Source organism: Cupriavidus sp. LA-1, assembly GCF_055385985.1.
In genome coordinates this window covers 555,122-611,743 of record NZ_AP031387.1, presented here as the reverse complement: position 1 = coordinate 611,743, position 56,622 = coordinate 555,122, and the positions used below count along the sequence as shown (strand labels likewise).

The window sequence follows — 56,622 nt, the reverse complement described above, 5'->3', positions numbered from 1 at the left end:
ACCAGCGCGAAGGTATCCAGCCGCGCCAGCGCCGCGCGCAGGGGCGCGCCGTCACTGGCCGGGCCGATGGCCAGCAGGGGAAAGCTGAGTACGTCCAGGCCGGCGGCCTGCAGCGCTTCGGTCAGTTGCCGGGACTGCCCGGCGGGTCGTGTGACAACGACGGTCGGGCGGGGCATGGGGCAGCCTCAGGCGGGAGCTTGGGAGCCGGCGGGATCGCCAGAATCGGCCAGCGCCGCGAGGATGGCTTCGGCGCCCTGCGCCACCAGGTCGCGCGCGCAGGCCTGGCCGAGCGCTTCGGCGGCGGCCAGGTCAGCGGCCGGTCCGGACGCGGTGGCACGGATGGCACGCGTGCCGTCGGGCAGCGCGACAAAGGCATCCAGCTTCAGCTGGTCGCCTTCCCAGCGCGCATGGGCGGCCAGCGGCACCTGGCACGAACCGCCCAGCACGCGCGAAACGGCGCGTTCGGCGGTCACGGCCAGCGCAGTCGGCTGGTGATTCAGCGGCGCCAGCCATTCGGCCAGCTCGGGACGGTTCGCCAGGGTCTCGATGCCGAGCGCGCCCTGCCCCGCGGCGGGCAGCGACACCTCGATCGGGATCAGCGCGCGGATGCGCGCGCCCAGGCCCAGGCGCTTGAGGCCGGCGGCAGCCAGGATGATGGCGCCGTATTCGCCGCGATCGAGCTTGCCCAGCCGCGTATCCAGGTTGCCGCGCAGCGGCTTGATCACCAGGTGCGGGTAGCGGCTGCGCAGCGCCGCTTCCCGGCGCAGGCTGGACGTACCGACCACGGTGCCGGCAGGCATCTCGTCCAGCGACGCATAGGCGGAGGACACTAGCGCGTCGCGCGGATCCTCGCGCTCCATCACCGCGGCCAGGGCAAAGCCCGCGGGCAACTCCATCGGCACATCCTTGAGCGAATGCACCGCGAGGTCGGCCCGGCCTTCGTCCATCGCGAACTCCAGTTCTTTGACAAACAAACCCTTGCCGCCGACTTTGGACAGCGTACGGTCTAGAATCTGGTCTCCGCGCGTGGTCATGCCAAGAATGGACACGTTGCACGCGGGATAGTATTGTTGCAACGCAGCACGCACATGTTCTGCCTGCCACAGGGCCAGACGGCTCTCTCGGGAGGCAATGATGAGCTTTTGCGGAAGATTGCGAGACACGACAGCGGTAGAGGAAGACGGGGTGGCAGACGACATTCGTCTATGGTAGCACGCGACCCAATAGCCGCTCCGCACCATTAGATAAGCTTAGAGAGCAAGAGGAGATTGCATGACGCAGCATGCTGCGCGCCCCGGCGGCCCGTCCGGTCGGAAGACCGCTCCGGCCGCGAAAGATCCGTCCGCCGCAAAAGGTGACGTAACCGGCGCAACCACCGCCAAACCCACCCGTTCCGCCCCCCGCGCAGCCAAGCGCTCCACCAAGCCCAAGCTTTCGATCGTGTCGAGCAACGGAACCTCCATCGCCACGCCCGCCCGCCGCACCACCGACAAGGACGTGCCGCTGCGCGAGGACATCCGCTTCCTGGGGCGCCTGCTGGGCGACTGCCTGCGCGAGCAGGAAGGCGACGCCGCCTTCGAGGTGGTCGAGACCATCCGCCAGACCGCGGTGCGCTTTCGCCGCGAGAACGACCGCGCCGCCGGCGCGGAACTGGACCGCCTGCTCAAGCGCCTGTCGCGCGACCAGACCAACCAGGTGGTGCGCGCCTTCAGCTATTTCTCGCACCTGGCCAATATCGCCGAGGACCAGCACCACAACCGCCGCCGCCGCGTGCACGCGCTGGCCAGCTCGCCGCCGCAGGCCGGCAGCCTGCAGCACGCGCTGGAGTCGATCGATGCCGCCGGCGTGACCGGCAAGCAGTTGCGCAAGTTCCTGGACGAGGCGCTGATCGTCCCGGTGCTGACCGCGCACCCGACCGAAGTCCAGCGCAAGAGCATCCTGGACGCCGAGCGTGAGATCGCCCGCCTGCTGGCCGAGCGCGACCTGCCGATGACCGCGCGCGAGCGCGAGCACAACACCGCGCAGCTGCGCGCCAAGGTCACCACGCTGTGGCAGACCCGCATGCTGCGCGACGCGCGCCTGACGGTGGCCGACGAGATCGAGAACGCGCTGTCGTACTACCGCACCACCTTCCTGCGCGGCATCCCGCAGCTGATGAGCGAGCTGGAAGAAGACATCGCCGCGGTGTTTCCGGCCACACGCAAGCGCAAGGGCACCCCGGGCGCGCAGCCTGCGCCGCTGGCGCCGTTCCTGCAGATGGGTTCCTGGATCGGCGGCGACCGCGACGGCAACCCGAACGTCACCGCCGATACGCTTGAGCATGCCGCCAGCCAGCAGGGGCAGATGATCCTGGACTGGTACCTGGATGAAGTCCATGCGCTGGGCGCGGAGCTGTCGATGTCGACGCTGATGGTCGATGCCAGCCCAGAGCTGCTGGCGCTGGCCGAGCGCTCGCCCGACCACTCCGAGCATCGCGCCGACGAGCCCTACCGCCGCGCGCTGATCGGCACCTACGCGCGCCTGGCCGCCACCTGCAAGGCGCTGACCGGCCAGGCCGCGACGCGCCGCCCGGTGGCCCCGGCCGAGCCCTATGACAGCGCCGAGGCCTTTGCCGCCGACGTGCAGGTGGTGGTCGACTCGTTGCGCGCCAACCACGGCGAGGCGCTGGCCAATGGCCGCATCGACGCCCTGGCGCGCGCCATCGCCGTGTTCGGCTTCCACCTGGCGTCGGTCGATATGCGCCAGGTCTCAGACGTGCACGAGGCGGTCATCGCCGAACTGTTCGCCGCCGCCGGCATCGCCCCCGACTACGCCGCCCTGCCCGAGGCGCGCAAGCTGGAACTGCTGCTGGCCGAACTGCGCCAGCCGCGCCTGCTGACGCTGCCCTGGCACGAATACTCGGAACAGACCCGCAAGGAACTGGCGATCTTCGCCGCCGCGCGCGAGCTGCGTGCGCGCTATGGCAAGCGCATCGCGCGCAACTACATCATCTCGCATACCGAGACGCTGTCGGACCTGATCGAGGTGATGCTGCTGCAGAAGGAATCCGGCATGCTGCAGGGCACGCTGGGCAGCAAGACCGACCCGGCGCGCATGGAACTGATGGTGATCCCGCTGTTCGAGACCATCGAGGACTTGCGCAACGCCGCCGGCATCATGCAGTCGCTGCTGGACCTGCCGGGCTTTGATTCGGTGATCGCGCACCATGGCGTCGAGCAGGAAGTGATGCTCGGCTACTCGGATTCGAACAAGGACGGTGGCTTCCTGACCTCCACCTGGGAGCTGTACAAGGCCGAGCTGGCGCTGGTGCAGCTGTTCGAGCAGCGCAAGGTCAAGCTGCGCCTGTTCCACGGCCGCGGCGGCACCGTCGGCCGCGGCGGCGGCCCGACCTACCAGGCCATCCTGTCGCAGCCGCCGGGCACGGTGAACGGCCAGATCCGCCTGACCGAGCAGGGCGAGATCATCAACAGCAAGTTCGCCAACGCCGAAATCGGCCGGCGCAACCTGGAGACGGTGGTCGCGGCCACGCTGGAGGCCTCGCTGCTGCCGCAGCAGAACGCGCCGAAGGACCTGGATACCTTCGAGGCCGTCATGCAGCAGTTGTCGGACCGCGCCTTCACGTCCTACCGCGACCTGGTCTACGAGACCCCGGGCTTCAAGGACTACTTCTTCGCCACCACGCCGATCACCGAGATCGCCGACCTGAATCTGGGTTCGCGTCCGGCCTCGCGCAAGCTGATGGACAAGAAGCACCGCCGCATCGAAGACCTGCGCGCGATTCCGTGGGGCTTCTCGTGGGGCCAGTGCCGCCTGCTGCTGCCGGGCTGGTATGGCTTTGGCAGCGCGGTCAGGTCGCTGCTGGACAGCGCGCCGGACGACAAGGCCCGCAAGCAGGCCGTGACCACGCTGCGCCGCATGGTCAAGACCTGGCCGTTCTTCTCGACGCTGCTGTCCAATATGGACATGGTGCTGGCCAAGACCGACCTCGCGGTGGCCTCGCGCTACGCCCAGCTGTGCGACGACGCCGCGCTGCGCCGCAACGTGTTCAACCGCATCAGCAAGGAATGGCATCTGACCTGCGAGATGCTGGCTCTGATCACCGGCCACCAGGAACGGCTGGCGGACAACCCACTGCTGGCGCGCTCGATCAAGAACCGCTTTGCCTACCTCGATCCGCTGAACCACTTGCAGGTCGAACTGCTCAAGCGCTACCGCTCGGGCAAGGATGGCGATGACATCCGCGTACGGCGCGGGATCCACCTGACCATCAACGGGGTCGCGGCGGGTCTGCGCAATACGGGCTGATTGACGCCAGGGTGATGCCGGTGTGCTCCCCCCTCTCCAATTGATGACCAATTGATGGGAGAGGGGCCGGGGGAGAGGGCCGGCGCTTGCCGCCGTGACGCCGCCCGGTTCGCCACTGCCGGCTCCTGCGGATTCTGAATCCCGGCAGTCCTGCCACCGCCAGCCCTCTTCCCCGCCCCTCTCCCGCACGCGGGACAGGGGCGTAACCACGCGCTAGTCTGCGCGCACCCTCACCCCACAAACGCCCCTGGCACCGGATCCTCACCCAGCGTGTGCAGCAGCACCGCCCAGTGCATCGCCTCGTCTCCGAGGATGCTGCCGGCGGCGCGGGTCAGTTCGCGGTTGTGGAAGTTCGGCAGCACGCCCAGGTAGGCGGCGGTGGCGCCCTTTTCCAGCCCGGCGGCAAAGCGCAACACGTCGGCCTGGTTCTTGAGCTGTTCGGTCGGGAAGGCATACTCCGATGGCTTCTTCGCCATCACGGGCGAGCCACCCAGTTTCTGCACCGTGCCCGCCAGCACCTGCGCGTGTGCCTTGTGGTGGTCCTGGAACTTGACCGCGGTGGCGAGCACCGGCTTTTGCAGCAGGCCGCTTTCCGCGCCCACCTGGTAGGCGGCGATCGCCTGGTATTCCAGTCCCAGCGCGGTGTTCAGGATATTGATGTCGTCCTTGGTGCTGCCCGACTGGGTCTGCGCCCAGGCCGGCATGGATTCCCCGAGGCTGAGGACGGCCAGCGAGCCGAGCGCGAACAGGCCCGGCACCTTGAGCAGCCCACGGCGGCGTGCATCGGGTGCGGTAATGATGCGGTCAAGGGTGTCGGTCGGGTCCGTCGTGGCGGCAATCCTGCGTATGCGTTCCATGGTGTTCTCCTTGGTGGGATCAAAGGCGGAGCCAAAGGCGCCACGGCCCGTAGCCAGGGGCCGCCGTCGTGCGCCTGCCACCTAATACGCACGCCGGCGCCAAACGGATGCAAGGTCATGCCTATAATCCGGCAACACCCCTTCGAGAGACGCCCCGGTGCCCCCTTCCACGGTGTCCCCTTCCGCCGAAAGCTATGCCGCGCCACCCGGCGCCGAGCGCCTTGCCAACTTGCTCCAGGCCGTGGCCATCGGCGACCGGCAGGCACTGCGCGGACTCTATGACCTCACCGCGACGAAACTGTTTGGCCTTGCGCTGCGTATCACTGGCAGGCGCGATTGGGCGGAGGATGTCGTGCAGGAAAGCTTTGTCAGCATCTGGCACCACGCGGGCGACTATCGGCCGCACCTGGCCGCGCCGATGACGTGGATGACCGCGATCGTGCGTAACCGCGCGCTCGACTGCCTGCGCCGGGCAACCGCTGCGCGCGTCGGGCAGACTGTCGAGCTTGACGACGATCTGGGCGAATGGCTTGCCGACGACGCGGCCGGGCCCGCGGAGCTGGCCGATGCCAGCCAGCAGGCACGCGCGCTCAACCGCTGCCTGCAGCGGCTGGAGCAGCCACAGCGCCAGGCCATCATGCTGGCCTACCTGCAGGACCTGAGCCACGCTGAACTGGCCGCGCGGCTGCGCGCACCGCTGGGGACGGTCAAGTCCTGGATCCGGCGCGGGCTGGAGCGGCTGCGCAGCTGCATGGAGGGGGCAGCATGAGGCTCGCCACTCATCCCGAGCTGCTCGATCGCATCGCCGCCCAATATGCGCTGGGTGTGCTGCGCGGCGGCGCGCGCCGCCGCCTGGAACAGCTGGCGCGCGAGGAACCGGCGGTGCACGCGGCGATCCTCCGATGGCAAACCAGGCTGGCCGGCGTGGCCGAGTTGCAGGCGGCCGCCGAGCCCGTCGACAAGGTCTGGTGCGGGATCGAGCAGCGGCTTGGCTGGAAGGCCGCCGAGGAGCGGGGCCCGGAACGGGTCCGGCCGCTTCGCCCCAGCAACCCTGCCGGCGGCTGGTGGCAGCGCCTGTGGTCTACGCCCGTCTTCTGGCGCGGTGCGGCGGCGGCCATGGCGCTGGTGACGGTCCTGGCGGTCGGCATCGGCATGCGGCTGGCGCGGCATGGCGAAACGGCACCGGCCGAAGTCGTTGCCGTGCTGAACGACGACCGCGCCCAGCCGGCCATGCTGGTGTCATGGGATGCCGGTGGACGCAGCCTCATTGTGCGGCGCCTGGATCACCTGGCACTGAGCGAGCAGCAGGTGCTCCAGCTTTGGGCGCTGCCAGCGGGCGGCAAGCCGCGGTCGCTGGGCGTGCTCGGCCGGGGGCCGGAAGCCCGGCTGGCGCTGGCGCAACGACCCGCGGGGGTGCCGGCGCTGGCGGTCAGCGTCGAGCCGCCAGGCGGCTCGCCCAGTGCCGACGGGCCCAGCGGCCCGGTGGTCTTCAAGGGACCTGTGATCCACAGCCAGCTCTGACGAACGGCGCTGCAGTAGCGACGAGCGCGGCCGGCGCCGCCAGCGGGCCGGCGGGCGATATAATCGCCCTTTCACAATTTCTCGCGCCCGCCGCCGTCCGCACGCCGGCGCCTGCCGCGCGAGCCACTGCAGCTGACGTCCATGTCCACCTCCCAACTTGCCAAGAAAGGCGAAGCCTGGTCCGCCCGCTTCTCCGAACCGATGTCCGACCTGGTGAAGCGCTACACCGCCTCGGTGTTCTTCGACAAGCGCCTGGCCCTGTTCGACATCCAGGGCTCGCTGGCCCACGCGGCCATGCTGGCAAAGCAGGGCATCATCGCCGAGGCCGACCGCGCCGAGATCGCGCGCGGCATGGCGCAGATCAAGGCCGAGATCGAAGCCGGCGGCTTCGAGTGGAAGCTGGACCTGGAAGACGTGCACCTGAACATCGAGGCGCGCCTGACCGCGCTGGTGGGCGATGCCGGCAAGCGCCTGCACACCGGCCGCTCGCGCAACGACCAGGTCGCCACCGACATCCGCCTGTGGCTGCGCAGCGAGATCGACAACATCATCGTGCTGCTCGGCGCCCTGCGCGGCGCGCTGTTGGACCTGGCCGAGCAGAACGCCGACACCATCCTGCCGGGCTTCACCCACCTGCAGGTGGCGCAGCCGGTGACCTTCGGCCACCACCTGCTGGCCTACAACGAGATGTTCACGCGCGATGCCGAGCGCATGGCCGACTGCCGCAAGCGCGTCAACCGCCTGCCGCTGGGCGCCGCCGCGCTGGCCGGCACCAGCTACCCGATCGACCGTGAGTTCGTCGCGCAGCAACTGGGCTTCGACGGTGTCTGCCGCAACTCGCTGGATGCTGTTTCGGACCGCGACTTCGCCATTGAATTCTGCGCCGCCGCCGCGCTGGTGATGACGCACGTGTCGCGCTTCTCGGAAGAGCTGGTGCTGTGGATGAGCCCGCGCGTGGGCTTTATCGACATCGCCGACCGCTTCTGCACCGGCAGCTCGATCATGCCGCAGAAAAAGAACCCTGACGTGCCCGAGCTGGCGCGCGGCAAGACCGGCCGCGTCAACGGCCACCTGATCGGCCTGCTGACGCTGATGAAGGGCCAGCCGCTGGCGTACAACAAGGACAACCAGGAAGACAAGGAGCCGCTGTTCGACACGGTCGATACCGTGGTCGACACGCTGCGCATCTTCGCCGACATGGTGCCGGGCATCAGCGTCAAGCCGGAAGCCATGCGCGCCGCAGCGCTGCAGGGCTATGCCACCGCCACCGACCTGGCCGACTACCTGGTCAAGAAGGGCCTGCCCTTCCGCGACGCCCACGAGGCCGTGGCCCACGCGGTGCGCGCCTGCGACAGCCGCCAGTGCGACCTGGCCGACCTGAGCGTGGCCGAGCTGCGCGAGGTCTCCGGCCTGGGCGACGAGGCCGCGCTGATCGGCGACGACGTGCACACGGTGCTGACGCTGGAAGGCTCGGTCGCCGCGCGCGACCATATCGGCGGCACCGCGCCGGCGCAGGTGCGCGCCGCCATCGCGGCCGCACGCGCGGCGCTGTAACCGCGGACCGGGAGAGCGGACCGCACTGTAAGTTTCGCGTAAGTTTTACGCAAGAAGAAGCCACCGCGGCGCGAGCCCGGTGGCTTTTTCTATTGGCGTTCCCCATTCCGGCGCAATCTCGTCGCTCCCGTAGGTAGTAGCCCCTAGCGCCTGTAAATTTTGTTACAGATAAACTAATCGCCGCAAAAACCGGGGAGACAACCCATGTATTACTTGCTTGGTCTGTCACGACAGATCGACAGGTTGAATCAGCACACTGGCAGGCTTGCAAACATCATGATCCTGCTGTCGTGCCTGATCAGTGCAGGCAACGCCCTCCTGCGCTATGGCTTCAACTTGAGCGACAACTGGCCACTCGAACTGCAGTGGTACATGTTTGCAATTGCCGTGATGTTCGGCGCCTCCTACACCTTCCAGCGCAATGAGCACGTGCGCGTAGACCTGATCTACGGCAACGTGTCGGAACGCGCGCAGCACTGGATCGACATCTTCGGCATCATTGCCTTCCTGCTGCCCTCGGCCATCCTGTTCACCTGGCTGTCGTGGGATTCCCTGTTCCTGCCCTCGTGGCGCATCCTCGAGCAATCCGGTAATTCCGGCGGCCTGCCGCGATACCCGATCAAGCTGGTGGTGCCCATCGGCTTTGCCTTGCTGGCTTTGCAAGGCGTGTCCGAACTGATCAAGCGCATCGCCGCCCTGCAAGGCCTGGTGCGTATCGAATCGAAATACGAGAGGCCGGTGCAATGATCCCGTTGGAATATATGCCGCCGCTGATGTTCGGCGGCCTGGTGGTATTCATGCTGATCGGGTTCCCGGTCGCATTTTCGCTATCCGCGGTCGGGCTGGCCTTCGGTTTCCTGGCCATTGAATGGGGCTATTTCCCCATCAGCTTCCTGCAGGCCGTGCCGAGCCGCGTATTCGGCAGTGTGCTGGCCAACGAACTGCTGCTGGCCATTCCGTTCTTTACCTTCATGGGCGCCATCCTGGAGAAATGCGGGCTGGCGGAAGACATGCTGGACTCCATGGGCCAGCTGTTCGGCCCGGTGCGCGGCGGCCTTGGCTATTCGGTCATTATCGTCGGCTTTATTCTCGGCGCCATTACCGGCACCGTGGCGGCGCAGGTCATTGCGATGGCGATGATCTCACTGCCGGTAATGATGCGGTACCGCTACAACATGAAGTACGCCACCGGCGTACTAGCCGCGTCGGGCACCATCACGCAGCTGGTGCCGCCGTCGCTGGTGCTGGTGGTGCTGGCCGACCAGCTCAAGACGCCGCTGGGCAGCGCCGACGTGGGCAGCATGTACCTGGGTGCATGGGGCCCGTCGGTGGTACAGATTGCGCTGTTCGCGCTCTATACCTTCCTGCTGGCGCGCTTCAAGCCCGACTGGCTACCGCCTGTGCCCCCCGAAGCCCGCACGCTGCGGGGCTGGGCGCTGTGGCGCAAATGCCTGCGCGGCATCATCCCCTGCGCGGTGCTGATCTTCCTGGTGCTGGGCACGATCATGCTGGGCATCGCCACGCCGACGGAATCCGGCGCCATGGGCGCGGTCGGCGCGCTGGTGCTGGCCGTGATCCGCGACAAGGCATTCAGCCGGATCGACCGCCAGATCTACCGCGTCGGCATCGCCGCCACGCTGGTGGCCACGGGCGTGGGCATCTTCGCCTTCGGCTCGCATGCATTCCGCATCCCGCTGGCAGTGGTGTACCTGGTCATCCTCTGGCTGCTGCTGCGCGCCGGCCAGATGACCGAGCTGCGCCTGCTGATCGTCGACGCCTACCAGTCAACCGCCCGCATCACGGCCATGGTGGTGTTCATCCTGATCGGTTCCACCTGCTTCTCGGTGGTGTTCCAGGGCGTGGACGGGGGCGCCTGGGTGGAACACCTGTTCACCTCGCTGCCAGGCGGCTGGATCGGCTTCCTGATCGTGGTGAACCTGTTCATCTTCTTCCTGGCATTCTTTCTCGATTTCTTCGAGATCGCCTTCATCGTGGTGCCCATGCTGGCCCCGGTGGCCGTGAAGGTGCTGACACCGGTTGTCATGGATTCCATGGGCGGCAACCCCGAAGCTGCCGCCACGGCGGCGCTGGTGTGGTTCGGCGTGATGCTGTGCGTGAACATGCAGACCTCGTTCATGCACCCGCCGTTCGGCTTCGCGCTGTTCTACCTGCGCGGCATCGCCCCGAAGGAAGTGAAGAGCTCCGACATCTACTGGGGCGCCCTGCCCTGGGTGGGCCTGCAACTGGTGATGGTGCTGCTGGTAATGTTCTGGCCGGGCATGGTGACCGCCCTGCTCGACAAGGGTTCGCTGCACCATAGCAACGCGGCGGAGGTCAGCATCCCGCTTGGCGGGGAGCCAGAGAAACCGGCATCCGCGCCGGGTTCCCTGGAACTGCCAGGCGCGGCGCCGACACCCGAGCCCGCGGCACCACAGTTCGAATTCGAGAAGAAGAACTGATCCGGATAGTCGACCCAAGGCCCCGCAGCAATGCGGGGCTTTTTCATTGGCGCGGGTGGGTTGTGGCGATGCGGCAGCCTGGCGTTGCGCAAAAGGAACGCGTGCGCGATTACGAATCGGCTCATCGACCGGCGCTCCGGCGCGGCCCAGACTAGCTGCTGCGTTCAGCGACTTGCAATGTAGAGGACTTCCGCGGCACGGGCGCGATGCTTCTGAATCCGTTCAGCTAGGACCAGCCCAAAACGAAAGGGCCCCGCATTGCGGGGCCCTGCTCACATCAGCCGGACGCAGACTGGCGCTCAGCCGCCCTGCTTCACGCAGTCGACAAAATACGCCTTCTTCCCGTCAACCTCTTCCTCCACCAGCCCGTGGATGTCGGTCTCGAAGCCCGGGAACAGCTTGTTGAACTCGCGCGCAAACTTCAAGTATTGCACGATGGTGCGGTTGAAGCGCTCGCCCGGAATCAGCAGCGGAATGCCCGGCGGATACGGCGTCAGCAGGATCGCGGTGACACGGCCTTCGAGTTCGTCCACGGGCACGCGTTCGATTTCCCGGTGCGCCATCATGGCCCAGGCGTCCGACGGCTTCATCGCCGGTTCCATGTCGGACAGGTACATCTCTGTGGTCACGCGCGCCACGTCGTTGGCCTTGTACACGCTGTGGATCGCATCGCACAGGTCACGCAGGCCCATGCGCTCGTATTGCGGGTGCTTGGCGACAAACTCTGGCAGCACGCGCCACAGCGGCTGGTTCTGGTCGTAGTCGTCCTTGAACTGCTGCAACTCGGTCACCAGCGAGTTCCAGCGGCCCTTGGTGATGCCGATGGTGAACATGATGAAGAACGAGTACAGCCCGGTCTTCTCGATGATGATGCCGTGCTCGGCCAGGTACTTGGTGACGATGGCGGCCGGGATGCCCCGCTCGCTGAACTCGCCGTCCACGTCCAGGCCCGGGGTGATGATGGTGGCCTTGATCGGGTCGAGCAGGTTGAAGCCGTCGGCCAGGTCGCCGAAGCCGTGCCAGCGCTCGTTGGCCTTGAGCATCCACTCTTCGCGGTCGCCGATGCCGTCTTCGATCAGTGCATCCGGGCCCCACACCTTGAACCACCAGTCGCCATTGTTGCCGGCCTCGTAGTCGCCCTCGACCTTGCGCATGGCGCGGCGGAAGTCCAGTGCCTCCTGGATGCTTTCTTCCACCAGCGCGGTGCCGCCCGGCGCTTCCATCATCGCCGCAGCCACGTCGCACGAGGCAATGATCGAGTACTGCGGGCTGGTCGAGGTATGCATCAGGTAGGCCTCGTTGAAGCGATAGCGGTCCAGCTTGCGCGTCTCGGAATCCTGCACGAGGATCTGCGAAGCCTGCGACAGGCCCGCCAGCAGCTTGTGCGTGGACTGCGTGGCGAACACCAGCGCGTCCTTGCTGCGCGGGCGGTCCTTGCCGATCGCGTGCATATTGCGATAGAAGTCGTGGAACGCCGCATGCGGCAGCCAGGCTTCATCGAAGTGCAGCGTGTCGATCTCGGACGCCAGCATTTCCTTGATCTGCTCGGCGTTGTACAGCACGCCGTCGTAGGTCCCCTGGGTGATGGTCAGGATGCGCGGCTTCTGGTTCTTGGCCTTGCTGGCGAACGGGTGGTTGGCGATCTTCCTTTTGATCGTTTCCGGGTCGAACTCGCTCTTCGGGATCGGGCCAATGATGCCGTAGTGGTTGCGCGTGGGCATCAGGAAGACCGGGATCGCGCCCGTCATCATGATCGCGTGCAGGATCGACTTGTGGCAGTTGCGGTCCACCACCACGATGTCGCCCGGCGCCACGTTGGCGTGCCACACCATCTTGTTCGAGGTGGAGGTGCCGTTGGTGACGAAATACATGTGGTCGGAGTTGAAGATGCGCGCGGCATTGCGCTCCGACGCGGCCACCGGGCCGGTATGGTCCAGCAGCTGGCCCAGCTCATCCACGGCGTTGCAGACGTCGGCGCGCAGCATGTTCTCGCCGAAGAACTGGTGGAATACCTGGCCCACCGGACTCTTCAGGAACGCCACGCCGCCCGAGTGGCCCGGGCAGTGCCACGAGTACGAGCTGTCCTGCGCGTAGTCAATCAGCGCCTTGAAGAACGGCGGCGCCAGCGTGTCGAGGTAGACCTTGGCTTCGCGGATGATGTGGCGTGCCACGAATTCCGGCGTGTCCTCGAACATGTGGATGAAGCCGTGCAGCTCGCGCAGGATATCGTTGGGGATATGGCGCGAGGTGCGGGTCTCGCCGTACAGGAAGATCGGCAGGTCCGAGTTGCGGCGGCGCACTTCGTTGACAAACGCGCGCAGCTTCTCGATGGCGGCGGCTTCGGGCTGATCGTCGTCACGCACGAACTCGTCGTCGTCGATCGACACGATAAAGCTCGAGGCTCGGCTCGACTGCTGAGCAAACGAAGTCAGGTCGCCGTAGCTGGTCAGGCCCATCACCTCCATGCCTTCCTTCTCGATCGCTTCGGCCAGCGCGCGGATGCCCGAGCCGGAGATGTTCTCGGAGCGGAAGTCTTCGTCAATGATTATGACGGGGAAGCGGAATTTCATCGGGCATCCTTGATGGAAAGCAGGACATAAAGGACTTGAGCCACATGGCCGGCAGGGGTTCCCCTGCTACGGCGACATGTGGCTCTCACGTCAGGTCTTGGCGCCCAGCGCGATCATCGCGGGGCGGCCGTTCCGGCAAACGCCGGCATTGTAATGCGCTCAGGTCTTCGGCAGTGTGACACCGTGCTGACCCTGGTACTTGCCGCCCCGGTCAGCGTACGAGGTCTCGCAGACCTCGTCGCTCTCGAAGAACAGCACCTGGGCGCAGCCCTCGCCGGCGTAGATCTTGGCGGGCAGCGGCGTGGTGTTGGAGAACTCCAGCGTCACATAGCCTTCCCACTCGGGCTCGAACGGCGTCACGTTGACGATGATGCCGCAGCGGGCATAGGTGCTCTTGCCCAGGCAGATGGTCAGCACGCTGCGCGGGATGCGGAAGTACTCCATCGTGCGCGCCAGCGCGAACGAGTTGGGCGGGATAATGCAGACATCGCCCTTGAAATCCACAAACGACTTCTCGTCGAAATTCTTCGGATCGACGATGGTGCTGTTGATATTGGTGAAGATCTTGAATTCGTCGGCACAGCGGATGTCGTAGCCGTAGCTCGAGGTGCCGTACGACACGATCTTGCGGCCGTCAGCCTCCCGGACCTGGCCCGGCGCGAACGGCTCGATCATGCCGTGCTGCTCCGCCATGCGGCGGATCCATTTGTCGGATTTAATGCTCATAAGGTTGGGAGATAGACACACTGGCTCGGAGTGCGCCGCATTGTACAACCAATCGGCGCCCGCCCTTCAAGCAAAGGGCAGCAGTGAAAGTGGCTATTACGCCACTACACCCTCGGGCAGGCGGTGACGGAAGCGCTCGCGCCCCGTGTAGAGCAGGAAATGCTTGCCGGTGCAGCGCGCGAACAGCGCCAGGTTGACGCGTCGCGCCATCTGGTAGCCCATCTGCGTGACGCCCGAACGCGACAGCAGGAACGGGATTCCCATCTGTGCGCCCTTGATCACCATCTCGGAAGTCAGGCGCCCGGTGGTGTAGAAGATCTTGTCACCGCCCGTCATGCCTTCCAGCCACATGCGCCCGGCAATGGCGTCCACGGCGTTATGGCGGCCCACGTCCTCGACAAACATCAGCAGCTCGGTGCCCTGGAACAGCGCGCAGCCATGCACCGAGCCGGCCTGCTTGTAGACCGACTGCTGCAGCCGGATGGTGTCGATGATGCCGTACAGGGTGTCCTGGTCCAGCGTGGCGCCAACCGGCAGGCGGATGCTGTCGACCTCATCCAGCAGCGAGCCGAACACGGTGCCCTGCCCGCAGCCGGTTGTCACCACGCGGCGCGCGGTGCGTTCCTCGATGCGGTCCACGCCGTTACGCGTGGTCACGGCGGCTGACTCGGTTTCCCAGTCGACCTGCACCGCGGCGATGTCCTCGATCGATTCCACCAGCCGCTGGTTGCGCAGGTAGCCCAGCACCAGGTGCTCGGGCGCGCCGCCCAGCGTCATCAGCGTGACCAGCTCGCGCTTGTCCAGGTAGACCGTCAGCGGCCGCTCGCCCGGCAGGTAGACCGCGCGCACGCGGCCCTGCTCGTCGACGACTTCAACTTCTTCGATCAGGGGAACGGCTGCCTGGGTAAGCTCGGGACGCAGAGTCATGACGAGGCGGCTCGGGGCCGCTGGTGAAGGCCCCGAGCGGCATGCATCGGGGCTGGAGTTACGGCGCCTTTGCAGGCGATTGTACCGCGCCGGCCGCGGGCGGCTTGCCGTCGCTGGCGGTGCTTGCCACGGCTGGTGTCGGAGCGGCCGCGGTCGGCGCCACGAAGGGTCCCGGATCGGCACATGGGGCGGTCTGCGCGGGCTCGCGCACTTCCTTGCCCTGCGCCTTGCGGTCGGCGTAGTAATGCGCAGCGGTCTTGTCCTGGGCACGGCACAGCTGGTAGGCAGCGACCTTGTCCGACCAGGCGGCGCGCGCCTTGGTCTCGGCGGCCTTGGCCTGCTGGGCCTCGGTCGGCGGCGGCAGCTTGGCCTGTGCGCCCGGGGGGAACGCCGCGAAGGCGGCGCCGGCACCTATGGCAATCAGCGTCAGGAGGCGTGTCATCGTCGAAGATTCCCGATTTATCGTTGGTACCCGCTTCAGGCCTCGCCAGGGCTATGCCGCGCCGTGCGCCCCGCGGCGGCATCCGGGCTGGCCGAGCGCTGGGCCGGGATCTTGCCGGCCTTGATGTCGTCGTACCAGAGCTCGTGGTGTTCCCGGGCCCAGGCCTCGTCCACCCAGCCGTCGCGCATGGCGCGGTAGGCGCCTTCCATGCCGATGGTGCCCATGTAGATATGGCCGCAAGCCATGGCGATCATCAGCACCGCCGAGATCCCGTGGATCACGTTGGCGATCTGCATGGTCGCCCGGTAGTAGTCCATTCCCGGCACGATCATGTCGAGCACCCAGCCCGATGCCGACAGCACCAGCCCGAACACGAACAGGCCGCCCCAGAACCAGATCTTCTCGCCGGCATTGAAGCGCCCGCTCGGCACATGCTTGCCAGAGGCCAGCCCGCCGAGGCTGGTCACCCAGCGCACATCGTCGCGGCTGGGCAGGTTATCGCGCACGAACACCCCGAAGCCCGCGATCACCGATACCGTGAAGACCGGCCCCACCACGTTGTGCAGATTCTTCAGCACGTAGGTCAGCCAGCCGAACAGCGTGTGGCCCATCAGCGGCAGCATGAAATGCTTGCCCAGCAGCATCACGATGCCCGATAGCGCCAGCACCACGAACGAGATCGCCATCGACCAGTGCACGATGCGCTCGAGCGGCGTAAAGCGCTCGATCATGCGGCCGGTGCGGGGCGAGCGCAGCGGGATGGTGCCGCGCCACAGGAAGAAGCCCAGGATCGCCAGCGGGACCACCAGCAGCAGCCAGCCACCCCAGACGGTGATGACACCGTTGCGGAACAGGCGCCATTGCTGGCCGGTACGTTGGATCAGCACGCCGGCTTCCTTGTCGGGCAGGCTGCTGTAGTGGCGCTGGTCGGAATTGACCTCGCGCCAGACCGGCGCATTGTTGCCGGGCTGCGTGACCGTGCGGCTCTTCTGCGACTGCGCCTCGGCGGCGATGTCGCGGCGCGGCACGTTGAAAATATTCTCGGATGCAATTCCGGCCAGCGGCTGCGCCGGGTGTGTGGCCGGGTTGTTGGCGTCGGCATTGCCCTGTGCGGCGGCCGGTGCCGGCGGTGCCGAGGCCGGCGCCTGTGCGGCGGCGGTGCCGGCAAAGGCCAGCAGCACCAGCACGCCGGCGCTCAGCCAGCGCCGCCAGCCTGCTCGGCATGCATTCTGCGACGGCGTCATGTGCGCTCCTTCGTATCGTCGAGGGCCAGTGCCCGTCTGCCGGGGCGGCCCAACCGCATCGCCTTCATTGGGTGCGGTTGTACTCGTTCTGCAACTGGTTGCGCTGGCGGATCTGGTTGGTCCAGCTGGTCTTGTCGCCCGCGGTCCAGCCCTTGACCACGAACGGATCGTCCGGCGCGCCCTGGTAGGCCGGGGCGTCGGCCTTGCGCAGCGACGGGCCGATGGTCTGCGGCTTCTCGCCGCAGGCGGCCAGCAGCAGGCCGCACAGCGACATCAGTGCAACCACGCGGAAGCGGTTCATGACGCTTGCCCTCCTGAGGCCGCGGGGGCCGCCGGTGCCGCGGGCGCAGGCTGCGCCGGCTGGGCCGCGCCGCCCTTGGCGGTGCCATAGGCCGTGCCCCAGCCGAACACATCGCCGCCGGTGCCGCGCCTGATCACACGATTGCGCAGGATGTCGGCAATCACATCGCCGTCGCCGCCCAGCAGCGCCTTGGTCGAGCACATCTCGGCGCACAGCGGCAGCTTGCCCTCGGCCAGGCGGTTGCGCCCGTATTTCTCGAACTCGGCTTCCGAGCCGTTCTTTTCCGGGCCGCCCGCGCAGAAGGTGCACTTGTCCATCTTGCCGCGCACGCCAAAGGTGCCGGTCGACGGGAACTGCGGCGCGCCGAACGGGCACGCATAGGAGCAGTAGCCGCAGCCGATGCAGACATCCTTGTCGTGCAGCACCACGCCGTCCTCGGTGCGGTAGAAGCAGTCGACCGGGCAGACTGCCATGCAGGGTGCATCCGAACAGTGCATGCAGGCCACCGAGATCGATTTCTCGGCGCCGACAACGCCGTCGTTGACGGTGACCACGCGGCGCCGGTTCACGCCCCAGGGCACCTCGTGCTCGTTCTTGCAGGCAGTGACGCAGCTGTTGCACTCGATGCAGCGCTCGGCGTCACAGATGAATTTCATGCGTGCCATGGTGTTCCTCTGCTCTTATGCAAACCGCTCGATCTGGCAAACGGTGGTCTTGGTTTCCTGCATCATCGTCACCGCGTCGTAGCCATAGGTGGTGGCCGTGTTGACCGCCTCGCCCCGCACGATCGGCATCGCGCCCTCGGGGTAGTAGTCCTTCAGGTCCTTGCCCTGCCACCAGCCCGAGAAGTGGAACGGGATGAAGGCGGTATCGGGCCCCACCCGCTCGGTCACCAGCGCGCGCACCTTGATGCGGGCCCCGGTGGGCGTCTTCACCCAGCAGAAGTCGCCATTGCGGATGCCGCGGTCGGACGCCGCGCGCGGGTTGATCTCGACGAAGTTTTCCTGCTGCAACTCCGCCAGCCACGGGTTGGAGCGGGTTTCCTCGCCGCCGCCCTCGTACTCGACCAGCCGCCCGGAGGTCAGGATGATCGGGAACTTCTCATAGACCTTGTTCTCGATATTGCGCTGCTGCACCGACTTGTACAGGGTCGGCAGCCGCCAGAACGCCATCTTGTCGTCGTGGGTCGGGTACTTGGCGACCATGTCGGGGCGCGTCGAGTACAGCGGCTCGCGGTGCTGCGGGATCGGGTCCGGGAAGTTCCACACCACCGCGCGCGCCTTGGCATTGCCGAACGGATGGCAGCCATGGTTCTTCAGCACCACGCGCTGGATGCCGCCCGACAGGTCAGTCTTCCAGTTCTTGCCTTCGGCCTTTGCCTTCTCGGCATCGGTCAGGTCGTCCCACCAGCCCAGCTTCTTGAGCAGCACATGGTCGAACTCCGGATAACCGGTGGTGATTTCCGCGCCCAAGGAATGCGAGCCATCCTCGGCCAGCAGGTTGACGCCCTCGCGCTCCACGCCGAAGTTGGCGCGGAAGTTGCCACCGCCGTCCATCACGTGCTTGCTGGTGTCATACAGGTTGGGCGAGCCCGGGTGCTTCAGTTCCGGCGTGCCGTAGCACGGCCACGGCAGGCCGAAGTAGTCACCGGTCAGGTCATAGCCGGTCACCGGGTCTTTGCCTGCCTTGCAGCGCAGCGTCTTGACGTCGAACATCTGCATATTGCGCATATGCGCCTTCAGCCGTTCGGGCGACTGGCCGGTGTAGCCAATGGTCCAGTTGCTGGCGTTGATCTCGCGCAGGATCGATTCCGGCTCCGGCTCCATCCAGGTGCGGCCGGCGCGCTTGACCTCGATCAGCTTCATGTTCTTCGACAGCTCCTTGCCGAAGCCGAGCTTGTCCGCGAACGCCTGCATGATGGTCTGGTCGGGCATCGATTCGAAGAGCGGCTCGATCACCTTCTCGCGCCATTGAAGCGAGCGGTTGGACGCCGTGCAGGTACCCGAGGTCTCGAACTGCGTACAGGCCGGCAGCAGGTAGACGGCACGGTTCGGGTTGACCTTGTCGCCCTCGGCCGGCGGCATATTGGCCATGGCCGCGGTTGCCGAAGGATATGGGTCGATCACGACCAGCAGGTCAAGCTTGTCGAGGGCCTTCTTCATTTCCAGGCCGCGCGTCTGCGAGTTCGGGGCATGGCCCCAGAAGAACACGCCGCGCACATTGTTGTCCTGGTCGATCAGCTCATTCTTCTCGGTGACGATATCGATCCAGCGCGACACCGTGGTGCCGGACTTCTCCATCATCGTCTGCGAGGCGAACTGCTTTTTGATCCATTCGTAGTCCACGCCCCACACCGCGGCGTAGTGCTTCCACGCGCCGGTGGCCAGGCCGTAGTAGCCGGGCAGCGAATCCGGGTTGGGGCCCACGTCGGTGGCGCCCTGCACGTTGTCGTGGCCGCGGAAGATATTGGCCCCGCCGCCCGACACGCCGATATTGCCCAGCGCCAGCTGCACGATGCACGAGGCGCGCACGATCGCGTTGCCGATGGTGTGCTGGGTCTGGCCCATGCACCACACCAGCGTGCTGGGGCGGTTCTTGGCCATGATCTCGGCCACCATGTAGACCTGCGCTTCGGGTACGCCGCAGACTTCCTCGACCTTGTCCGGGGTCCACTTGGCCAGCACCTCTTCTTTGACCTTGTCCATGCCGTAGACCCGGTCATTCAGGTACTTCTGGTCTTCCCAGCCGTTCTTGAAGATGTGGTAAAGCATGCCAAACAGGAAGGCGATATCGGTGCCCGAGCGGATGCGCACATAGTGCTGGGCCTTGGCCGCGGTGCGCGTGTAGCGCGGATCGACCACGATCACCTTGCAGCCGTTCTCCTTGGCATGCAGCAGGTGCAGCATCGACACCGGGTGCGCCTCGGCCGCATTCGAGCCGATATACAGGGCCGCCTTCGCGTTCTGCATATCGTTGTACGAGTTGGTCATCGCACCGTAGCCCCAGGTATTGGCCACGCCCGCGACGGTGGTGGAGTGGCAGATGCGCGCCTGGTGGTCGGTGTTGTTGGTGCCGAAGAACGACACCCACTTGCGCAGCAGGTAGGACTGTTCGTTGCTGTGCTTGGAAGAGCCGATGAAGAACATCGAGTCCGGGCCGGTCTGCTGGCGGATCTCCTTCATCTTGGCGGTGATCTCGTCCAGCGCCCGGTCCCAGCTGATGCGCTGATACTTGCCGTTGACCAGCTTCATCGGGTACTTGAGGCGGTATTCGCCATGCCCGTGCTCGCGCAGCGCCGCGCCCTTGGCGCAGTGCGCGCCCATGTTGATGGGCGAATCGAACACCGGCTCCTGGCGGATCCACACGCCGTTCTGCACCACCGCGTCGACCGCGCAGCCGACCGAGCAGTGGCCGCACACGGTGCGCCTGACCACGATGCCGGTCTTGCCCTCGGCGGCGGCCGTCTTGTCATCGGCCGCGTCGGCCTTGCGCAGCAGCGTCAGTTGCGAGGCCGCCAGCCCGGCGCCAACACCGATGCCCGAGCGCTTGAGGAAGCTGCGGCGGTCCATGGTCGGCATTGCGCCGGCCAGGCTGGCCGCGAGCCGCTGCGTGAGTCGGCCGGAGGCTGCGCCAGCATGCTCAGGCCGGTTGGCGAGGCCGTCAGCGAGGCGGGCGGATGCGCCCTGCGCCGCGCGTTTGCGGGTCAAGATCATGTCTCACCTCAGATGCGGACGCTTCGCGTATGCATGCGGTGACGTCCGGTTGCAGGCGGCGCGGCAGACCACACCGCCCTGGCAGTTACACCAGCGTGGTCCGGTAATACTTGCGGATGTGGTAAGAGACCCGGTAACCCTTGTTGTCCGACGGAGCGTCGGTGGGTTCCGGCAGGGCTGCGGACTGGCCCGGCATGGCAGGACCGCGCGCGGTCAGCGCTGCCGCACCCGAAGCGGCAGCCACGACTCCAGCGCCCGCGAGAAACGTGCGGCGCGCGACCCTGGTTGGCTTCTCTCTCATGTGAGGACTCCTCGGCTGTCAAAGCCCGATGGTTGTCGCCGTTATGCGTTGTTATGCATATTCTAGAAGCAACTGGCAGGAAAGACCATGATATGCAAGGGTTTTCCTTACCTGCCCTGCCGATTTCGGGTATAAGGCCGCCCTTGGCCCCGCGGCATTAATGCCGTCTCGAGCCGCGCCGAGATCCCGTGGCTGCGCTCAATGCATCTCGAGCGCCACGGCCTCCACACCGGCAAACGCGCCCAGCAAGCCCGCCACGCTGCGATAGAAACGCGCCTGCGGGTGCGCCGTTACTGCATCGCACAACCGCTCAATCCACGGCTGCAGATGCTGCGCGTAGAAGCGCTGCTGCTCGCCCAGGTTGGACACCGACAAGTCTTCGCCCGCCACCAGGAAGCGCATCACCTCGCACAGCGTGGCGATATGGTCCTCGGTCTCGCTGACGCCTTCATGGCGCTCCAGGCCGTAGCGGGCCAGGTCCTCGCGCAGCGCCACCAGCGGGCGCTCGTTGAGGAAGCCAGTCAAATAGAAGGAGCCGTACAGGAACACGTCCTGGCGGCCCACGCCCACGAACAACTGACGGTATTCCTCCTCGGCCTCGGCTGCGGTGGTTTCCGATGCCGCATCGCACAACGCATTCCACGCCTTGCCCAACACCGTGTTCGCGTCCTCGCCCACGGCGCGGTTGGCAGCGATGTGATGCAGCAGCGCGGCGTCGGGCGCGCGGTAGAACAACGTCGCGAGCAGGCCGTACAGGTCGGCGCGGGCGGTGTCCTCGGCATCGTCGGCAGGCGGCGCGGCGGTGAGCTGGATCGGCTGGAAATCTGTCATGTTGTGATGAATTGTCCTGGGGTCTGCCGCTGTCAGCGCAGCGTGGCGCCGGTTATCGTGCCCGGATCGCGCTCCATCATGTCCACCACGCGGCAGTCAGGGCACATCTTCAGGCGCTCGGCCGCCGCGCCGGCAAAGGCCGGGTGGCCGGCCAGGCGCACCAGCATCGACTCCACCATCTGCGCCGTGCCGAAGGGCTTGCCGCAGCGGATGCAATGGAACGGCTGGGTCTCGTTTAGGGTCACCGGACGGCGTGCCGCGTCGCCGGCCAGCAGGCGTGGCACCAGAGTGATGGCGTCTTCCGGGCAGGTCTTCTCGCACAGCCCGCACTGCACGCAATTGCGCTCGATAAAGCTGAGCACCGGGCGCTCGGGGTTGTCGCGCAGCGCCTGCGACGGGCACGCGCCCACGCAGGCCATGCACAGGGTGCACTTGCCGGTATCCACGGCGACCGCGCCGATCGGGGCGCCGGCCGGCAGCGGCACGCTCTGCGCCGGCACCGGCGCGTGCCGCGCCAGGTGGTCCAGCGCAAAGTCCAGCATCTCGCGCTTGGCCGCCACGGGGCCGAACGGCGCCGGCGGCAGCGCGTTGCGGCTCGGGCGCAGCGCCGCCAGGCCGGCATCGAGCGCCGTGGTGTCGGCGGCCTCGACCAGCGACAGCACCTCGCCGTCATAGCCCAGGCCGGCCAGCATGGCCCGCCCGACCGCCATCTGCTCCAGCAGCGCGGTGCGGTATTGCGGCGCCTCGTCGCCGGTCAGCAGCACGGCCACGCGGCTTGCGCCCCAGCACAGCGCGGCCAGCCACTGCTCCAGCCCGGCCGAGGCCGGATGGAACAGCGGCAACGGCATGACATTGGCGGGCACGCCGTTGGCCTTGCCACCGCGGGCGGCGCGGCCCAGCGCCAGCAGCGCGGGCGTTCCATATTCCTCGCCATGCAGCAGCACCACCGGATCACGCGCGCCCGCCTGGCGGTATGCCGACAGCAGCGTGCGCAGGCGCGCGCCCGTCACCTCCGGCCCCGGGTAGCCATAGCTGATGGCGCCGCTCGGGCAGACCGTGGTGCAGGCGCCGCAGCCCATGCACAGGTTGGGCGCGACCTCGATGCGCCCCTTGCCGTCATGCCAGCGCGACGCGATGGCCTCGGTCGAGCAGATGTCGATGCAGGCGGTGCAGCCCGTGGTCTGGTTGCGGCCATGCGCGCACAGGCTTTCCTTGTAACGGAAGAACTTCGGCTTCTCGAACTCGCCCACCAGCCCCGCCAACATCAGCGCCTGCGCCTGCTGGCGCCCGGCATCGGCGCCGGCGTGCAGGTAGCCCTGCGGCGGCTGGTGCATGGTGAAGGCGGGCGCGTCGCACAGGTCGAAAACCAGGTCGAAGCGGCCCTGCACGGTACCCTGCGGGCGGTCGAAGTCGATCGCCGCGGCGGCGCCGCAGGCGCGCACGCAATCGCGGTGCGAGCGGCAGCGCGACAGGTCCACCTGGTAGCTGAAGTCGATCGCGTCCTCGGGGCAGGCGTCGATGCAGGCATTGCAGCGGGTGCACAGGTCCAGGTCGATCGGGTTGCTGCGGCCGGCGCCGGTCTCCCAGCTGGCCTCGAACGCGCCGAGCCAGCCCGTCAGCGAGGCCAGCCGGCCGCTGTGGACCGGATAGGCGCGCGCCGCCGGCTGCGCCGCGGCCCCTTCGCGCTGGTCGCTGCCAGTCAGCAGCACCGTGACTTCGAGCTGCATCGCGGCCAGGCGCTCGGCCCACGGCAGCGCGCGCTGCGCCGGGCCCAGCACCAGCACCGCGCCATCGGAGCGGTAGTCCACCACCGGCACCGGATCGGGTTCGGGCAGTGCAGCCACGGCCAGCAGCGCGGCGATCTTGGCGTTGGCCGTCTTCGGGTCGCGCCGGGCGCCCTGCGACCAGCCGCCGGTCTCGCGGATATTGACGAAACGCACCGGCGCGACCACCACCGGGCGGCCATCGTTGCCGTGGGCGGCTTGCGCGGCCACTTCGGTAAAGAGCTGGCGTTCCTGGGTACAGGCGACGATCACGTCGTCGGTACCGTCGAGCGCGGCGGTGAAGTCGCCGATTTCGCGCCGGCACAGCAGGCGATGGACTTTCAGGGGGCCCTGGCTGGCGTCCTTGGTTGCTTCGGACAACGCCGCCCCGTCAAGCAGCATGGTGTCGTTGCAGTTGCAGATCAGCGTCGGCATGGCGAATGCGGCTGACCGGTCCGGACGTCCCCTCTTGGCGGGGGTCTGCGGGCCGGCGGATTGTGGGGATGCCTATTGTAGGCTGCGGTGCCCCCCGGGGGCTACGCGCGTTTGTGCGGGTCTGGCTGGCCCTGTTCTACGCTTTGACTCGCTGCCGGCGGCTGCGTTTCGACGTCTGCCGGCACCTCGGCCTGAGCCAGCGACTCAGCGGCTTCCGTGGCCGTTTCCTCAGCCGCATCATGCGCTGCCACCGGTACCCGTTCAGGCCCGGACAGGCGTGCCGCGGCCTCGGCCGCCGCACGTTCCTCGTCGGTCGGCTCGAACAGGCCCAGGGTCTCGGCCTGGCGCAACTGGCGCAGGATCGCCGGCGGGATCGGGTCAGGCTTGCTGTAGTCGTCGATATAGATGTCGAGCCCGTCCATCACATTGAAGTGCGGATCGGCGAACAGCGTCTTCAGCGCGGCGCGCTTGACCGATTCATCCACGCCGCGGGCCACGAAGCGGGCGATGTCATCGCCGGGCTGCAGCGCGGCCACGTCCTCCAGCGTCGGGGCCGGTACTTCCGGCACCGCGGGCGATGCTTCAGTCGTCGCGGGCAAAGGCTCGACAGCCGGCGGCGTCAGCGGTTCGGCCGGCACGGCAACGCCTTCGCGCACCGCGGCCTTGCGGCGCGACCAGCGCGACAGGAAGGACGAATCGCTCATCGGCGGGACAGCTTCACGGTAGTGGCAGGGTGCCAGGGTCAGTAGCGGGCGCGGTCTTCCGGCGCCTTGAAGGATTCGGGCCGGCGCCGCTGCTTGGGCTCGGGCCGGTAGTGTTCGCTGACGTAGGCCTGCAGCCACTCGCGCTGCGCGGGCGCCAGCGGCACGTTCTCGACGGTCTCGCCAGCATCGAGCCAGCGGCCGGCCTCGTTGTACGACAGCGTCACGGTCATCGGGACCGGATGGGCGTCCTCGCCGCTGCCGTCGTCTTCCGGCATGCGCCACAGCACGAACCAGCACGGCGTGGTCGAGGTCAGGTTCAGGTAATAGCCTTCGCCCTGGTCGCGGAACAGTTCCACCTCGAAGCCAGGGTACAGCCAGCGCGCGCCATGGGCGTCGTGCTCCAGGCACACCGGGTGGGTGCCGAACTCGCTCAGGTCCGGCAGCACCTCATCCAGTTCCCATTTCCACGGCTGCCAGCGGTTGGCCAGCGCGACCTTGCGCATCACCACCGCCATGGTGACGGCGGGGCGGGCACCGGGTGCCGGCAGGTCGGGGGTAGGCTGGCTGTCCATGGCAGGGACCGCGGCGCACCGCGTTCAGGTGTTCTGCACCACGATGCTCGGGAACTTGCTGGTCATGTCGCGCGCCTTGTCGGCGACCTTGATCGCCACCTTGCGCGCGATGGCGCGGTACGTCTCGGCCACCGGGCTGTCGGGCTCGGCCACCACGGTCGGGCGGCCGGAGTCGGCCTGCTCGCGGATCTGCAGGTTCAGCGGCAGGCTGCCCAGCAGGTCCACGCCGTAGTCGGCGCACATCTTCTCGCCACCGCCCTGGCCGAAGATATGTTCGACATGGCCGCAGTTCGGACAGCAGTAGACCGCCATGTTCTCGACGATGCCCAGGATGGGAATGCCCACCTTCTCGAACATCTTCAGGCCCTTCTTGGCATCCAGCAGCGCGATATCCTGCGGCGTGGTGACGATCACCGCGCCGGTGACCGGCACCTTCTGCGACAGCGTCAGCTGGACGTCGCCGGTGCCCGGCGGCATGTCGACGATCAGGTAGTCCAGGTCGTGCCAGTTGGTCTGGCGCAGCAGTTGCTCCAGCGCCGAGGTGACCATCGGGCCGCGCCACACCATCGGGTTGTCCTGCTCGATCAGGAAGCCGATCGAGTTGGCCTGCAGGCCGTGGCCTTCCAGCGGCTCCATGGTCTGGCCGTCGGCGGATTCCGGGCGGCCGTCGATGCCCAGCATCATCGGCAGGCTCGGGCCGTAGATATCGGCGTCGAGCATGCCCACGCGCGCGCCTTCGGCGGCCAGCGCCAGCGCCAGGTTCACGGCCGTCGTGGACTTGCCCACCCCGCCCTTGCCCGAGGCCACCGCGATCACGTTCTTCACGCCCGGCAGCAGCTTGACGCCGCGTTGCACCGCGTGCGCGACGATCTTCATGGTCACCGCCACGCTGACATTGCTCACGCCCGGCACTTGCCGCACCGCAGCAACCACCAGCTTGCGGATCGGCTCGAACTGGCTCTTCGCGGGGTAGCCAAGTTCGACTTCCAGCGAGACATCGCCGCCGTCGACGCGAATGTTCCTGGCCGAGCGGGTGGACACCAGGTCCTTGCCCGTATTGGGGTCGATGACGGTGCGCAGGGCTTCGGTGACCTGCTCAGTGCTGACGCTCAAGACAAACTCCGCTTCGAGGATTGGGGGACTGGCGCAGGTTAACTCGCGCCTGATGTTTCAAAGTATGCAGCACCGGCCATGAAGGCCGGTAATCCGCGTGCAATACCCTCCCTGGGGTGGGGGATTACAGACATTTACAAATATCACAAGCTTGCACTTGTGCGCGCGCCGCCATATCCATATTGTAGTGCGGTTGGGCGGCCCGGCAGGCCGGCACCGCAGGCGGTGCCCGGACCGGCCGGGTCCGACATGTACAAAGGGTTACCTGCCGCTAGCCTTGGCGTTACCATCGCGATGCGGTACCAAGGACATTTACGGGAACATCAGAAGGAGAACACATGAATATCAAGCTCGTTACCGTCTCGCTCGCCGCCGCCACGCTGCTGGCAGCTGGCTGCGCCACCGAACAGCAGACCCATACGGCGGTTGGTACCGGCGTCGGCGCAGCGGTCGGCGCGGGGCTTGGCAACCTGATCGGCGGCAACACCACCGGCACGCTGGTGGGCGCGGCCGTGGGCGGTGCCCTCGGCGGTGCAACCGGCTACAACTGGAACGCCATCCGCGGCAAGCTGAGCAAGGACACCGCGGGCACCGGCACCCAGATCACCGAGCAGCCGGACGGCTCGCTGAAGCTCAACATCCCCAGCCAGGTCACCTTCGATACCGACAGTGCCACCATCAAGCCGTCGTTCCGCTCGGTGCTTGACCAGGTCGCGCAGACCCTCGGCCAGCACCAGGACGTGAGCGCCAACGTGGTGGGCCATACCGACAGCACCGGCAACCCCAACTACAACATGCAGCTGTCGCAGCGCCGCGCCCAGAGCGTCGCCGGCTACCTGGGTGATCGCGGCGTCGCACGGAACCGCCTGACGGCCGAAGGGCGCGGGCAGACCCAGCCGGTCGCGGACAACGCGAGCGAGGCCGGACGGGCACAAAATCGCCGCGTCGAAATTTTTTTGAAACCAATTCAAGGGTGACCCGGTCATAGAAACAGGTGCCGCTTGCCACCGTTGCTGGCTCGCGATGGGTGGCTGACCTCCCGGGCGGTACCTGATTTCTCCTCCTTTTCCGTTGTGGAAAGCTGCGCCGGCTCTGACCGGCGCTTTTTTTTTGGGCCGGACGGATCCGGGGCCCACGCCATTCCGCCATGCGGAACCGGCGCGCAGGCGCCGGCCAGTTGCTAAAATAGCCCCTTCCCGGCACGCGCCCGCCCCGCCTGGCTGGCGCCGTCCCCCTGATATTTCCCCGCTCCTGACCGGCTCCTGTCTATGACCGCACGTCGCATCCTCGTCACATCCGCCCTGCCTTATGCCAACGGCCAGATCCATATCGGCCACCTGGTGGAATACATCCAGACCGATATCTGGGTGCGTTTCCAGCGCATGATGGGCAACGAGGTCTACTACGTCGGCGCCGACGACACCCACGGCACGCCGGTGATGCTGCGCGCCGAGAAGGAAGGCATCACGCCCAAGGAACTGATCGACCGCGTCTGGACCGAGCACAAGCGCGATTTCGACAGCTTCCTGGTGTCGTTCGACAATTACTACAGCACCGACGCGGAAGAGAACCGCGTGCTGTGCGAGAAGATCTACCTGGCCCTGAAGGCCGAGGACCTGATCGCCGAGCGCGAGGTCGAGCAGTTCTTCGACCCGGTCAAGAACATGTTCCTGCCGGACCGCTTCATCAAGGGCGAGTGCCCGAAGTGCGGCGCCAAGGACCAGTACGGCGACTCCTGCGAGGTCTGCGGCACCACCTACGTGCCGACCGACCTGAAGAACCCGTATTCGGTGGTGTCGGGCGCGACCCCGGTGCGCAAGTCGTCGGCCCACTACTTTTTCAAGTTGTCCGATCCCCGCTGCGAGACCTTCCTGCGTGAATGGGTGGCCGACCTGGCCCAGCCCGAGGCCGCCAACAAGATGCAGGAATGGCTGGGCGCCGAGGGCGAGACCTCGACCCTGTCCGACTGGGACATCTCGCGCGATGCGCCCTACTTCGGCTTCGAGATCCCGGGCGCGCCCGGCAAGTACTTCTACGTGTGGCTGGACGCCCCGATCGGCTACTACGCCAGCTTCCAGAACCTGGCCGCGAAGAAGGGCATCGACTTCGACGCCTGGGTCGGCCCGCACTCGACCGCCGAGCAGTATCACTTCATCGGCAAGGACATCCTGTATTTCCACACGCTGTTCTGGCCGGCGATGCTGCGCTTCTCGGGCTACCGCACCCCGACCAACGTCTTCGCCCACGGCTTCCTGACCGTGGACGGCGCCAAGATGAGCAAGTCGCGCGGCACCTTCATCACCGCGCAGAGCTATATCGACACCGGCATGAACCCGGAATGGCTGCGCTACTACTTCGCCGCCAAGCTCAACGCGAGCATGGAAGACCTCGACCTGAACCTCGATGACTTCATTGCGCGCGTGAACAGCGACCTGATCGGCAAGTACGTCAATATCGCCAGCCGCGCCGCGGGCTTCCTGGTCAAGCGCTTCGAGGGCAAGGTCGATGAATCCGCGCTCGCCCATCCGCTGCTCGAGCAACTGCGCCAGGCCGCGCCGCAGGTCGCCCACTTCTATGAAAGCCGCGAGTACAGCAAGGCGCTGCGCCTGGTGATGGAGCTGACCGACACGGTCAACGCCTTCGTCGACACCGTGAAGCCGTGGGAGCTGGCCAAGGACGAAAGCAAGCGCGCGGCGCTGCACGCGGCGTGCTCGGTCTCGCTGGAAGCCTTCCGCCTGCTGACGGTGTACCTGAAGCCGGTGGTGCCGAACGTGGCCGCCGGCGTGGAGCGCTTCCTGAATGTCGAGCCGCTGGACTGGCGCGCCATCGACAAGCAGTTGTCGGCCGCCAGCCCGGTGCAGGCCTACCAGCACCTGATGACGCGCGTCGACGCCAAGCAGGTCGACGCGCTGCTGGCCGCCAACCGCGAATCGCTGCAGGCGACGGCGACGGCGGCGCCGGCAGCCGCGGCTGCCGGCTCGGCCATCGAGCCGATCGCCGACACCATCACCATCGACGACTTCGCCAAGGTGGACCTGCGCGTCGCGAAGATTGTCGAATGCCAGAAGGTGGAGGGCTCGAACAAGCTGCTGCAGCTGACGCTGGACCTGGGCGAAGGCCGCACCCGCAATGTGTTCTCCGGCATCCAGTCGGCCTACACGCCGGAGCAGCTGGTCGGCAAGCTGACCGTGGTGGTGGCCAACCTGGCCCCGCGCAAGATGAAGTTCGGCCTGTCCGAAGGCATGGTGCTGGCGGCCTCGGCCGCGGATGAAAAGGCCGCGCCGGGCCTGTATATCCTGGAACCGCACGACGGCGCGGTGCCGGGCATGCGCATCGGCTGAACTGAACCGCGCAAGGACAAAACGGCGGCGCCTTCGGGCGACCGCCGTTTTTTTTTCTTGACTGGAGAGACTGCCTCGCCTCAGCCGCCCTGCATCTTCGACGGATCGTCGCTGCGCGAGGTCGTGGTGACGGTGCCGTCGCTGTTGAAATGCACATTGAAAAAGGCCTTGTCGGTCGAGGTCTCCATCCAGCGGTAGCCCCACACCTCTTCCTTCTTCAGCGCGAACGCCTCCACCTTGGTGGGCTTGCCCAGCAGGCGGCGGATGTCGTCCTGGCTCATGCCAGCACGCACGCGCGCGAAGTTCTCGGCCGTCAGTACCTGCTCGATCTTCGCGACCTTGCCGTCGGCGCCGATGGTGACCATCCATGTGGTGGTGCCCTCGGGGCCGCGCGGGTACTCCAGCCGGCGCCCGCCGTCGGCCTCTTCCCAGACGATCTCGGGCTTGCCGGCCTGGCGGCGCAGGTCTTCCTCGGTGGACTGGCCCGGCACAATGCCCTTGAACAGCTCGCTGTCGGGCTTGATCGCGTTCCAGGTGTTGCGGGCGGTGTCGCCCGCCTTCTTCATGGCTTCATCGACCTTCTGCTGGTCGCAGCCGAACAGCGCAAGCATCGAGGCAATCAGTCCCATGGCGGCAAGGCGTCGCGGCGACGCAAGAGTGGACGGGCGTAAATCAGCGGCGCACAGGCTCGGCGATGACCGACGAGGCCGCCTGCGCCGCACTTTCCGGATTGAGTGGCTGACTGTCATCCTGGCTCCTTCTGGTGCCGCTGCGACCCGAGGCCCCGCTGAACAGGTTCGCCCAGCTGTCGAAGCGGCGGTTGAACAAGACCGACAAACCGTTGATGGAGCCGCCCTTGGCAATCAGCGACCAGCGCCGCGAGAGCTGCCAGGTCAGCTTCACCACGTTCGAGGCCGAGGTCAGGCTCTGCTCATAGCCGACCGACATGCGCTCGGTAATGGCCTTGCCCATGCTGACCACCTGCTGGTCATTGAGGCCCGCGGTGCTGGGCCCGATCGAGAATTCGTCGATGCCGAAATTCGAGACGATACCCTTGCCGGCCTTGCCGCCGATCAGGCCCAGCGCCGCGCCACCCAGCGCGCCGCCGCCCAGCTGGCGTTGCTGGCCGGCACCGGCGCTCTCCGCGCCATAGCCGAACATCAGCCACGACAGCTTGTCTTCATCCGGCACATTGGGCTCCGACACCAGCCGCACGCGCGGCAGCCGCACCGTGCCGGTCACCTCCACGCCCGCTTCCACCTCCTGGTTGCGGCGCATGGCGCGGATGTTCATATTCGGATTGTCGATCGGGCCGTTGAAGTTGATGATGCCACGTTCGATATTGAGCTTGCGCCCGAACGCCTCATAGGTGCCATCGGTCACGCTCACCGTGCCGGTGGCCTTCATCGGTGCCAGGGGTTCGCTCTTGACCTCCATCTGGCCGGCCAGCAACAGGTCCGCGCCCGCGCCGCGGAAGCGGAAGTTATTGCCCAGGTCAACGGCCAGGTCGATCACCGGGCTGTACTTGCTGGCCGGCTTGGCCTCCGGCGCCGGCGTGGCGGCCGTCTTCACGGCGCGCTGGTCCTTGCGGCGGATCACCACGACGTCGTCGCCCAGCACCGGCGCGCCGGCCTTGGGCAGATCGAACAGGCCGCGGTCGACGCGGAACTTGCCGCGGATCACGACCTGCTTGTTCTCGTTGCCGATACTGGCATCGCCCGAGATCACCAGCGTGCGTTCCGGGCTGGCAAAGAGCTGCAGCATGTCGGCAACGATCTTGCCGGTCAGGTTGGCATCGGTCTCGCCCAGCTTGACGTTGCCGGTGGCGGTGATCTTGCCGTCGCCGCCGTGGAATTCCACTTGCCTGAGCTCGACCGTGTTCTGGTCCAGCACCACCCGCACGGTGCCGTCGGTCAGGCGCAGGCCCAGGTCGTACATCGTGACGGCCAGGTTGTCGCCGTCGACGGTGCCGGTCAGCAGTGGCGCGCCGACCGTGCCGGCCAGGCGCACTGCCGCAGCAAGTTTGCCGTCGAAAGCGTACTGCGGGCCGGTCAGCGCTTCCAGCGATTTCAGGCTCGGCACGTCGGCAGTCACGGTGCCGCCCAGGGTCGAGGCCGGGCCCACGGTCTGCAGCCCCTGCTCCTGCACCAGGCCGGCGGAGGCATCGACCACCAGCTTGCCGATGCGGCCCGACACCATGCCGCCGCGCAGCGCGATGCGGTTGCCGCCGGCCTCGGCGCGCAGGCTGGTCTCGCCCAGGCCGAGCGTCGTGAAGCCGCGGCCCGCGTTGACCGACAGGTCGCCGCTGCGCCGGCGCAGTTCGGCAAACCCGGTCGCGGTCTCGGCCAGCGCCAGGTTCCAGCGGCCGTCGATGACCAGGTCGGAGCGCACCGGCGGCTTCTGGCCGGTGATGGTTTCCATCAGCTCCAGCACGTGCCCGACCTGCAGGCCGTCCAGGCTGCCCGCGCTGCGGATGCGGCCGTGGTCCCAGTCCAGGCTGTCGATCGCCAGCGTGGCACGGTCCAGCAGCAGGCGCGCGGCGCCCAGGCGCACGCGCTGGTCGGCCACCAGCAGCTGCGTCGGCGCAGCCAGGCGCAGGTTGACGGTGCTGTGCTCCTCCAGCGTGCTGATGGTGCCGTTCCAGCCGTCCTTGCCCTTCCACGCGCCCTGCCCCGCCAGCGCCAGCCGCAAGGGCCGCTTGTTCAGGCTGCCGGCAGCCTTGACGTCGAAACTGTGGCTGGCCTGGGTGCCGTTGAGCGTGGCATCGAGCGTGCTCAGGCTGGCCTGCGGGCCGCGGTAGTCGCGCGCGGCCAGCTGCACCGACAGCGGGCCGTCCAGCCCGCCGCGCACTTCGGCGCGGCCGCTGGCGCTGGCCACCTTGTGCGGGCCCACCTCCAGCGCCTGCGCGCTGTAGTCAGCCACCACCTCGGGCTTCTTCAGCGTGCCGGTGATGGTGGCGTCGAGCTTGAGCCTGCCGGCCACGCCGAACTTGAGGCGCTCCAGCTGCGGCGCGTCGACCGCCAGCTTCAAGGCATCGCCGCGCGCACCAAAGCTGCCGCGCAAGTTGGCCTGGTTGCCGGCCATGGTCAGCGACGCCTCGCTCGGCAAGAGCCGCTCGCCCGCCAGGCGCACCTTGCCGCCGCCGGTCATCGGCAGGCCCGCGTATTCGCTCTCATGCACGGCGAAGTCCAGGGCCACGCCAAGCTGCGGCGCGATCTCGCCGGTCGCGGTGAAATCCGCGTTGATCCTGCCCGCGGCCACCCTGGCCAGGCGCGAGGGATCGAACGCAGCCAGCTTGCCCTTGAAGCTGAACGGCTGCTTGTCCTTCAGGCCCAGCTTGCCTTCCGCGGTCAGCAGGCCCGGCCCGACCGCCGCGCGCAGCGCGGACAAGGTGACAGCCTCGGCGTCCATGCTGGCATCGGCAAAGAGCTTCAGCGGCCCGTCCGACAGGTCCAGCGCCGCGCTTTGCCGGCCCGGCTCCATGCGCACCACCACCGGACCCGACAGGCTGGCGCTGGTCAGCGAGCCATGCAGTTCGGCCGGGTCCAGCCTGCGCACGTCCAGGTCGAAGCCGCCACGGCCGCCGCGCAGCGATCCGCTGCCGCTGATCCCGGCGTTGCCGCTCAGCGCCACGCGCAGGTCCGACACCGCCTGTGCCATCTCGCTTAGTTCGACATGGGCGCGCACCGACTGCACCGGCAGCCGCTCCTTGTCCAGCGGACCGGCTTCCAGGTTGCGGATCTCGATGTCGCCGGCAACGGCCAGCGGTGCGGGGGCGGGCGTCGCCACGGGAGCCGAGGCTGCGGAAGCAGCCGACGCGGCTGGTGCGGAAGCCGCCGCAGGGGCCGACGCCGCTTCCGCGCCGGCCGGCTTCTTGCCGGCCGCCACGCCGTCCACTGGCCGCAGTTCCGCATGCACGGTCAGGTTGGCCTGTGGCGCCGACGGGCTGAACAGGCGCGGGTTGATGCGATCGCCATCGACCAGCAGGTGTGTGAACGGCACCTTGCCGAACGGCGTCACGTCGACGCCGGCGCGCAGGTGGATGCGGTCGCCGCTGGCCTGCAGTTCGGCGCGCAGGGCCTTGAGATTGCCGTTGGCGCTGGCGTTGACGGCAAAGGACTCATCCTGCCAGCTGCTCTCGAGCAGGGCTTCGGCGCTGAGCGCGAACGGCGCAAGCGCGCCCAGCTGCGCGTTGGCGGCCAGCTTGCCGTAGGGCGTTTCCAGCGTGTCCACGCTGACGCCGTGGCGCTGGCCGTCGCTGTGCAGCGCACCGGCCAGGTTGCTGAACGCCATCGGCGCGGCCGTGGGCGCCGTGCCCTGCAGCAGCGACAGCCGCTCAAGCGTGAGCGAATCGACATCGATGGCCAGCGGCAGTACGAGCGATTTGGGCAACTGCATCGGCCCCGTGCTCGGCTCCGAGGGGCCGAGCTTCACTTCGGCCTTGCCGATGCGCAGCCATTGCACATGCAGGCGCCGCGGCTGCCAGCCGAGGGCCCAGCTGCCGTCGACGCGGTCCACCGCGACGCGGGTCTGCCCGCTGGCGAACACCACGTCGCGCAGGCGCAGGCCATGCGCCACGGTGCCGCCTTCCAGCCGCCCGCTGAGCATGCCGGCAGACAGCCGCGTGGCCAGCGTCCACAGGTGGCGAGTGCCGGCCTCGGTGCGCAGCGCCGCCACGCCCGCGGCCACCAGTGCCACCGCTAGCAACAGCAGAGTCCCGATCAGCCAGGCCAGCACCCGCCACAGCCGCCTGCGCTTGCGCGGCGCGGGGGCTGACGGGGGCGGGGCCCGGTCGCCGCCGCCGGGCACGGAAGGCAGGTCGTGGGCGCTCATCAGAACGCCACCCCCAGCGAGATATGCGGCCGGAACTGCCGCTTCTGGATGCCATAGCCCACGTCCAGCTGCAGCGGGCCCACCGGCGTGCGCCAGCGCACGCCGACGCCCACGCCGTTGTAGAGGGTCACCCCGCGCAGGTTGTCGGAGGCGGTGCCGGCATCCCAGAATGCGGCCACCCCCCAGTCCGGCTTGAACCAGTACTGGTACTCGAGGCTGCCGGTGCCGAGGTACTTGGCCGGCAAGATGCTGGCGCCGCTGGGCGTGCCGATCGACTGGTAACCGTAGCCGCGGATCGAATCGGTGCCGCCGGCGCGGAAACGCAGCGTGGCCGGGATCTGGCTCGAGCTTTCGCCGCTCAGGTCGGCGCCGAGCTCAAGCCGGGCCACCACCAGGTCGCGCTTGCCGACCGGGATGTACTGGCGGATACGGCCGTACAGCCGCAGGAAGGTGGCATCGCTGAGCAGGCCCTTGGCGGCCACCCCGACCTGGGTGCTGATCACATTGCCGCGGCGCGGGAACACCGGGTTGTCGACGTCACGGCGCGTCCAGGCAAAGGCCGGCACCAGCGCCTTGCTGATCTGGCTGGCCTGGTCCGTCGGCAGCAGCTTGTCGTAGTAGAAGTCCAGCGACGTGGTCACGTCGTACTTCTCGCGCGAGCGTGAGCGCTTCAGGCCCGCACGCAGGCTGGTGGTGTCGGTGTTCTCGATGTCGATGGTGCGTTCGTAGCTGCTGTACACGCTGTTGCGGTAGTTGCCCCGGTCCGGCGGCATCGCGGTCTCGGCGAACAGGTAGGATCGCTTCTGTTCCAGCCGCGCCTGCGAGTCGAAGGTCCAGGCGCGGTTGAACAGGTTGTAGTACGAATAGCGCCCTTCCACCTGCGCGCCGGTGTCGGTGGTATAGCCCACGCCGCTGTTGAGCCGGTGCGCCGGATACTCTCGCACCCGCACCGACACCGGCGCGGTGACCACGCCGTCAACCGCCTTGTCGGCATCGGGGGGCGGCTCCAGGTCGACCTGCACGTTGGAGAAGTACGGCTGGTTCTGGATCGCGCGCTGCAGCTCCAGCAGCCGCTCCACGCGGTAGGGCTCGCCCTCGTTGAGCGGGTTGACGTGGTGGATGATCTGTTCCGGGTAGCGGCGCGTGCCCGCCACCTTGAGCGGACCCAGCCGGTAGGCCGGACCGCTGGCATAGTGCGCCGACAGGTCCGCGCGCTGGTCGTCCGGCTCCACGCGCGCCTGCGACGCGGCCAGGCGCGCGCCGTAGTAGTTGTGGCTCTGCAGCGTGACCAGCGCGTCTTCCTTGGCCTTGTCCCAGTCGTTCTGCCGGAACGGCTCACCGACCGGCAACCCCCACCTGGCCTGCACCTCCGCCACCTGCTCGGGCGATTGCGTGGTGGCCGGGCCGGTCACCTGGATGTCGACATTGCGGATCAGCGTGCGCGCGCCGGGGTCGACCATGACGTGGACCACGCGCTGGTCGCCCTCGCCTTCCACGCGGGTGGTGGTGGTCGGGTCGAAATAGCCTTCGGTGGAGGTGAACCCGCGCACCTGCTCGCCGACGGTCTCGACCATATAGTCGAACTGGTCCTGCGAGAGGTCGGCCCGGTCCTTGTAGCGGGCCAGGTCGAGGTGCTCTTCCAGTATCTCGCGAATCGGCTTGGGTGCCTCGACCTCGACTTTGTAGGCGGCGTGGGCCGGACCAGCCGCCAGCGCCAACGCGGCCAGCGCAGCCAGCGCGCGCGCGGCCACGCGCCACGGCGCGCGGCCAGCGGAGTTCGCGGTGTTAGCGGTGTCTTGCGGCATCGCCGATTGTCCACACATACAAAGTCGGTATTTGACCACACCCGGCCTTGCGCCCGGAACTTTCCGGCCCCTTTCCGTACCGCTGCACCCGGCCCGGATGCATTCCGGGGGGCCGATACTGTAAAATCGTGGCCCACTGCACCTATCTGGCGCCCGTGCGGGCGCATCACGGTTGACCATGGCCCTCTACGAATCCGATATCACCCAGTTCCTGAAGCAGCTCAAGCAAGAGCGCCCGACGCTGGAGGCCGAGCAGCGCGACGGCCGCGCCCTGCTGTGGGACAAGTCGCCGATCAACCTCGAAGAGCGCGCCCGCGCCGAGGCTTCGCGCGTGGCGCAGAAGCCTTACGTCTACTCGCTGGACAACTGATTCCCGCCGCCCCCGCGACCGCACCCAGAGCATGAGCGCTGGCGACCAGGACAAGCTGCCGCTGCCCGTGGAGCTGCCGGCCGTGGCCGCGGCCGCCGCATCCGCTCCGGCAGGCCCCGCCGACATGGTCGACGGGATGGCGTTCGCGCGCCTGTACGGCGAGCCACTGTTCAAGCTGCCGCAGGACCTCTACATCCCGCCGGATGCGCTCGAGATCTTCCTGGAAGCCTTCGAGGGCCCGCTGGACCTGCTGCTGTACCTGATCCGCAAGCAGAACTTCAACGTCCTCGACATCCCGATGTCGCAGGTCACCCGGCAGTACCTGTCGTACATCGAGCAGATCCGCAAGACCAACCTGGAACTGGCGGCGGAATACCTGCTGATGGCGGCGATGCTGATCGAGATCAAGTCGCGCATGCTGCTGCCGGTCAAGAAGGCCGACAGCGACGACGAAGCCGAGGACCCGCGCGCCGAGCTGGTGCGCCGTCTGCTGGAATACGAGCAGATGAAGCTGGCCGCGCTGCGCCTGGACACGGTGCCGCAGCTGGGCCGCGACTTCCTGCGCTCGCAGGTCTACATCGAGCAGAGCCTGGCGCCGCGCTTCCCGGACGTGGAAACCGTGGACCTGAAGGCCGCCTGGGCCGACGTGCTCAAGCGCGCCAAGCTCAACCAGCACCACAAGATCTCGCGCGAGGAACTGTCGGTGCGCGAGCACATGAGCCAGATCCTGCGCCGGCTGCAGCATGCGCGCTTCATGGAGTTCTCCGAGCTGTTCGAGGACGCGGTGCGCTCTGGCAAGGGCGTGCCGGTGGTGGTGGTGAACTTTATCGCCATGCTGGAGCTGTCACGCGAATCCCTGGTGGAGATCACACAAGCCGAGCCGTTCGCGCCAATTTATGTGCGATTGGCGTACAGCCCGACCTGACCAACCCGCGCTGCGGGGTCCGGCCCCGCCCCACTTGTTCTACAATCCGCCGACAGCCGGCCAGACAAGCTCACGCCCGACAGAAGGCCGAGACCGGCATGTCTGGCGCCGCCCAACTGGGACAGGCGTCCGGGTCACACTACACACGACCAGCACACCAAGGCAGGTCAACTACCCCGGCCTAACGGCCGGAGCTTGAAAGGCAACTGACAAGCTCGGGTTGGCCAGGCAAAGCGGTAATCAACCCGCTACGTTGCGAACAGGTGCAAGACCGACGTTGGGATGCTTCCTTAGTCCCAACCTCTCGAAGCCCCGGTTGCAGACAAGCGACTGGGTAAGCACGAAACGGATCGGGGCAGATCGCCGGTTCGTAACATTGCCGAAGGGAGACCTCCCGCAGGGGAGGCGTAACCAGGCCCGTAAGGGCAACCATATTGGGGAGATTGCCATGGCAGTCTTTGTGTTGGACAAGCACGGCAAGCCGCTGATGCCGTGCAGTGAGAAGCGGGCCCGCTTGCTGCTTGAGCGGGGCCGCGCTCGTGTCCATCGCCTGATGCCGTTCGCAATCCGGCTGACAGATCGACGTCTGGCGCAAAGCGCTCTGCAGCCGCTACGCCTCAAGCTGGATCCTGGCAGCAAGGAGACCGGCGTGGCCATCGTCCGCGAAGCCACCTCGGATGCGGCAGGCGAACCTGATGCTTTTGTGCTTTCGCTGGCTGAGATCATCCACCGCGGCCAGCAGATCAGCGCAGCCCTGACGTCGCGCCGGTCAATGCGGCGCGCCCGGCGCGGGCGCAAGACCCGTTATCGCGCAGCCCGGTTCAACAACCGGCGCAAGCCGGCAGGCTGGCTGGCACCCAGCCTGCGCCACCGCGTTGACACCACCGCCGCGTGGGTGCGTCGCTTCATCAAGCTCGCGCCCATCACCGCCCTGAGCATGGAACTGGTGCGCTTCGACATGCAGGCGATGGAGAATCCTGAGATATCCGGCGTCGAGTACCAGCAGGGCACCCTCCAAGGCTACGAGGTGAAGGAGTACCTGCTGGCGAAGTTCGGGCGCAGCTGCTCCTACTGCGATGCGACGGATCGTCCTTTGGAAGCCGAGCACATCGTCGCCAAGGCGAACGGGGGATCCGATCGCGTTTCCAATCTGACGCTCGCTTGCCGGCCTTGCAACCAGAAAAAGGGCAAGCTTGCGCTGGAGGCATTCCTGCGCCGGGACCCGGCACGCGCCCAACACATCCTGGCCCGTGCCAAGGCGCCGCTGCGCGATGCCGCCGCCGTGAATGCCACCCGCCTCGCACTGTTGGACGCCCTCAGATCCTTCAGGCTGTCCGTCGAGACCGGGTCAGGCGGACAGACGAAGTACAACCGCTGTCGGCTCGAGATGCCAAAGTCGCACGCCCTGGACGCTGCCTGCGTCGGCAACGTGCACGCTGTCTCGGACTGGCAACGCCCCGTGCTGCGCATCAAGTGCGCGGGCCGCGGGAGCTATCAACGGACCCGACTTACCGCTCACGGCTTCCCGCGGGGCTATCTCATGCGCAACAAGCGCGCATTCGGCTTTCAGACCGGCGACATGGTCAAGGCCGTGGTGCCCGCCGGGAAGAAGGCTGGCACCCATGTTGGCCGGGTCGCCGTTAACATCCAAACCGCTGCAGGTGTCGTGCAGGGCATTTCCTACAAGCACTGCAGAGTGATCCAGCGCGGCGATGGATTTGCTTATTCAACCGTAGCGCCCACAACAAAGGAGAGCGAGTTCAGGGGCGACGCTTCGCGTCGCGCGCTATCCCTCCCCGGCCTGAAGGCCGAGGTTTCTCGCGCAAACGGATGAAAGTCATTTCCTCCATCCAAGAGCTGCGGGACCAGCTGCGCGGCCAGAACCGCGCTGCCTTTGTCCCCACCATGGGCAACCTGCACGAAGGCCACCTGTCGCTGATGCGCCTGGCGCGCCAGCACGGCGACCCGGTGGTAGCATCCATCTTCGTGAACCGTCTGCAGTTCGGCCCCAACGAGGATTTCGACAAATACCCGCGCACGCTGCAGGACGATATCGAGAAGCTGCAGAAGGAAGGCGTGTACGTGCTGTTTGCGCCTTCCGAGCGCGACATGTACCCCGAGCCGCAGGAATACCGCGTGGAGCCGCCACATGACCTGGGCGATATCCTGGAAGGCGAGTTCCGCCCCGGCTTCTTCAAGGGTGTATGCACGGTGGTGATGAAGCTGTTCTCGTGCGCGCAGCCGCGCGTGGCGGTGTTCGGCAAGAAGGACTACCAGCAGCTGATGATCGTGCGCCGCATGGTGCAGCAGTTCGCGCTGCCGATCGACATCATCCCGGCCGAGACCGTGCGTTCCGAAGACGGGCTGGCGCTGTCGTCGCGCAACCGCTACCTGAGCCCGGATGAGCGCGCCGAGGCCCCGGTGCTGTACCGCACCCTGCACAACGTGCGCGACACCGTGCTGGGCAGCGACCGCGCCTCGGCCGACCTGCTGGCGGTGGAAGCCGGCGCGAAGGAGTCGCTCGCCAAGCGCGGGTGGAAGCCGGATTATGTGTCGATCCGCAAGCGCGTCGATCTGCAGGCGCCTACGCGCGAGGAATTCCTTGCTGGCGAGCCGCTGGTGATTCTGACGGCCGCCAAGCTGGGCGCGACCCGGTTGATCGACAATCTGGAAATCTGAGCGGCGCCGCCGTGCCAGACAAAAAAAAAGCAGGCCGCCGGTCTGCTTTTTTTTTACGCCCGGCGCATGCTGGAGCGCCGCGCAGCCTTCACCACATGCCGCTGATGCCCGCGCCGCCGTTTCCACCAGATCAGCACGCCGGTCACCGCGAACACCAGCGGCGCCAGCCCAAACAGCGTAATGAAGACCCGGCCCGGCAGGCCAAAGGCCTCGCCGGTATGCAGCGGGAACAGCCAGTTCAGCAGCGTATCGCCGGCCGGCGCGTCCCGCGGATCGCGCACGCCCAGCCGCTGCCCGGTCCAGGCATCGAGCCAGAGCCGCGTGGCGCCGGTGTCCTGCCGCACTTCACCGGGCTGGCGCAGCCGCACCTCGAACGCATCGCCAAGCTTGCGCGGGAAACTGATACGGGTCACCTGCGCTTGCGGGTACTGCGCCTGCGCCGCGGCCATGATCTCGCCCGCGTCAAGCGGCCGGGCCCCGGCCGGCGCCGGTGCCGAGACATGTTTGGCCGGAGGCGTCACGGTGACCACGCCCGCCACGATTGGCGTCACCCACTTGGGCAGGTTCAGGTACCAGCCGGAGAAAGCGATAGTGGCCAGTACCGGCGCGGCCAGGATGCCGCCCGCGCGGTGCAGCGAATAATTGAAGCGCGGCCACGAGCCGCCATGCGTGATGCGGAACGCCTGAACCACCGAGCGCAGCTTCATCCTGGGCCACCACACCACCACCCCGACCAGCGTGGTCAGCAGCAGCAGCATGCCGGCCACCCCGGTAATGGTCTTGCCGGTATCGCCCGACAGCAGGTAGCGATGCAGGTGGAACAGCGTGGGCAGCAGCAGCCGGCGCGACAGCCCAGCCTCGCCCCAGACGCGCTCGCCCTTCACTTCCAGCGTGACCGGATCGACCATCACCTGGCGCGAGCGCCCTGGCACCACGCCGTCGGGCCCCTTGACCGGGTACCAGGCGGTGAAGACGCCGTCGGCATGGGCCGGCAGCATCAGCAGGTTGGGCTTGCCGTAGGGGGGCGCGGCCAGCCGGTCGGTCACCGCCTGGACAGTGGCGGGCGAAACCGGCGCAGTCATCGGCGCGGACGCCACCAGCAGGTCGGGATTGAGCCACGCATCCAGTTCGTCGCGCCAGGCGATGGTCATGCCGGTCAAGCCCAGCAGGATGAACAACAGGCCAAGGCTAAGGCCGATATAAAGATGCAGCTTGACGAAGACGACGCGTAGGCGGCCGGTGACCATGACGGGGGCGAAGTATGTTGAGCGGACGCTGCAGTGCGTGGAATATGGCGTAGAAGCCATCTTCCGGCAGAATGCAAATGCGAAGGATTCGCAATTCTAGCAGGACCCTGTGTCCTCCCCGTGCCTTGCGAGGCTGAACAGCCTCAGCGCCGCAGTGGCGCCAGCATCGCTCCCAGGTCCAGGTGCGCGGCCATGGTGTCGGCAAGCCGCTCCAGCGACGCTTCGCGCAGTGCGTCCAGGTCCACCGCCTGGGCGCCGTCCAGCCCCGCCCAGCGCAGCAGCGCCTGGCAGCCGGCCGGCTCGTCGAACAGGCCGTGGACATAGGTAGCCAGCACCTGGCCGTCGGCCGAGCGCGCGCCGTCGGGCCGCACCGTGTCGTCGCCGCAGTCCAGCCACAGGGCCGGCTGCTCAAGCCCCTTGCCCGTGGTGACGCCCAGATGGATCTCGTAGCCGCGTGCCGGCGCGTCCGAGCCCTCCAGCGCCAACCGTCCGCTGACCTGGCGCAACTGCTTCTCGGCAGCCAGCGTGGTCTCGTAATCGAGCCAGCCCAGGCCCGCGCTGCTGCCAGCCGGGCCCTCGCGGCCATCCGGATCGTGCACCTGCCGTCCCAGCATCTGCATGCCGCCGCAGATCCCGATCAGCTTGCCGCCGTAGCGCAGGTGCCGGGCCAGCGCCGCATCCCAGCCATTGGCCCGCATGAAGTCCAGGTCGCCGCGCACGTTCTTGCTGCCGGGCAGCACCACCAGGTCCGCGGGCGGTATCGGCATGCCCGGCCCGATAAACTGCAAGTCCACCTGCGGGTGCGCGCGCAGCGCGTCGAAGTCGGTATGGTTGGCGATGCGCGGCAGCACCGGCACGATCACGCGCAGGCGCTGCGCCGGCGTGCCGGACTTGTCCGCTTGCGCGCCGATGATGGCGTCCTCGGCATCGAGATGCAGGCCGTGCAGATAGGGCAGCACGCCGAACACCGGCTTGCCGGTGCGCGCCACCAGCCAGTCCAGCCCCGGCTCCAGCAGGCCGATATCGCCGCGAAAGCGGTTGATGATGAAGCCGGTCACGCGCGCGCGTTCGCTGTCGGACAGGCAGTCGAGCGTGCCGACCAGGTGCGCGAACACGCCGCCGCGGTCGATGTCCGCCACCAGCACCACCGGGCAGTCGACGCGCTCGGCAAAGCCCATGTTGGCGATGTCACGCTCGCGCAGGTTGACCTCGGCCGGGCTGCCGGCGCCTTCCACCAGCACCACGTCATAGGCCTGCGCCAGGCGCGTATGCGAGGCCAGCACGGCCTTCATCGCCTCGGGCTTGTAGGCATGGTAGGCGCGCGCATCCAGGTCCAGCCGCGCGCGGCCATGGATGATCACCTGCGCGCCGGTGTCGCTGCTGGGCTTGAGCAGCACCGGGTTCATATCGGTATGCGGCGCCAGCCCCGCGGCCTGCGCCTGCAGCGCCTGCGCGCGGCCGATCTCGCCGCCGTCGGCGGTGACGGCACTGTTCAGCGCCATGTTCTGCGGCTTGAATGGCACCACGCGTGTGCCGGCACGCGCCAGCACCCGGCACAGGCCGGCCACGATGGTGCTCTTGCCGGCATCGGAGGTCGTGCCCTGGACCATCAGCGTGCCGCGCAGGGCACCCGGTGGCAGGGATTGCGGGGAGTCGGATTGCATTGGCGGATTATCGCACCTGCCTGCACGCGGGCCGTGCGAGGGCCGGATGCGGCGGCTACAATACGCGGATGGAAACCCCGGCCATCGCACCTGCCCCCGCGCCCGGCACCGCTGCGGCTCCCCAGCCGCGTGCCGCCGCCAGCGGAACCGGCAGCCGCCAGCTCACCCTGGTGCTGGGCGGCGCACGTTCCGGCAAAAGCCATTTTGCCGAACAGCTCGCCACCGACCACGCCACCCTCACCGGCGGCCCGGTCACCTACGTCGCCACCGCACACCAGGACCCGGCGCTGGCCGACCAGGAGCTGGAGGTCCGCATCGCCCTGCACCGCGCCCGCCGCCCCGCCGACTGGCGCCTGGTGGAAGAGCCGGTGCACCTGGCCGATGCGCTCTACGCCAATGCACGCCACGACGGCTGCATCCTGGTGGACTGCATGACGCTGTGGATGAATAACCTGCTGTTCCCGGAAGGCCGCAGCTATCCCGAACATGGCGTGATCACGCCGCCGGACGCCTTCACCGAAGAAATCGAAGCGCTGCTCAACGCGCTGCCCACACTGCCGGGCCACGTGATCCTGGTCTCGAACGAGATTGGCTTCGGCGTGGTCCCGATGGGCGCCATCACCCGCTTCTATGTCGATGAACTGGGCCGCCTGAACCAGAAGCTGGCCGCCGCGGCCGACTGCGTGCGGCTGCTGGTGGCGGGCATTCCGGTTGCGGTAAAGGGCCCCGATCCCACATGCTGATGCTGGCCTGGCCGGCATGCGTGGCAGCGGCATGGCTGGGCGCGTTGCTGGACCGCTGGCTCGGCGAGCCGCGCCGCTGGCATCCGCTGGTGGGCTTCGGCCGCATTGCTGCCGCGCTGGAACGCGCGCTCAACGATCCCGAGCGCCGTGGCACGCCCTGGCGCCAGCGCATCGCGGGCCTTGCCGGCTGGTGCTTCTTGGTGCTGGTCCCGGCCGCGCTTGCCTGGTGGCTGGTCGATGCCGTCGCCGCCTGGCACCCCCTTGCCGCGCTGGCATTGCACGCCGTGGCGTTGTATGCCGCGCTCGGCGCGCGCAGCCTGCACCAGCATATCGCCCCGATTGCCAGCGCGCTTGCTACGGCTGACCTGCCCGCCGCGCGCGCGCTGACCGCGCGCATCGTCTCGCGCGACACCGCCGATGCCGACAGCGAAGCGCTGGCCCGTGCCGCCTGTGAATCGGTGCTGGAGAACGGCAATGACGCGATCTTCGGCGCGCTGTTCTGGTTCCTGATTGGCGGTGCGCCTGCCGTGATCGTGTTCCGCCTGGCCAATACCCTCGATGCGATGTGGGGCTACCGCACGCCGCGGCTGCTGTATTTCGGCTGGGCCGCGGCGCGTATCGATGACCTGCTCAACCTCGTGCCGGCGCGCCTGACCGCGCTGTCGTATGCGCTGCTCGGCGCCACCGCGCAAGCGCTGCACTGCTGGCGCACGCAGGCGCCGGCGTGGTCGAGTCCCAATGCAGGTCCCGTGATGGCCGCCGGCGCCGGTGCAGTTGGTGTGCAGTTGGGCGGCCCCGCGCGCTACCACGGTGAGATCGAACAACGCCCGCCGCTGGGCGCCGGCACCGCGCCGCAAGCCAAGCATGTGATGGCCTGCCTGCGGCTGGTCGAGCGCACGCTTTGGCTATGGCTGATGCTGGCGGCCGCCAGCACACTGGCAGTCCTGACTGCATCCACGCCGGCATGAGCGCCGCCCTGCCCCCGATCCGCCATGGCGGCGACCTGCTGGCCGCGGTGCGCCGCTATGGCCGCCCCTCCGATGACTGGCTCGACCTGTCCACCGGCATCAATCCCGACGGCTATCCGGTGCGGGCGCTGCCCGCACAGGTGTGGCAGCGGCTGCCGCAGGATGACGACGGCCTGGCCGAGCAGGCCGCGCAGGCATGCGGCGCGTCGCACGCCCTGCCCGTGGCCGGCTCGCAGGCTGCCATCCGCACGCTGCCGGGCCTGTTGCGTCCGGGCCGCGTGGGCATCGCCGCGCTCGGCTACAGCGAATATGCGCCGGCCTTCGCGGCCGCGGGGCATACGGTGGTGGCATTGGACGAAACCGGTTTTGCGCGGGCGGACCTGGCCGACGAGCTCGATCACCTAGTCGTCGTGAACCCGAACAACCCGACCGGCCGCGTGCTGCCCGACGCCATGCTGCTGCGCTGGCATGCGACGCTGGCGGCGCGCGGCGGCACGCTGCTGGTCGATGAAGCTTTTATCGATTGCCTGCCCGATGGCTCAGTGGCCGCGCACAGCGACGCGGCTGGCTTGGTGGTGCTGCGCTCGATCGGCAAGTTCTACGGCCTCGCCGGCATCCGCTGCGGCTTCGTGCTGGCGCAGCCGGCACTGCTGGATGCACTGCGCGCGCGCCTGGGCCACTGGACCGTATCGGGCCCGGCACGTGAAGTCGCGCGGCACGCCCTGGCCGACCATGCCTGGCAGGACGCCACCCGTGCGCGGCTGCAAGCGTGCGGGGCGAAGCTGGCCGCGCTGCTGGAGCGCCATGGCCTGCCGCCGGTGATGCATCCGCTGTTCTGCTGGGTGCCGCATCGCGAAGCCGCAAGGCTGCATCACGCGCTCGCGCAACAGGGCGTGTGGACCCGCTATTTCGACGCCGCCGGCGGCTGCCCGCCGAGCCTGCGCCTGGGCCTGCCGCCGGACCAGCCACACGACTGGCAGCGGCTGGACACGGCGCTGGCCGCGGCCACTGCCTGAACCCTTTCCCAATTTCATGTTGAACCGCCTGACGCCCGTTATCGCTTCCACCCTGCTGCTTGCAGCGCTGCCCGCCTGCGCCGCGGTATCCGCCGTCGACGACTCGGGCCAGACCGTCATGCTGGCGCAGCCCGCGCGCCGCGTGATCTCGCTGGCGCCGCACGTCACCGAAATGCTCTTCGCCGCGGGCGGCGGCGATCGCATCGTCGGCACGGTCAGCTACAGCGATTACCCGCCGCAAGCGCGCGAGATCGCGCGCGTGGGCGACAACAGGGCGCTGGACCTGGAGCGCATTGCCGCGCTCAAGCCGGACCTGATCGTGGTATGGCGCCATGGCAACGCGCAGAAGCAGACCGACCGGCTGCGCGCGCTCGGCATCCCGCTGTTCTACAGCGAGCCGCGCAGGCTGGCGGCGATCCCGGAAAACATCGAGAAACTCGGCGCGCTGCTTGGCACCGACACCACCGCGCGCCGCGCCGCCGACGGCTTCCGCCAGCAGGTGGAGACGCTGCGCAAGACCTACGCGTCACGTCCGCCGGTGACGGTGTTCTACCAGGTCTGGCAGCAGCCGCTGATGACGCTCAACGGCCAGCACCTGGTCAGCGACATGCTGGCGCTGTGCGGCGGGCGCAACCTGTTCGCGGCCGAGACGCCGCTGGTGCCGACCGTGTCGGTCGAAGCGGTGATCGCGGGCAACCCGGAAGCGATGCTGACGGCGGGCATCGGCGCCACGCATTCGGACCAGCCGCTGCCGGATTTCGAGATGTGGCGGCGCTGGAAACAGGTCACAGCGGTGGCGCGCAACAACCTGTTCGTGATCGACGGCGACCTGGTCAACCGCGCCGGTCCGCGCGCGGTCCAAGGCGCCGAGCAGATCTGCAAGGACCTCGACACGGCGCGCAGCCGCCGGCCCGCGCGCTGATCAGGCGGCGCGGTTCCACCAGCCGAGCCGGCCCCCCCCCGGCCCCAGCGTGAAGCCACAACTGGCACCGAAGCCCAAGTCCCAGTTGACCGTCGCCGCCAGCGGCAAGCCCAGCCAGTGCGCGGCCAGCATGCGCATCGGGCCGGCATGGCAGACCACCCACAGGCATTCCACGCGATCTTCAGCCAGCGTCGCGGCCCAGCCGGCAACCCGCACCATTGCCTGCGCCGGCGACTCGCCGCCATGCGGGCGCGCGTGCAGCAGGTCGGCCGCCCACTGGTCCAGCGCGGCGCGGTCGATCGCGTCCCAGGCCACGCCCTCCCAGCTGCCGAAATCGATCTCGCGCAGCCGGGGTTCGGTGTCGATGACCGGCACGCCCGCCGGTAACGTCTGCACCAGCGCCTGCGCGGTGCCGAGCGCGCGCGCCAGCGGGCTGGCGACAATGCGATCGGGCGCGGGCAGGCCCGCGGCGATCCGCGCCGCCGCCGGCGTCAGCGGTGTCACCAGCGGCAGGTTGAGGCAGCCATAGCAGGTACCGGCCGGCACCTGTGGCTGCGCATGACGGATCAGGACCACGTCCATGCCGCGGCCACCAGGTAGAGCAGGATCTCGGCGCACTGCTGGGCCATGCCCAGGCAGTCGCCGGTATAGCCGCCGATGCGGCGCACGAAGTAACGGCCGAGCAGCAGGCGCAGCACCAGCAGCGCGCCAGCGGCCGCCGCGCAGAACCACGGCGATACCAGCCACAGCGGCACCAGCCCGCACAGCAGCGCAAACACCAGCCCCGCGCCGGCCAGCCGCTGCGCCACCGGCTTGGCCTTGCCCTCCGGGCGCACATAGGTCAGCGTGGCGAGGTAGCTGACCGCCATCGCTCGGCTGGCGGCGTGCGCGGCGACCATCACCGCCAGCAGCACCATCAACCCGCCACGCCCGGCAATTGCCACCAGCAGTTGCCACTTGAGCAGCAGCGCCACCACCAGCGCGATCGCGCCGAACGCGCCGATGCGCGAGTCATGCATGATGCGCAGCACGTCCTCGCGCTGCCACGCGCCGCCGAAGGCATCGACGCAATCGGCCAGGCCGTCTTCATGGAAGGCGCCGGTCAGCAGCAGCGTGGCGGCCATGCCCAGCAGCACGGACACGCCCGGCGGCCACCATGGCATCGCGCCCCAGGTGACCAGTGCGCCAGCACCGCCCACTAGCAGCCCGACCAATGGGAAGTAGCGCGCGGCCGCGTGCAGGTAATGCGGTTCGAATCCGACCCAGCGCGCCAGCCAGCCCGGCAGCGGCACGCGCGTGAAGTAGCCCAGCGCCGTGAGGAAATAGCGCAGTTCGCCGGCCAGGCCCGCGGGGCTGGCTTGCGCTGGCACCGGGTCGGACGGCACGCTCATGGCGCGGCGGTGCTGACGCCGGCGCCGCTGAAGGTCGCCATCTCGTTCAGGAACGCCGCCGCCGAGGCCAGCAGCGGCCACGCCAGCGCGGCGCCCGTGCCCTCGCCCAGGCGCAGGTCCAGCGCCAGCAGCGGCGCGGCGCCAAACTGGTCCAGCAGCGCGCGGTGGCCGCGCTCGTGCGAGCAGTGCGTGAACACGCAGTACTGCAGCACGTTGGGGTCCAGGCGCTGCGCCACCAGCAGCGCGGCCGTGGCGATAAAGCCATCGACCAGGATCACCATGCGGCTGGCCGCGGCGGCCAGGTAGGCACCGGCCATCATTGCGATCTCGAAGCCGCCGAAGGTGGCCAGCACGTCCAGCGGCGCCTGCGCATCGGCATGCAGCGCCAGCGCGCGCTGCAGCACGTCGCGCTTGCGCGCCAGGCCGGCATCGTCCAGCCCGGTGCCGCGCCCGATACAGTCTTCCAGCGGCAGGCCGGTCAGCCGCTGCATCAGGCAGGCCGCCGCTGAGGTGTTGGCAATGCCCATCTCGCCGAAGCCGATGACATTGCAGCCCTGCTGCGCATGGCGCAGCACGCGCGCCATGCCGGCGGTCATCGCCGCGGCCGCCTGCTCCGGCGTCATCGCGGGTTCGACCGCAAAGTTGCGGGTGCCTTCAGCAATGCGGCAATTGACGAGACCCTGAGCCGCCGGCAGCGGCACGCGCACGCCCGCGTCGACGATCTCCAGCGCAATGCCGTGCTGGCGCGAAAACACATTGATCGCCGCGCCGCCGGCCAGGAAGTTCTGCACCATCTGCGCCGTGACCTCGGCCGGATAGGCGCTGACGCCGGCTTCGGCCACGCCGTGGTCGGCGGCAAACACGATCACCGTGGGCCGCTGCAGCACGGGCCGCGCCGTGCCGAGGATCAGGCCGATCTGCAGGGCCAGCGACTCAAGCCGGCCCAGTGCGCCGAGCGGCTTGGTCTTGTCGTCGATGGCGGCCTGCAGCACGGGGCGCAGGGTGTCGTCGAGGGGAGTGATTTCGGGAAACTGCATGATGCTTTGACCTTGTGTTCCAAAATGACGGGGCTACATCTCGACGCCGCGCTGCGCCTTGATGCCCTGCTCGAAGGCATGCTTGACCGGCGTCATGTCGGTGACGGTATCGGCCGCCTCCACCAACGCCGGCGGCGCGCCGCGGCCGGTGATGACCACGTGCTGCATCGGCGGGCGCGCGCGCAGGTCGGCAATGACCTGCTCCACATCAAGATAGTGCAGCTTGAGCGCAATGTTCAGCTCATCGAACAGCACCAGGCCGATGGCCGGGTCGCGCAGCATGCCGCGCGCCACTTCCCAGGCGGCCTCTGCCTTGGCCACATCGCGGGCGCGGTCCTGGGTTTCCCAGGTGTACCCCTCGCCCATCACGTGGAAGGCGCACTCGTCGGGGAAGCGGCGCAGGAACATCTCCTCGCCGGTGGGCTGCGCGCCCTTGATGAACTGGACCACACCGGTGCGCATGCCGTGGCCGAGCGCGCGCACCACCATGCCGAAGCCGGAGCTGGACTTGCCCTTGCCGTTGCCGGTGGTGATGACGATCACGCCGCGCTCGTCCCGCGCGGCGGCAATCTTGGCGTCGACGACTTCTTTCTTGCGCACCATGCGCGCCTTGTGGCGGGCATCGCGGTCCGGGTCTTCTGCAAGCGGGTTCTGGGTATCGGTCATGATGTATGTCGGGTGTAGACGGGAGCGGCGCCGTCAGGAATCAGCGCAGTATGCGCGCCGTCGGTGACGCTGACGATGGCGGTGCGCAGCGCGCGCGAGCAATGTTCGGGGGTCAGCACTTGCGATGCGGCACCTTGCAGCGTGGTGCCGTCTTCGGCCATCAGCAGGGCGTGGGTGGCGTAGCGCAGCGCCAGTGTCAGGTCGTGCAGGATCACCACGATGGCGTGGAGCCCCGCGCTGGCCAGCGCGGCCAGTTGTTCCAGCACCAGGATCTGGTGGCGCAGGTCCAGGTGCGACACGGGTTCATCCAGCAGCAGCAGCGGCGCCTGCTGTGCCAGCGCGGCGGCCAGCGAGGCCCGCTGGCGTTCGCCGCCCGACAGCGTCAGCACATCGCGCGCCGCCAGTGCCTCGATATCCATGGCGCGGATCACGTCGTGGACGATGCGGTCGTCCTCGCGCCCGGTCCAGCCCCAGCCGGACAGGTGCGGATGGCGGCCCACGCGCACGGCGTCGAGCACCGGCATCGAGAAGGTGTCGTGCACGGACTGCGGCAGGTAGGCGCGCTGGCGCGCCAGCACCGCAGGTGCAACCTGCGCCGGCGCGGTGCCGTCGATCTCGACGCTGCCGCCGTCGGCGTGGCGCAGGCCGGCCAGTACCGTCATCAGGGTGGACTTGCCTGCACCGTTGGGCCCGGCAATGCACCACAGCTGGCCCGGGCCGATGGTCATGCTCAGGCTGTCCACCAGCACGCGCTGGCCGGTGCGCAGCGTCACGTCACGCAGCACGAGTTGCGGGCAGGCAGTGAGAGGATGGGACCAGTGCGCACCCTGGCTCATCGCGGCCTCCGCAGCAGCAGGTAGAGGAAGGTCGGCACACCCAGCAGCCCGGTGATCACGCCCACCGGCAGCTGCGCGGGAGCGACCACGGTACGTGCGATCAGGTCGGCGGCCATCAGCAGCGCCCCGCCCAGCAGCGTGGCGGCCGGCAGGAGCAGGCGCTGGTCGTTGCCCCAGGCCAGGCGCACCAGATGCGGCACCACCAGCCCGACAAAGCCGACCGAGCCGGCCGTGGTGATGGCCGCGGCGATGCAAAGCGACGCGAGCATGAAGGTCGCCAGCCGCACGCGGCCCACGCGCACGCCCAGCGACTGCGCCACGGTCTCGCCCAGCAGCATCACGTTGAGCGCGCGCGCCATCGGCATGGCCAGCAGCAGCGCCACCACCAGCATGGCCAATGCGCCGCCGTAAGTGGCGGTGCCGCTCAGGTCGCCGGTCAGCCAGAACAGCATGCCGCGCAGGCGCGATTCCGGCGCGACGGAAAGGACCAGGGTGATGACCGCACCCCAGCCCGCGGCCAGGATCACACCGGTCAGCAACAGCCGGGCACCGGCCTCGCGGTGGCCGCCCTGCACTTGCGGATGCAGCAGGTCGCGCCGCGCCAGCGACGCCACCAGCACCATCGCCAGCAACGCGCCGGCCGCGGCGGCGGCCTGCACGCCCCACCACGGCGCCAGCAGCAGCATGGCCAGCAGCGCGGCGGTCGAGGCGCCACCCGATACGCCCAGCACATAGGGCTCAGCCAGTGGGTTGCGCAGCAGCACCTGCATCAGCGCGCCGGACAGGGCCAGCAGCCCGCCACAGGCAAAGGCCGCTGCCGCGCGCGGCAGGCGCAGCTCGCGCACGATGGCGCCGGCGGTGCCGGTGTCGGCGCCGCTGAGGGCAAGCCAGAGCTCGCGCGCATCGAGCGACACGCTGCCCAGCGCCAGCGATAACGCGAACGCCAGCAGCGCCGCGAGCGCCAGCGCCAGCCAGATCGCCAGGGCGCGCCGGAACTCAGACATGGCGCGCCCGTGCGCTCATCGCTGGCGCCAGCCCAGCGTGATGAAGCCCGCGCGCCCCTGCGTGTTGTAGGGGTAGGCGAGCTGGTAGTTCTTGTCGAACAGGTTTTCGACCCGGGCGGCGATGAACCATTGCTTGTCGATGTTGTAGCGGGCGTTCAGGTTGACGATACCGTATCCGCCCAGCGTGCGCGAGCCGGCATCCAGGCGCGACGACGACAACAGCCATTCGCCGCCGAAACGCCAGTTGCCGAAATTGCGGCCCACGTCCAGCGCGGCATGGCGGCGCGCGCGGCGCAACAGCTGGGTGTTGGACTGCTCGTCGACCGGGTTCTGGAAGGTCACGCTGGCGCCAATGTCGGTGCCGTAGACGCTGGCACGCCACGAGGCCTCGATGCCCTGCACCTTGGCCTTGTTGACGTTCTGCGCCAGGAACATGCCGTTGGGCTGCAGCGCCGCCACGATCAGGTCGTTGTAGCGCGTCTCGAACGCGGTCACGCGCAGCAGGCCGGCGCTGGCGGTGGTGTACTGCACGCCCGCCTCGACCGACTTGGCGCGCTCGGGTTGCAGGTTGGGATTACCGAAGCCGGGGAAATACAGCTCGTTGAAGGTCGGGGCACGGAAGGCGTTGCTGACATTGGCGATCAGCTTGAGCGCGTTGGTCAGGTTGTAGCCGTAGCCGGCGAAGAAGCTCCCCTGGTTGCCAAAGTCCGAGTAGTGGTCGTTGCGGGCATTGAGCTGCAGCTGGTGCTTGCCGAAGTGCCCGTCATAGCCGCCGAACACGGAAAATACGTTGCGAGTTGGGGTGAAGGCAGCGCCAAAGCTGTTGGCATCGAGCGTCTGCTGCAGGTAATCGGTACCGAATAGCAGCGTGTGGGCGGCAGCCAGGGCGTACTCGTTCTGCCAGTTGAACTGGCGGTTGCGTGTATGGAAGGCGCCGTTCTGCGTGCCATTGAGAAAGCTGTCGCTGCGGTCTTCACTCTGCGCCAGCTTGAAATGCGTGGTCCAGTCTGGCATGAGCTTGCCGTTGGCAAAGGCCGACACGGTGTACAGCTCACTATTCATTCGGTTGTCGTCGGTAGGAAGACCGAATGCACTGTCGAAAGACACTTTGCTCTTCGAGTAATAGCCACTGACACCGGCATCCCAGTCGGGCGAGAAGCGGTGCTTGACCTGCCCTGACAAGCTCTGGTTCTCATATGGGTTGCTATTGGGATTGGCATTTGGCGCCTGGCGCGTATTGATCGACGAGAAGCCGTCCGTCTTGTAAGCCGAGCCGGTCAGGTTGAAGGAGGTGTCGCCGATCTGCCCACCGTAGCCAACAGTACCCTGGCGCGTGTTGTTGCTGCCATATTGCACCTGTGCGTTCGCGGCAGGTGCCTGGCCCGCACCACTCTTCGTGAAAATCTGTACCACGCCACCAATGGCGTCGGAGCCGTACAGTGCGGAAACATTGCCACGCACAACTTCGATGTGGTCAATCTGGTCTGGCAGGATATTCTCGAGCTGCGCCGTGCCGGTGCTCGATGACGATATGCGCACGCCGTCGATCAGGACCAGGCTCTGGTTTGAGTTGGCCCCGCGCATGAACATCGACGTGGTCGACCCCATACCCCCGTTTGTCGAGAATTCCACGCCAGCCTGGTTGCGCAGCAGCGTGCGCAGGTCGGGGGCCTGCGAGTTGACGATGTCCTGCTGCGTGACCACCGTGGTATGCGGCAGCGCCTCGGTAATCGACTGGGCAGTACGGGTGGAGGTGACCACCACCGGCGCAAGCTGCGCGGTGCGGCTGTCGGTGCCGCTGTCGGCCGCCTGGGCGAACGACGCAGTCGGAACAAGGGTGAACGAGGCGATAGCCGCCAGGATGGCGGGCACGGACGGACGCACCGCCGGGCTTGCCGGGCGGGTCGACCTGAGGAGCGATGAACGCATGATGCAGGACTGGATAGGAATGGCCGGGCCCGTTCCCCCGCGGACCATATGGCGATGAGGCGTGCCGCGCACGGGCGGCAGCCCAAGTTCAGGCCGGTATCCGGGCTGGCGACACTGGGCCGGCGCCTTCCCGAACCTGTCGGTTCAGTGGCGTGTGGCCGGTCCTGCAGGGCATGTGGCCGGGAATGGATCCGGCTTTGCCAGCGGCGTTGCCGGCAGGCTGGCTGTCGGCTATGTCGGGGTCTGGCAGATGCGCACCGCGGTCGCTTACCGTTGCGGGGGCAGCACAGGTTGGCCCGTCCGGCACGCAGCCGGCCTGGCTCCCTGTTTCCCGTTGAACTGCCCTTTCGCCAGGGACGAAAAGGGCGAGCACCTGGAACGTGCGCGAGTCTATGGGGTTTCGCCCCTCGCGTCAACGTACCTGCCGCACGTATGCCGGTAGCGTTTTGTCACAACTCTCGCAGCGTTTTGAGTGCAGAAGGCTGCAACTTCCATGCGGGTGCCCGGTCACAAACCCTTTCCTCCGCATTGTGCAAGCCAGCGCATCGGCTAGAATCGCGATACCTGACACTACTCCCATCATGACAGGCCCTATGCTCACCGAACTCGAACAACTGGCCGCCAAGATCGGGCGCGTGCTGCACCATGCGGACACCCTGGCGGCGGAGAACCAGCGGCTGCGCGACGAGATCGCCCGGCTGGAGGGCGAAGCCGCGCAGTTGCGCGGCGAGCGCGAGGCCATGGCCGCCGACCGCGAGCTGCTCAATATCAAGATCGAGGAAGCGCAGCTGCGCATCCAGTCCATCCTTGACAAGCTGCCGACCGCCAGCGACACGCGCCAGCTCGACCTGCTCGGCGAAGAAGCGGCGGCGCACAAGGCCCCCGGAGAACACGCATGAGCAACAAGCAAGTCGAAGTCAATATCGCCGGCCAGGCCTACCGCTTTGCCATCGCGCCCGAGAACGAGGCCGCGCTGCTCGAAGCCGTGGCCCTGGTCGACACGCAGATGAACAAGCTGCGCAACGGCAGCGCGGCCAAGGGCGTCGAGCGCGTGGCGGTTATGGCCGCCATCAGCATCGCCTCTGACCTGCTGTCGATGCAGCGCAAGCAGCAGGCCGAAGGCGCGATCCCGGTAGATGCCATCCGCGCGCGCATCCGCGAACTCAACGACCGCGCCGACGAAGCCCTGCGGCAATATGCGCACGTGGGCACCGGTACGCGTGGCTGAGCGATGACGATGGGATGTGCTGCGGATGCCGCGCTGTCGCGCAAAATGTAACGACACGCGCAAGTGGACTTGGTATGGCCTGTAACGCGGTGTATAGTGTAGCCAGACTGCACGAGGCACCACAGATGTGCAGCTGACTGGCCAGGTTATCGCGCCCGGCCGCCGTTTTCATCCCATCCTAGTCAGAAACGGCAAACGTCTGACATCCCGCACGCGGATCCGGTTTTCCGGGTACGATGATGCGGCTGGAAAGTCAGACGTTTGACAGTTTCCCTGCCTGGTTCGTGAGGGTCATAAACTCCTTGAACCGATATGCATTGCATGGTGCGGGATCATGTCGCGTGGGCGAGCGCGTCATCGCATTCATAGTCTGGGCCTGGCTTGGACTCCCTGAGTGGATGATGTACCCGAAATGCGACTTCCGCAGCCACTCTGAACCTCACTTGGGTTCAGGATGCCGACCCAGCGGCCAAGGCGGGGACCCCTTAAAAAGGCGGTGGTTTTCTGAACCATCGCCTTTTTTCTTGCCTGTGTTTTTCGTGCCTGCCGATTTTTTCCGCAGGCCTTCCATTCCTGAGCCGCGCCGTGAGCCCCAACCAGAACCAACGCGCCCGCCAGTACTGGCTGATGAAATCGGAACCGGACGAAGCCAGCATCGACGACCTGGCCCGGGAAGGCACGCTGCCCTGGACCGGCGTGCGCAACTACCAGGCGCGCAACTTCATGCGCGACGCCATGCAGCTCGGCGACGGCGTGCTGTTCTACCACTCGTCGTGCCCGGAGCCTGGCATTGCCGGCCTGGCCGAGGTCTGCTCGGTACCCTACCCCGATCCCACCCAGTTCGACCGCAAGAGCCCGTACTTCGACGCCGCCTCCAAGGCCGAGGCCCCGCGCTGGCTGCTGGTCGACGTGCGCTTCGCGCGCAAGAGCGCGCTGATCCCGCTGGCCGCATTGCGCGAGCATGAGGAACTCGCCGACATGGTGGTGCTCAGGCGCGGCAACCGGCTGTCGATCACGCCGGTGACGCCGGCGGAATGGCGCTTTATCACCGGCAAGCTGATGCGCTGAACCAGCGCGCGGCCGGGGCGGGCCAGACTGACAACAATAACAACGACCTTCAAGACACAATGCAGTTCGACAACCTGCCGGTGCTGATTCCCGCCCTGCTTGCCCTGGGCGCTTTCACCGGCTTCTGCGCCGGCCTGCTGGGCGTGGGCGGCGGCATGATGATGGTGCCGTTCCTGACGCTGCTGTTCACCAGCCTGGGCTTTGCCGACGAAGCCATCGTCCATATGGCGATCGCCACCTCGATGGGTACCATCCTGTTTACCTCGCTGTCGTCGGTGCGCGCCCACCACAAGCGCGGCGCGGTGCGCTGGCCGATCGTGCTGGCGCTGGCGCCTGGCATCCTGATCGGCGGCATGGTCGGCGGCGGCAAGGTCTTCGCGGTGCTCAAGACCAGCTGGCTGTCGCTGGCCTTTGCCGGCTTCGTGGGTTTCTCGGCGCTGCAGATGCTGCGCAACCGGCGCCCCAAGCCCGGCCGGCAACTGCCGGGCTTCGCCGGCATGGCGGGCGCGGGCGGCGTGATCGGTTTCCTGTCGAGCCTGGTGGGCGCGGGTGGCGCCTTCGTCTCGGTGCCGTTCATGACCTGGTGCAATGTGCCGATCCACAACGCGGTCG

At 67.7% G+C, this 56,622-nt stretch carries 49 protein-coding genes, 1 other RNA gene and 1 riboswitch (2 of these 51 only partly in view); of the genes, 21 read left to right on the top strand and 29 right to left on the bottom strand.

Features of this window, described 5'->3' with window-relative positions; all coding sequences use genetic code 11:
* Positions 1-176: the start of a fused uroporphyrinogen-III synthase HemD/membrane protein HemX gene (gene hemDX / locus ACZ5MJ_RS02940; protein WP_464222267.1), read on the bottom strand. 1,960 nt of this gene lie to the left of the window's left edge; 176 of the gene's 2,136 nt are visible here — the first part of the coding sequence; its start codon is at positions 174-176; its stop codon lies beyond the left edge, outside the window.
* Positions 177-185: 9 nt separating this feature from the next.
* Positions 186-1,199, bottom strand: a complete 1,014-nt coding sequence (hemC, locus tag ACZ5MJ_RS02935; RefSeq protein WP_464222266.1) for a hydroxymethylbilane synthase — start codon at positions 1,197-1,199, stop codon at positions 186-188.
* Between the two features lie 73 nt (positions 1,200-1,272).
* Between hemC and ppc the strand changes: the two genes are divergently transcribed.
* A complete protein-coding gene (ppc, locus tag ACZ5MJ_RS02930) occupies positions 1,273-4,305 on the top strand; it encodes a phosphoenolpyruvate carboxylase (protein WP_464222264.1) in 3,033 nt (1,010 codons plus the stop codon).
* Between the two features lie 230 nt (positions 4,306-4,535).
* Here ppc and ACZ5MJ_RS02925 read toward each other — a convergent pair whose 3' ends face one another.
* Positions 4,536-5,162 (bottom strand): ferritin-like domain-containing protein, encoded by a 627-nt coding sequence (locus ACZ5MJ_RS02925; protein WP_464222263.1) that lies wholly within the window; start codon positions 5,160-5,162, stop codon positions 4,536-4,538.
* Between the two features lie 172 nt (positions 5,163-5,334).
* Between ACZ5MJ_RS02925 and ACZ5MJ_RS02920 the strand changes: the two genes are divergently transcribed.
* The 5 genes from ACZ5MJ_RS02920 to ACZ5MJ_RS02900 all read left to right on the top strand — a co-directional run bounded on the left by ACZ5MJ_RS02920 (position 5,335) and on the right by ACZ5MJ_RS02900 (position 10,696).
* Positions 5,335-5,931, top strand: a complete 597-nt coding sequence (locus tag ACZ5MJ_RS02920; protein WP_464223638.1) for a sigma-70 family RNA polymerase sigma factor — start codon at positions 5,335-5,337, stop codon at positions 5,929-5,931.
* The gene (locus tag ACZ5MJ_RS02915) at positions 5,928-6,683 is read left to right on the top strand and encodes an anti-sigma factor (protein WP_464222261.1); all 756 of its coding nucleotides are present in this window, start codon (positions 5,928-5,930) and stop codon (positions 6,681-6,683) included. Before ACZ5MJ_RS02920 ends, ACZ5MJ_RS02915 begins: the two co-directional genes overlap by 4 nt.
* A 141-nt stretch (positions 6,684-6,824) precedes the next feature.
* A complete protein-coding gene (gene argH / locus ACZ5MJ_RS02910; protein WP_464222260.1) occupies positions 6,825-8,237 on the top strand; it encodes an argininosuccinate lyase in 1,413 nt (470 codons plus the stop codon).
* A gap of 204 nt (positions 8,238-8,441) precedes the next feature.
* Positions 8,442-8,984, top strand: a complete 543-nt coding sequence (locus tag ACZ5MJ_RS02905; RefSeq protein ID WP_464222259.1) for a TRAP transporter small permease subunit — start codon at positions 8,442-8,444, stop codon at positions 8,982-8,984.
* Positions 8,981-10,696, top strand: a complete 1,716-nt coding sequence (locus ACZ5MJ_RS02900; protein WP_464222258.1) for a TRAP transporter large permease — start codon at positions 8,981-8,983, stop codon at positions 10,694-10,696. The genes ACZ5MJ_RS02905 and ACZ5MJ_RS02900 overlap by 4 nt, the downstream gene beginning before the upstream one ends.
* 299 nt (positions 10,697-10,995) lie before the next feature.
* On the opposite strand, the gene ACZ5MJ_RS02895 is transcribed toward ACZ5MJ_RS02900, so the two are convergent.
* The 14 genes from ACZ5MJ_RS02895 to apbC form a co-directional block, all read right to left on the bottom strand.
* Positions 10,996-13,266, bottom strand: a complete 2,271-nt coding sequence (locus ACZ5MJ_RS02895; protein WP_464222256.1) for an Orn/Lys/Arg family decarboxylase — start codon at positions 13,264-13,266, stop codon at positions 10,996-10,998.
* 159 nt (positions 13,267-13,425) lie between these two features.
* A complete protein-coding gene (gene dcd, locus ACZ5MJ_RS02890) occupies positions 13,426-13,992 on the bottom strand; it encodes a dCTP deaminase (protein WP_211945564.1) in 567 nt (188 codons plus the stop codon).
* Between the two features lie 96 nt (positions 13,993-14,088).
* Positions 14,089-14,919 (bottom strand): formate dehydrogenase accessory sulfurtransferase FdhD, encoded by an 831-nt coding sequence (locus ACZ5MJ_RS02885; RefSeq protein WP_464222254.1) that lies wholly within the window; start codon positions 14,917-14,919, stop codon positions 14,089-14,091.
* 58 nt (positions 14,920-14,977) lie between these two features.
* Entirely contained in the window at positions 14,978-15,361 is a 384-nt protein-coding gene (locus tag ACZ5MJ_RS02880; protein WP_464222252.1) for a hypothetical protein, read from the bottom strand.
* Positions 15,362-15,396: 35 nt separating this feature from the next.
* Positions 15,397-16,605 (bottom strand): formate dehydrogenase subunit gamma, encoded by a 1,209-nt coding sequence (locus ACZ5MJ_RS02875; RefSeq protein WP_464222251.1) that lies wholly within the window; start codon positions 16,603-16,605, stop codon positions 15,397-15,399.
* Positions 16,606-16,669: 64 nt separating this feature from the next.
* Positions 16,670-16,906 (bottom strand): hypothetical protein, encoded by a 237-nt coding sequence (locus ACZ5MJ_RS02870; protein WP_464222250.1) that lies wholly within the window; start codon positions 16,904-16,906, stop codon positions 16,670-16,672.
* Positions 16,903-17,571, bottom strand: coding sequence for a formate dehydrogenase FDH3 subunit beta (gene fdh3B / locus ACZ5MJ_RS02865; protein ID WP_464222248.1), 669 nt, complete (start codon positions 17,569-17,571; stop codon positions 16,903-16,905). The genes ACZ5MJ_RS02870 and fdh3B overlap by 4 nt, the downstream gene beginning before the upstream one ends.
* A 15-nt stretch (positions 17,572-17,586) precedes the next feature.
* Complete coding sequence (locus tag ACZ5MJ_RS02860) at positions 17,587-20,619, bottom strand: molybdopterin-dependent oxidoreductase (protein WP_464222246.1); 3,033 nt, start codon at positions 20,617-20,619, stop codon at positions 17,587-17,589.
* Between the two features lie 85 nt (positions 20,620-20,704).
* Positions 20,705-20,920, bottom strand: coding sequence for a formate dehydrogenase (locus tag ACZ5MJ_RS02855; protein ID WP_464222244.1), 216 nt, complete (start codon positions 20,918-20,920; stop codon positions 20,705-20,707).
* A 198-nt stretch (positions 20,921-21,118) separates the two neighbouring features.
* Positions 21,119-21,751 (bottom strand): TorD/DmsD family molecular chaperone, encoded by a 633-nt coding sequence (locus ACZ5MJ_RS02850; RefSeq protein ID WP_464222243.1) that lies wholly within the window; start codon positions 21,749-21,751, stop codon positions 21,119-21,121.
* A gap of 32 nt (positions 21,752-21,783) precedes the next feature.
* A complete protein-coding gene (locus ACZ5MJ_RS02845; RefSeq protein WP_464222241.1) occupies positions 21,784-23,949 on the bottom strand; it encodes a 4Fe-4S binding protein in 2,166 nt (721 codons plus the stop codon).
* 101 nt (positions 23,950-24,050) lie between these two features.
* A complete protein-coding gene (locus ACZ5MJ_RS02840; protein WP_464222239.1) occupies positions 24,051-24,653 on the bottom strand; it encodes a DUF3306 domain-containing protein in 603 nt (200 codons plus the stop codon).
* A gap of 38 nt (positions 24,654-24,691) precedes the next feature.
* Positions 24,692-25,225 carry a DUF3305 domain-containing protein gene (locus ACZ5MJ_RS02835; protein ID WP_464222237.1) on the bottom strand — a complete coding sequence of 178 codons (534 nt, stop codon included), beginning with the start codon at positions 25,223-25,225 and terminating at the stop codon, positions 24,692-24,694.
* A gap of 24 nt (positions 25,226-25,249) precedes the next feature.
* Positions 25,250-26,338: an iron-sulfur cluster carrier protein ApbC gene (apbC, locus tag ACZ5MJ_RS02830; protein ID WP_464222235.1), complete on the bottom strand. Its 1,089-nt coding sequence runs from the start codon at positions 26,336-26,338 to the stop codon at positions 25,250-25,252.
* 338 nt (positions 26,339-26,676) lie between these two features.
* On the opposite strand from apbC, the gene ACZ5MJ_RS02825 reads away from it, so the two are divergent.
* Positions 26,677-27,315: a YiaD family glycine zipper/OmpA-like lipoprotein gene (locus ACZ5MJ_RS02825; RefSeq protein ID WP_464222233.1), complete on the top strand. Its 639-nt coding sequence runs from the start codon at positions 26,677-26,679 to the stop codon at positions 27,313-27,315.
* Positions 27,316-27,606: 291 nt separating this feature from the next.
* Positions 27,607-29,679: a methionine--tRNA ligase gene (gene metG / locus ACZ5MJ_RS02820; RefSeq protein ID WP_464222231.1), complete on the top strand. Its 2,073-nt coding sequence runs from the start codon at positions 27,607-27,609 to the stop codon at positions 29,677-29,679.
* An 80-nt stretch (positions 29,680-29,759) separates the two neighbouring features.
* Here metG and bamE read toward each other — a convergent pair whose 3' ends face one another.
* The 3 genes from bamE to ACZ5MJ_RS02805 are packed head-to-tail and all read right to left on the bottom strand — an operon-like array spanning position 29,760 to position 36,317.
* Positions 29,760-30,308 carry an outer membrane protein assembly factor BamE domain-containing protein gene (gene bamE / locus ACZ5MJ_RS02815; RefSeq protein WP_464222230.1) on the bottom strand — a complete coding sequence of 183 codons (549 nt, stop codon included), beginning with the start codon at positions 30,306-30,308 and terminating at the stop codon, positions 29,760-29,762.
* 43 nt (positions 30,309-30,351) lie between these two features.
* Positions 30,352-34,512, bottom strand: coding sequence for a translocation/assembly module TamB domain-containing protein (locus ACZ5MJ_RS02810; RefSeq protein WP_464222229.1), 4,161 nt, complete (start codon positions 34,510-34,512; stop codon positions 30,352-30,354).
* A complete protein-coding gene (locus ACZ5MJ_RS02805; protein ID WP_464222228.1) occupies positions 34,512-36,317 on the bottom strand; it encodes an autotransporter assembly complex protein TamA in 1,806 nt (601 codons plus the stop codon). Before ACZ5MJ_RS02805 ends, ACZ5MJ_RS02810 begins: the two co-directional genes overlap by 1 nt.
* 178 nt (positions 36,318-36,495) lie before the next feature.
* Between ACZ5MJ_RS02805 and ACZ5MJ_RS02800 the strand changes: the two genes are divergently transcribed.
* The 4 genes from ACZ5MJ_RS02800 (at position 36,496) to panC (ending at position 40,291) form a co-directional block, all read left to right on the top strand.
* The gene (locus ACZ5MJ_RS02800) at positions 36,496-36,687 is read left to right on the top strand and encodes a DUF3460 family protein (RefSeq protein WP_464222225.1); all 192 of its coding nucleotides are present in this window, start codon (positions 36,496-36,498) and stop codon (positions 36,685-36,687) included.
* 31 nt (positions 36,688-36,718) lie between these two features.
* On the top strand, positions 36,719-37,612 hold the full coding sequence (locus ACZ5MJ_RS02795; protein ID WP_464222223.1) for a segregation and condensation protein A: 894 nt from the start codon (positions 36,719-36,721) through the stop codon (positions 37,610-37,612).
* A gap of 448 nt (positions 37,613-38,060) precedes the next feature.
* Complete coding sequence (iscB, locus tag ACZ5MJ_RS02790; protein WP_464222222.1) at positions 38,061-39,446, top strand: RNA-guided endonuclease IscB; 1,386 nt, start codon at positions 38,061-38,063, stop codon at positions 39,444-39,446.
* Positions 39,443-40,291: a pantoate--beta-alanine ligase gene (gene panC, locus ACZ5MJ_RS02785; protein ID WP_464222221.1), complete on the top strand. Its 849-nt coding sequence runs from the start codon at positions 39,443-39,445 to the stop codon at positions 40,289-40,291. The genes iscB and panC overlap by 4 nt, the downstream gene beginning before the upstream one ends.
* A 53-nt stretch (positions 40,292-40,344) precedes the next feature.
* Here the strand turns inward: panC and ACZ5MJ_RS02780 are convergent, their stop codons facing one another.
* Complete coding sequence (locus ACZ5MJ_RS02780) at positions 40,345-41,538, bottom strand: PepSY-associated TM helix domain-containing protein (RefSeq protein ID WP_464222219.1); 1,194 nt, start codon at positions 41,536-41,538, stop codon at positions 40,345-40,347.
* Positions 41,539-41,681: 143 nt separating this feature from the next.
* Positions 41,682-43,202, bottom strand: a complete 1,521-nt coding sequence (locus ACZ5MJ_RS02775) for a cobyric acid synthase (RefSeq protein WP_464222217.1) — start codon at positions 43,200-43,202, stop codon at positions 41,682-41,684.
* Positions 43,203-43,270: 68 nt separating this feature from the next.
* Here ACZ5MJ_RS02775 and cobU point away from each other — a divergent pair, with 68 nt between their 5' ends.
* From cobU to ACZ5MJ_RS02755, 4 genes are read left to right on the top strand one after another with little or no spacing between them, the layout of a single operon-like run.
* Positions 43,271-43,945: a bifunctional adenosylcobinamide kinase/adenosylcobinamide-phosphate guanylyltransferase gene (gene cobU, locus ACZ5MJ_RS02770; RefSeq protein ID WP_464222214.1), complete on the top strand. Its 675-nt coding sequence runs from the start codon at positions 43,271-43,273 to the stop codon at positions 43,943-43,945.
* Positions 43,939-44,913: an adenosylcobinamide-phosphate synthase CbiB gene (cbiB, locus tag ACZ5MJ_RS02765; protein WP_464222213.1), complete on the top strand. Its 975-nt coding sequence runs from the start codon at positions 43,939-43,941 to the stop codon at positions 44,911-44,913. The genes cobU and cbiB overlap by 7 nt, the downstream gene beginning before the upstream one ends.
* Positions 44,910-45,929, top strand: coding sequence for a threonine-phosphate decarboxylase CobD (gene cobD, locus ACZ5MJ_RS02760; protein WP_464222211.1), 1,020 nt, complete (start codon positions 44,910-44,912; stop codon positions 45,927-45,929). The genes cbiB and cobD overlap by 4 nt, the downstream gene beginning before the upstream one ends.
* Positions 45,930-45,945: 16 nt before the next feature.
* Positions 45,946-46,851 carry a cobalamin-binding protein gene (locus ACZ5MJ_RS02755; RefSeq protein WP_464222210.1) on the top strand — a complete coding sequence of 302 codons (906 nt, stop codon included), beginning with the start codon at positions 45,946-45,948 and terminating at the stop codon, positions 46,849-46,851.
* Here ACZ5MJ_RS02755 and ACZ5MJ_RS02750 read toward each other — a convergent pair whose 3' ends face one another.
* Genes ACZ5MJ_RS02750 through ACZ5MJ_RS02720 form a run of 7 tightly spaced genes read right to left on the bottom strand, consistent with a single transcriptional unit; the run spans position 46,852 to position 53,714 of the window.
* Positions 46,852-47,433 carry a histidine phosphatase family protein gene (locus ACZ5MJ_RS02750; RefSeq protein ID WP_464222209.1) on the bottom strand — a complete coding sequence of 194 codons (582 nt, stop codon included), beginning with the start codon at positions 47,431-47,433 and terminating at the stop codon, positions 46,852-46,854.
* Positions 47,418-48,242, bottom strand: a complete 825-nt coding sequence (locus tag ACZ5MJ_RS02745; protein ID WP_464222208.1) for an adenosylcobinamide-GDP ribazoletransferase — start codon at positions 48,240-48,242, stop codon at positions 47,418-47,420. Before ACZ5MJ_RS02745 ends, ACZ5MJ_RS02750 begins: the two co-directional genes overlap by 16 nt.
* Positions 48,239-49,279: a nicotinate-nucleotide--dimethylbenzimidazole phosphoribosyltransferase gene (gene cobT / locus ACZ5MJ_RS02740; protein ID WP_464222206.1), complete on the bottom strand. Its 1,041-nt coding sequence runs from the start codon at positions 49,277-49,279 to the stop codon at positions 48,239-48,241. The genes ACZ5MJ_RS02745 and cobT overlap by 4 nt, the downstream gene beginning before the upstream one ends.
* A 33-nt stretch (positions 49,280-49,312) precedes the next feature.
* Positions 49,313-49,945, bottom strand: a complete 633-nt coding sequence (gene cobO / locus ACZ5MJ_RS02735) for a cob(I)yrinic acid a,c-diamide adenosyltransferase (RefSeq protein ID WP_464222204.1) — start codon at positions 49,943-49,945, stop codon at positions 49,313-49,315.
* Positions 49,942-50,781: an ABC transporter ATP-binding protein gene (locus ACZ5MJ_RS02730; RefSeq protein WP_464222202.1), complete on the bottom strand. Its 840-nt coding sequence runs from the start codon at positions 50,779-50,781 to the stop codon at positions 49,942-49,944. Before ACZ5MJ_RS02730 ends, cobO begins: the two co-directional genes overlap by 4 nt.
* Positions 50,778-51,785, bottom strand: coding sequence for a FecCD family ABC transporter permease (locus tag ACZ5MJ_RS02725; RefSeq protein WP_464222201.1), 1,008 nt, complete (start codon positions 51,783-51,785; stop codon positions 50,778-50,780). The genes ACZ5MJ_RS02730 and ACZ5MJ_RS02725 overlap by 4 nt, the downstream gene beginning before the upstream one ends.
* 15 nt (positions 51,786-51,800) lie before the next feature.
* Positions 51,801-53,714, bottom strand: coding sequence for a TonB-dependent receptor plug domain-containing protein (locus tag ACZ5MJ_RS02720; protein WP_464222199.1), 1,914 nt, complete (start codon positions 53,712-53,714; stop codon positions 51,801-51,803).
* Between the two features lie 74 nt (positions 53,715-53,788).
* Positions 53,789-54,107, bottom strand: a riboswitch (cobalamin riboswitch).
* Positions 54,108-54,307: 200 nt separating this feature from the next.
* Here ACZ5MJ_RS02720 and ACZ5MJ_RS02715 point away from each other — a divergent pair.
* The 5 genes from ACZ5MJ_RS02715 to ACZ5MJ_RS02695 form a co-directional block, all read left to right on the top strand.
* Positions 54,308-54,613 carry a hypothetical protein gene (locus ACZ5MJ_RS02715; RefSeq protein WP_432257981.1) on the top strand — a complete coding sequence of 102 codons (306 nt, stop codon included), beginning with the start codon at positions 54,308-54,310 and terminating at the stop codon, positions 54,611-54,613.
* On the top strand, positions 54,610-54,942 hold the full coding sequence (locus tag ACZ5MJ_RS02710) for a cell division protein ZapA (protein WP_464222198.1): 333 nt from the start codon (positions 54,610-54,612) through the stop codon (positions 54,940-54,942). The genes ACZ5MJ_RS02715 and ACZ5MJ_RS02710 overlap by 4 nt, the downstream gene beginning before the upstream one ends.
* A 267-nt stretch (positions 54,943-55,209) precedes the next feature.
* Positions 55,210-55,427, top strand: a non-coding RNA gene (gene ssrS / locus ACZ5MJ_RS02705) — 6S RNA.
* Between the two features lie 142 nt (positions 55,428-55,569).
* On the top strand, positions 55,570-56,010 hold the full coding sequence (locus ACZ5MJ_RS02700) for an EVE domain-containing protein (RefSeq protein ID WP_464223637.1): 441 nt from the start codon (positions 55,570-55,572) through the stop codon (positions 56,008-56,010).
* Positions 56,011-56,069: 59 nt separating this feature from the next.
* Positions 56,070-56,622, top strand: partial view of a sulfite exporter TauE/SafE family protein gene (locus ACZ5MJ_RS02695; protein ID WP_464222197.1) — the 5' portion only. The gene runs 272 nt beyond the window's last position; the window shows 553 of its 825 coding nt (coding positions 1-553); it begins with the start codon at positions 56,070-56,072; its stop codon lies off the right edge, out of view.

Coding starts and splice junctions, on each gene's coding strand:
- hemC (WP_464222266.1), bottom strand. CDS start 1,199: ATGTCGTCTGCCACCCCGTCTTCCTCTACCGCTGTCGTGTCTCGCAAT.
- ppc (WP_464222264.1), top strand. CDS start 1,273: ATGACGCAGCATGCTGCGCGCCCCGGCGGCCCGTCCGGTCGGAAGACC.
- ACZ5MJ_RS02925 (WP_464222263.1), bottom strand. CDS start 5,162: ATGGAACGCATACGCAGGATTGCCGCCACGACGGACCCGACCGACACC.
- ACZ5MJ_RS02915 (WP_464222261.1), top strand. CDS start 5,928: ATGAGGCTCGCCACTCATCCCGAGCTGCTCGATCGCATCGCCGCCCAA.
- argH (WP_464222260.1), top strand. CDS start 6,825: ATGTCCACCTCCCAACTTGCCAAGAAAGGCGAAGCCTGGTCCGCCCGC.
- ACZ5MJ_RS02905 (WP_464222259.1), top strand. CDS start 8,442: ATGTATTACTTGCTTGGTCTGTCACGACAGATCGACAGGTTGAATCAG.
- ACZ5MJ_RS02900 (WP_464222258.1), top strand. CDS start 8,981: ATGATCCCGTTGGAATATATGCCGCCGCTGATGTTCGGCGGCCTGGTG.
- ACZ5MJ_RS02895 (WP_464222256.1), bottom strand. CDS start 13,266: ATGAAATTCCGCTTCCCCGTCATAATCATTGACGAAGACTTCCGCTCC.
- dcd (WP_211945564.1), bottom strand. CDS start 13,992: ATGAGCATTAAATCCGACAAATGGATCCGCCGCATGGCGGAGCAGCAC.
- ACZ5MJ_RS02885 (WP_464222254.1), bottom strand. CDS start 14,919: ATGACTCTGCGTCCCGAGCTTACCCAGGCAGCCGTTCCCCTGATCGAA.
- ACZ5MJ_RS02880 (WP_464222252.1), bottom strand. CDS start 15,361: ATGACACGCCTCCTGACGCTGATTGCCATAGGTGCCGGCGCCGCCTTC.
- ACZ5MJ_RS02875 (WP_464222251.1), bottom strand. CDS start 16,605: ATGACGCCGTCGCAGAATGCATGCCGAGCAGGCTGGCGGCGCTGGCTG.
- ACZ5MJ_RS02870 (WP_464222250.1), bottom strand. CDS start 16,906: ATGAACCGCTTCCGCGTGGTTGCACTGATGTCGCTGTGCGGCCTGCTG.
- fdh3B (WP_464222248.1), bottom strand. CDS start 17,571: ATGGCACGCATGAAATTCATCTGTGACGCCGAGCGCTGCATCGAGTGC.
- ACZ5MJ_RS02860 (WP_464222246.1), bottom strand. CDS start 20,619: ATGATCTTGACCCGCAAACGCGCGGCGCAGGGCGCATCCGCCCGCCTC.
- ACZ5MJ_RS02855 (WP_464222244.1), bottom strand. CDS start 20,920: ATGAGAGAGAAGCCAACCAGGGTCGCGCGCCGCACGTTTCTCGCGGGC.
- ACZ5MJ_RS02850 (WP_464222243.1), bottom strand. CDS start 21,751: ATGACAGATTTCCAGCCGATCCAGCTCACCGCCGCGCCGCCTGCCGAC.
- ACZ5MJ_RS02845 (WP_464222241.1), bottom strand. CDS start 23,949: ATGCCGACGCTGATCTGCAACTGCAACGACACCATGCTGCTTGACGGG.
- ACZ5MJ_RS02840 (WP_464222239.1), bottom strand. CDS start 24,653: ATGAGCGATTCGTCCTTCCTGTCGCGCTGGTCGCGCCGCAAGGCCGCG.
- ACZ5MJ_RS02835 (WP_464222237.1), bottom strand. CDS start 25,225: ATGGACAGCCAGCCTACCCCCGACCTGCCGGCACCCGGTGCCCGCCCC.
- ACZ5MJ_RS02825 (WP_464222233.1), top strand. CDS start 26,677: ATGAATATCAAGCTCGTTACCGTCTCGCTCGCCGCCGCCACGCTGCTG.
- metG (WP_464222231.1), top strand. CDS start 27,607: ATGACCGCACGTCGCATCCTCGTCACATCCGCCCTGCCTTATGCCAAC.
- bamE (WP_464222230.1), bottom strand. CDS start 30,308: ATGGGACTGATTGCCTCGATGCTTGCGCTGTTCGGCTGCGACCAGCAG.
- ACZ5MJ_RS02810 (WP_464222229.1), bottom strand. CDS start 34,512: ATGAGCGCCCACGACCTGCCTTCCGTGCCCGGCGGCGGCGACCGGGCC.
- ACZ5MJ_RS02805 (WP_464222228.1), bottom strand. CDS start 36,317: ATGCCGCAAGACACCGCTAACACCGCGAACTCCGCTGGCCGCGCGCCG.
- ACZ5MJ_RS02800 (WP_464222225.1), top strand. CDS start 36,496: ATGGCCCTCTACGAATCCGATATCACCCAGTTCCTGAAGCAGCTCAAG.
- ACZ5MJ_RS02795 (WP_464222223.1), top strand. CDS start 36,719: ATGAGCGCTGGCGACCAGGACAAGCTGCCGCTGCCCGTGGAGCTGCCG.
- iscB (WP_464222222.1), top strand. CDS start 38,061: ATGGCAGTCTTTGTGTTGGACAAGCACGGCAAGCCGCTGATGCCGTGC.
- panC (WP_464222221.1), top strand. CDS start 39,443: ATGAAAGTCATTTCCTCCATCCAAGAGCTGCGGGACCAGCTGCGCGGC.
- ACZ5MJ_RS02780 (WP_464222219.1), bottom strand. CDS start 41,538: ATGGTCACCGGCCGCCTACGCGTCGTCTTCGTCAAGCTGCATCTTTAT.
- ACZ5MJ_RS02775 (WP_464222217.1), bottom strand. CDS start 43,202: ATGCAATCCGACTCCCCGCAATCCCTGCCACCGGGTGCCCTGCGCGGC.
- cobU (WP_464222214.1), top strand. CDS start 43,271: ATGGAAACCCCGGCCATCGCACCTGCCCCCGCGCCCGGCACCGCTGCG.
- cbiB (WP_464222213.1), top strand. CDS start 43,939: ATGCTGATGCTGGCCTGGCCGGCATGCGTGGCAGCGGCATGGCTGGGC.
- cobD (WP_464222211.1), top strand. CDS start 44,910: ATGAGCGCCGCCCTGCCCCCGATCCGCCATGGCGGCGACCTGCTGGCC.
- ACZ5MJ_RS02755 (WP_464222210.1), top strand. CDS start 45,946: ATGTTGAACCGCCTGACGCCCGTTATCGCTTCCACCCTGCTGCTTGCA.
- ACZ5MJ_RS02750 (WP_464222209.1), bottom strand. CDS start 47,433: ATGGACGTGGTCCTGATCCGTCATGCGCAGCCACAGGTGCCGGCCGGT.
- ACZ5MJ_RS02745 (WP_464222208.1), bottom strand. CDS start 48,242: ATGAGCGTGCCGTCCGACCCGGTGCCAGCGCAAGCCAGCCCCGCGGGC.
- cobT (WP_464222206.1), bottom strand. CDS start 49,279: ATGCAGTTTCCCGAAATCACTCCCCTCGACGACACCCTGCGCCCCGTG.
- cobO (WP_464222204.1), bottom strand. CDS start 49,945: ATGACCGATACCCAGAACCCGCTTGCAGAAGACCCGGACCGCGATGCC.
- ACZ5MJ_RS02730 (WP_464222202.1), bottom strand. CDS start 50,781: ATGAGCCAGGGTGCGCACTGGTCCCATCCTCTCACTGCCTGCCCGCAA.
- ACZ5MJ_RS02725 (WP_464222201.1), bottom strand. CDS start 51,785: ATGTCTGAGTTCCGGCGCGCCCTGGCGATCTGGCTGGCGCTGGCGCTC.
- ACZ5MJ_RS02720 (WP_464222199.1), bottom strand. CDS start 53,714: ATGCGTTCATCGCTCCTCAGGTCGACCCGCCCGGCAAGCCCGGCGGTG.
- ACZ5MJ_RS02715 (WP_432257981.1), top strand. CDS start 54,308: ATGCTCACCGAACTCGAACAACTGGCCGCCAAGATCGGGCGCGTGCTG.
- ACZ5MJ_RS02710 (WP_464222198.1), top strand. CDS start 54,610: ATGAGCAACAAGCAAGTCGAAGTCAATATCGCCGGCCAGGCCTACCGC.
- ACZ5MJ_RS02700 (WP_464223637.1), top strand. CDS start 55,570: ATGAAATCGGAACCGGACGAAGCCAGCATCGACGACCTGGCCCGGGAA.